The 57671-nt window shown below is 72.2% G+C and carries 50 protein-coding genes and 1 pseudogene (1 of these 51 running past the window's edge); 8 read left to right on the forward strand and 43 right to left on the reverse strand.

The genetic code is table 11. The features are described 5' to 3' along the window. Positions 1-70: 70 nt before the first annotated feature. The 5 genes from ACWGIS_RS25100 to rpsB form a co-directional block, all read right to left on the reverse strand. Positions 71-1210 carry a phosphatidate cytidylyltransferase gene (locus ACWGIS_RS25100; RefSeq protein WP_453364711.1) on the reverse strand — a complete coding sequence of 380 codons (1140 nt, stop codon included), beginning with the start codon at positions 1208-1210 and terminating at the stop codon, positions 71-73. Further along, a complete protein-coding gene (gene frr / locus ACWGIS_RS25105) occupies positions 1210-1767 on the reverse strand; it encodes a ribosome recycling factor (RefSeq protein WP_453364712.1) in 558 nt (185 codons plus the stop codon). The genes ACWGIS_RS25100 and frr overlap by 1 nt, the downstream gene beginning before the upstream one ends. 204 nt (positions 1768-1971) lie before the next feature. Continuing rightward, positions 1972-2742, reverse strand: coding sequence for a UMP kinase (gene pyrH / locus ACWGIS_RS25110; protein WP_355779967.1), 771 nt, complete (start codon positions 2740-2742; stop codon positions 1972-1974). A gap of 186 nt (positions 2743-2928) precedes the next feature. After that, a complete protein-coding gene (gene tsf, locus ACWGIS_RS25115) occupies positions 2929-3765 on the reverse strand; it encodes a translation elongation factor Ts (protein WP_355779964.1) in 837 nt (278 codons plus the stop codon). 95 nt (positions 3766-3860) lie between these two features. After that, entirely contained in the window at positions 3861-4787 is a 927-nt protein-coding gene (gene rpsB, locus ACWGIS_RS25120) for a 30S ribosomal protein S2 (protein WP_453364713.1), read from the reverse strand. An 820-nt stretch (positions 4788-5607) separates the two neighbouring features. On the opposite strand from rpsB, the gene ACWGIS_RS25125 reads away from it, so the two are divergent. Further along, positions 5608-6180, forward strand: coding sequence for a murein hydrolase activator EnvC family protein (locus ACWGIS_RS25125; RefSeq protein ID WP_453364714.1), 573 nt, complete (start codon positions 5608-5610; stop codon positions 6178-6180). Positions 6181-6504: 324 nt separating this feature from the next. On the opposite strand, the gene ACWGIS_RS25130 is transcribed toward ACWGIS_RS25125, so the two are convergent. The 18 genes and pseudogenes from ACWGIS_RS25130 to ACWGIS_RS25215 all read right to left on the reverse strand — a co-directional run. Then, complete coding sequence (locus ACWGIS_RS25130) at positions 6505-7062, reverse strand: TetR/AcrR family transcriptional regulator (RefSeq protein WP_453364765.1); 558 nt, start codon at positions 7060-7062, stop codon at positions 6505-6507. Between the two features lie 455 nt (positions 7063-7517). Next, positions 7518-8354, reverse strand: a complete 837-nt coding sequence (whiG, locus tag ACWGIS_RS25135) for an RNA polymerase sigma factor WhiG (RefSeq protein WP_355792683.1) — start codon at positions 8352-8354, stop codon at positions 7518-7520. Positions 8355-8625: 271 nt separating this feature from the next. Then, entirely contained in the window at positions 8626-9771 is a 1146-nt protein-coding gene (dprA, locus tag ACWGIS_RS25140; RefSeq protein ID WP_453364715.1) for a DNA-processing protein DprA, read from the reverse strand. Next, positions 9768-11393, reverse strand: a complete 1626-nt coding sequence (locus tag ACWGIS_RS25145) for a YifB family Mg chelatase-like AAA ATPase (protein ID WP_453364716.1) — start codon at positions 11391-11393, stop codon at positions 9768-9770. The genes dprA and ACWGIS_RS25145 overlap by 4 nt, the downstream gene beginning before the upstream one ends. Next, positions 11393-11764 carry a YraN family protein gene (locus ACWGIS_RS25150; protein ID WP_453364717.1) on the reverse strand — a complete coding sequence of 124 codons (372 nt, stop codon included), beginning with the start codon at positions 11762-11764 and terminating at the stop codon, positions 11393-11395. Before ACWGIS_RS25150 ends, ACWGIS_RS25145 begins: the two co-directional genes overlap by 1 nt. A gap of 139 nt (positions 11765-11903) precedes the next feature. Beyond that, a complete protein-coding gene (locus ACWGIS_RS25155) occupies positions 11904-12212 on the reverse strand; it encodes a DUF2469 domain-containing protein (RefSeq protein ID WP_003965949.1) in 309 nt (102 codons plus the stop codon). Between the two features lie 55 nt (positions 12213-12267). Further along, positions 12268-12798, reverse strand: a complete 531-nt coding sequence (locus tag ACWGIS_RS25160; RefSeq protein WP_453364718.1) for an NUDIX hydrolase — start codon at positions 12796-12798, stop codon at positions 12268-12270. Further along, the gene (gene lepB / locus ACWGIS_RS25165; RefSeq protein WP_453364719.1) at positions 12788-13531 is read right to left on the reverse strand and encodes a signal peptidase I; all 744 of its coding nucleotides are present in this window, start codon (positions 13529-13531) and stop codon (positions 12788-12790) included. The genes ACWGIS_RS25160 and lepB (ACWGIS_RS25165) overlap by 11 nt, the downstream gene beginning before the upstream one ends. 78 nt (positions 13532-13609) lie before the next feature. Beyond that, complete coding sequence (gene lepB, locus ACWGIS_RS25170; RefSeq protein ID WP_453364720.1) at positions 13610-14563, reverse strand: signal peptidase I; 954 nt, start codon at positions 14561-14563, stop codon at positions 13610-13612. Continuing rightward, complete coding sequence (gene lepB, locus ACWGIS_RS25175; protein ID WP_453364721.1) at positions 14451-15527, reverse strand: signal peptidase I; 1077 nt, start codon at positions 15525-15527, stop codon at positions 14451-14453. The genes lepB (ACWGIS_RS25170) and lepB (ACWGIS_RS25175) overlap by 113 nt, the downstream gene beginning before the upstream one ends. Continuing rightward, positions 15520-16236: a signal peptidase I gene (gene lepB / locus ACWGIS_RS25180; RefSeq protein WP_453364722.1), complete on the reverse strand. Its 717-nt coding sequence runs from the start codon at positions 16234-16236 to the stop codon at positions 15520-15522. The genes lepB (ACWGIS_RS25175) and lepB (ACWGIS_RS25180) overlap by 8 nt, the downstream gene beginning before the upstream one ends. A 45-nt stretch (positions 16237-16281) precedes the next feature. Next, positions 16282-16632 carry a 50S ribosomal protein L19 gene (rplS, locus tag ACWGIS_RS25185; protein WP_007384968.1) on the reverse strand — a complete coding sequence of 117 codons (351 nt, stop codon included), beginning with the start codon at positions 16630-16632 and terminating at the stop codon, positions 16282-16284. Positions 16633-16764: 132 nt separating this feature from the next. Further along, entirely contained in the window at positions 16765-17598 is an 834-nt protein-coding gene (gene trmD / locus ACWGIS_RS25190; protein WP_453364723.1) for a tRNA (guanosine(37)-N1)-methyltransferase TrmD, read from the reverse strand. Continuing rightward, positions 17598-18227, reverse strand: coding sequence for a ribosome maturation factor RimM (rimM, locus tag ACWGIS_RS25195; RefSeq protein ID WP_453364724.1), 630 nt, complete (start codon positions 18225-18227; stop codon positions 17598-17600). Before rimM ends, trmD begins: the two co-directional genes overlap by 1 nt. Positions 18228-18405: 178 nt before the next feature. Then, positions 18406-18645, reverse strand: coding sequence for an RNA-binding protein (locus tag ACWGIS_RS25200; protein WP_005479813.1), 240 nt, complete (start codon positions 18643-18645; stop codon positions 18406-18408). Between the two features lie 2 nt (positions 18646-18647). Then, positions 18648-19076 carry a 30S ribosomal protein S16 gene (rpsP, locus tag ACWGIS_RS25205; protein ID WP_355791155.1) on the reverse strand — a complete coding sequence of 143 codons (429 nt, stop codon included), beginning with the start codon at positions 19074-19076 and terminating at the stop codon, positions 18648-18650. 634 nt (positions 19077-19710) lie between these two features. Further along, a complete protein-coding gene (locus tag ACWGIS_RS25210; protein WP_355867905.1) occupies positions 19711-20307 on the reverse strand; it encodes a hypothetical protein in 597 nt (198 codons plus the stop codon). Between the two features lie 254 nt (positions 20308-20561). Beyond that, positions 20562-21190: pseudogene (locus tag ACWGIS_RS25215) on the reverse strand (His/Gly/Thr/Pro-type tRNA ligase C-terminal domain-containing protein); the annotation flags it as partial. 382 nt (positions 21191-21572) lie between these two features. On the opposite strand from ACWGIS_RS25215, the gene ACWGIS_RS25220 reads away from it, so the two are divergent. Beyond that, positions 21573-22427, forward strand: a complete 855-nt coding sequence (locus ACWGIS_RS25220) for a methyltransferase domain-containing protein (RefSeq protein ID WP_453364725.1) — start codon at positions 21573-21575, stop codon at positions 22425-22427. A gap of 119 nt (positions 22428-22546) precedes the next feature. On the opposite strand, the gene ffh is transcribed toward ACWGIS_RS25220, so the two are convergent. The 5 genes from ffh to nsdA all read right to left on the reverse strand — a co-directional run bounded on the left by ffh (position 22547) and on the right by nsdA (position 30239). Next, positions 22547-24097, reverse strand: coding sequence for a signal recognition particle protein (gene ffh, locus ACWGIS_RS25225; RefSeq protein ID WP_453364726.1), 1551 nt, complete (start codon positions 24095-24097; stop codon positions 22547-22549). A 181-nt stretch (positions 24098-24278) separates the two neighbouring features. Beyond that, positions 24279-26726 carry a [protein-PII] uridylyltransferase gene (locus ACWGIS_RS25230; protein ID WP_453364727.1) on the reverse strand — a complete coding sequence of 816 codons (2448 nt, stop codon included), beginning with the start codon at positions 26724-26726 and terminating at the stop codon, positions 24279-24281. 26 nt (positions 26727-26752) lie between these two features. After that, on the reverse strand, positions 26753-27091 hold the full coding sequence (locus ACWGIS_RS25235; protein WP_142192909.1) for a P-II family nitrogen regulator: 339 nt from the start codon (positions 27089-27091) through the stop codon (positions 26753-26755). Then, positions 27088-28428, reverse strand: a complete 1341-nt coding sequence (locus ACWGIS_RS25240; protein ID WP_453364728.1) for an ammonium transporter — start codon at positions 28426-28428, stop codon at positions 27088-27090. Before ACWGIS_RS25240 ends, ACWGIS_RS25235 begins: the two co-directional genes overlap by 4 nt. Positions 28429-28763: 335 nt before the next feature. Next, on the reverse strand, positions 28764-30239 hold the full coding sequence (gene nsdA / locus ACWGIS_RS25245) for a transcriptional repressor NsdA (protein WP_453364729.1): 1476 nt from the start codon (positions 30237-30239) through the stop codon (positions 28764-28766). Between the two features lie 448 nt (positions 30240-30687). Between nsdA and ACWGIS_RS25250 the strand changes: the two genes are divergently transcribed. Then, on the forward strand, positions 30688-31350 hold the full coding sequence (locus ACWGIS_RS25250) for a bifunctional DNA primase/polymerase (protein ID WP_453364730.1): 663 nt from the start codon (positions 30688-30690) through the stop codon (positions 31348-31350). Positions 31351-31510: 160 nt separating this feature from the next. On the opposite strand, the gene ftsY is transcribed toward ACWGIS_RS25250, so the two are convergent. Beyond that, on the reverse strand, positions 31511-32710 hold the full coding sequence (gene ftsY, locus ACWGIS_RS25255; RefSeq protein ID WP_453364731.1) for a signal recognition particle-docking protein FtsY: 1200 nt from the start codon (positions 32708-32710) through the stop codon (positions 31511-31513). 425 nt (positions 32711-33135) lie between these two features. Between ftsY and ACWGIS_RS25260 the strand changes: the two genes are divergently transcribed. After that, positions 33136-34116 (forward strand): LLM class flavin-dependent oxidoreductase, encoded by a 981-nt coding sequence (locus ACWGIS_RS25260; protein ID WP_453364732.1) that lies wholly within the window; start codon positions 33136-33138, stop codon positions 34114-34116. A 78-nt stretch (positions 34117-34194) separates the two neighbouring features. Here ACWGIS_RS25260 and ACWGIS_RS25265 read toward each other — a convergent pair whose 3' ends face one another. The 4 genes from ACWGIS_RS25265 to ACWGIS_RS25280 form a co-directional block, all read right to left on the reverse strand. Beyond that, on the reverse strand, positions 34195-35607 hold the full coding sequence (locus tag ACWGIS_RS25265; RefSeq protein WP_453364733.1) for a sugar porter family MFS transporter: 1413 nt from the start codon (positions 35605-35607) through the stop codon (positions 34195-34197). 499 nt (positions 35608-36106) lie between these two features. Further along, positions 36107-39850 (reverse strand): AAA family ATPase, encoded by a 3744-nt coding sequence (locus ACWGIS_RS25270; protein WP_453364734.1) that lies wholly within the window; start codon positions 39848-39850, stop codon positions 36107-36109. 207 nt (positions 39851-40057) lie between these two features. After that, positions 40058-40258, reverse strand: coding sequence for a hypothetical protein (locus tag ACWGIS_RS25275; RefSeq protein ID WP_355791117.1), 201 nt, complete (start codon positions 40256-40258; stop codon positions 40058-40060). A gap of 380 nt (positions 40259-40638) precedes the next feature. Next, the gene (locus ACWGIS_RS25280; RefSeq protein WP_453364735.1) at positions 40639-40920 is read right to left on the reverse strand and encodes an acylphosphatase; all 282 of its coding nucleotides are present in this window, start codon (positions 40918-40920) and stop codon (positions 40639-40641) included. Positions 40921-41062: 142 nt separating this feature from the next. Between ACWGIS_RS25280 and ACWGIS_RS25285 the strand changes: the two genes are divergently transcribed. After that, the gene (locus tag ACWGIS_RS25285; RefSeq protein WP_453364766.1) at positions 41063-42013 is read left to right on the forward strand and encodes a CAP domain-containing protein; all 951 of its coding nucleotides are present in this window, start codon (positions 41063-41065) and stop codon (positions 42011-42013) included. A gap of 202 nt (positions 42014-42215) precedes the next feature. On the opposite strand, the gene ACWGIS_RS25290 is transcribed toward ACWGIS_RS25285, so the two are convergent. Continuing rightward, a complete protein-coding gene (locus tag ACWGIS_RS25290) occupies positions 42216-42803 on the reverse strand; it encodes a flavodoxin family protein (protein ID WP_453364736.1) in 588 nt (195 codons plus the stop codon). Between the two features lie 133 nt (positions 42804-42936). Between ACWGIS_RS25290 and ACWGIS_RS25295 the strand changes: the two genes are divergently transcribed. Continuing rightward, positions 42937-43362: a winged helix-turn-helix transcriptional regulator gene (locus tag ACWGIS_RS25295; protein WP_453364737.1), complete on the forward strand. Its 426-nt coding sequence runs from the start codon at positions 42937-42939 to the stop codon at positions 43360-43362. Positions 43363-43474: 112 nt separating this feature from the next. Here ACWGIS_RS25295 and mutM read toward each other — a convergent pair whose 3' ends face one another. From mutM to recG, 8 genes are all read right to left on the reverse strand, one after another. Continuing rightward, positions 43475-44335, reverse strand: coding sequence for a bifunctional DNA-formamidopyrimidine glycosylase/DNA-(apurinic or apyrimidinic site) lyase (mutM, locus tag ACWGIS_RS25300; protein WP_453364738.1), 861 nt, complete (start codon positions 44333-44335; stop codon positions 43475-43477). A gap of 63 nt (positions 44336-44398) precedes the next feature. After that, complete coding sequence (gene rnc, locus ACWGIS_RS25305; RefSeq protein ID WP_453364739.1) at positions 44399-45280, reverse strand: ribonuclease III; 882 nt, start codon at positions 45278-45280, stop codon at positions 44399-44401. Positions 45281-45299: 19 nt separating this feature from the next. After that, on the reverse strand, positions 45300-45473 hold the full coding sequence (rpmF, locus tag ACWGIS_RS25310) for a 50S ribosomal protein L32 (protein WP_006139588.1): 174 nt from the start codon (positions 45471-45473) through the stop codon (positions 45300-45302). A gap of 2 nt (positions 45474-45475) precedes the next feature. Continuing rightward, entirely contained in the window at positions 45476-46129 is a 654-nt protein-coding gene (locus tag ACWGIS_RS25315; RefSeq protein ID WP_453364740.1) for a YceD family protein, read from the reverse strand. Between the two features lie 134 nt (positions 46130-46263). Further along, a complete protein-coding gene (locus ACWGIS_RS25320; protein ID WP_453364741.1) occupies positions 46264-47379 on the reverse strand; it encodes an ATP synthase F0 subunit B in 1116 nt (371 codons plus the stop codon). 110 nt (positions 47380-47489) lie between these two features. Continuing rightward, positions 47490-47969, reverse strand: a complete 480-nt coding sequence (gene coaD, locus ACWGIS_RS25325; RefSeq protein WP_358854892.1) for a pantetheine-phosphate adenylyltransferase — start codon at positions 47967-47969, stop codon at positions 47490-47492. A gap of 26 nt (positions 47970-47995) precedes the next feature. Further along, on the reverse strand, positions 47996-48583 hold the full coding sequence (gene rsmD / locus ACWGIS_RS25330) for a 16S rRNA (guanine(966)-N(2))-methyltransferase RsmD (protein ID WP_453364742.1): 588 nt from the start codon (positions 48581-48583) through the stop codon (positions 47996-47998). 92 nt (positions 48584-48675) lie between these two features. Then, the gene (gene recG / locus ACWGIS_RS25335) at positions 48676-50883 is read right to left on the reverse strand and encodes an ATP-dependent DNA helicase RecG (RefSeq protein ID WP_453364743.1); all 2208 of its coding nucleotides are present in this window, start codon (positions 50881-50883) and stop codon (positions 48676-48678) included. A 162-nt stretch (positions 50884-51045) separates the two neighbouring features. On the opposite strand from recG, the gene ACWGIS_RS25340 reads away from it, so the two are divergent. Together ACWGIS_RS25340 and ACWGIS_RS25345 are read left to right on the forward strand one after the other, a co-directional pair. After that, positions 51046-52890, forward strand: a complete 1845-nt coding sequence (locus ACWGIS_RS25340; protein ID WP_453364744.1) for an HSP90 family protein — start codon at positions 51046-51048, stop codon at positions 52888-52890. Next, complete coding sequence (locus tag ACWGIS_RS25345) at positions 52887-55874, forward strand: tetratricopeptide repeat protein (protein ID WP_453364745.1); 2988 nt, start codon at positions 52887-52889, stop codon at positions 55872-55874. The genes ACWGIS_RS25340 and ACWGIS_RS25345 overlap by 4 nt, the downstream gene beginning before the upstream one ends. Before the next feature lie 9 nt (positions 55875-55883). Here the strand turns inward: ACWGIS_RS25345 and ACWGIS_RS25350 are convergent, their stop codons facing one another. Continuing rightward, positions 55884-57671, reverse strand: partial view of a DAK2 domain-containing protein gene (locus tag ACWGIS_RS25350; protein ID WP_453364746.1) — the 3' portion only. Its footprint extends 90 nt past the window's final position; the window shows 1788 of its 1878 coding nt (coding positions 91-1878); its start codon lies off the right edge, out of view — the gene reads right to left on this strand; it ends in the stop codon at positions 55884-55886.

The raw sequence follows: 57671 nt of genomic DNA on the forward strand, positions 1-57671 counted from the left end.
CCGCCGTCCTGTGGACGGCGGGCCCCCTCTTCGTGTGGAACAGAGGATCAGCGGCGTGCGGGACGCGAGGTCAGCCGGAGCCCACGAAGAGCACCAGCAGCAGCCACACCACGGGCGCCGTCGGCAGGAGCGAGTCCAGCCGGTCCATGATGCCGCCGTGCCCCGGCAGGAGCGTGCCCATGTCCTTGATGCCGAGGTCCCGCTTGATCATGGACTCGCCGAGGTCGCCGAGCGTGGCGCTGGCCGCGACCGCGAGCCCGAGGAGCAGGCCCTGCCACCAGTGGCCGTCGTCGATCAGGAACTGCATGCACAGCGCACCGGCCGCCATGGCGAAGGCGATGGCGCCGCCGAGACCCTCGCGGGTCTTGCCGGGGCTGATGCGCGGCGCCAGCTTGTGCGTGCCGAAGCGCCAGCCGACGGCGTACGCGCCGGTGTCGCTGACGACGGTGAGCAGCAGGAACGTCAGAACGCGCCAGGGACCGTCGTCCGCCGCCAGCATGAGGGCGACGAACGTGGCGAGGAACGGCACGTAGAAGGCGGCGAAGACCCCGGCCGTGACGTCCTTGAGGTACCCGTCGGGGGGTTCCGTCATCCGCCAGACCAGGACGGCGAGCGCGGTGAGCGCCATCGCCACCCAGGCGCCCTCGGTGCCCCGCACATAGCCGGCGACGACCATGGCCGCCCCGCCGATCGCGAGCGGCACGAGAGGCGCCTTGATGCCCTTGCGCTCGGACAGCCGTGACGTGAGCTCCCACAGGCCCACCACCACGGCGACCGCTATCACCCCGATGAACACGGCCTTGACGACGAACAGCGACGCGATGATCACCGCACCGAGTCCGACGCCCACTCCTATGGCCGCGCCCAGGTCACGGCCCGCACTCTTCTTCTGAGGTGCGGGCGCTGGCTGGTGGGCGGCGCTGGGCATGGGCTCCTGCGGACTCTGCGGGTGGTGCGACGGACCCGCGTAGGGCGCCGCCGATGGTGTCTCGTCGCGGAACAAGGGGCCGCTCAGCCGAGCGGCCCCCCGGTCGTCATCCTGGTCTCCGCCGTATGCGGGTACCTCGGGCACGATGGGCATGGGGCGAGTCTGCTGGGCGTCATGCGCATCGTACGTGGGACCCGCCGGGGCTGCCCCCTGGACAGGCCCCTGTGCGGAAGGCCCCCAGTACCCGGCTTGTGGCGGCGCTCCCCAGGAAGAGTCGTTCATCAGACCTCGAGAAGCTCCGCTTCCTTGTGCTTGAGAAGCTCGTCCACCTGGGCCACGTACTTGTGGGTGGTGTCGTCGAGTTCCTTCTCCGCACGGCGGCCCTCGTCCTCGCCGACCTCGCCGTCCTTGACGAGCTTGTCGATCCCGTCCTTGGCCTTGCGGCGCACGGAGCGGATGGACACCTTCGAGTCCTCGGCCTTGGTCCGGGCGACCTTGATGTAGTCCTTGCGGCGCTCCTCGGTCAGCTCGGGGAACACCACCCGGATGATGTTGCCGTCGTTGCTCGGGTTGACCCCGAGGTCGGAGTCACGGATCGCCTGCTCGATGTTGCGCAGCGCGCTCTTGTCGAACGGGGTCACCACGGCCATGCGCGGCTCCGGCACCGAGAAAGAGGCCAGCTGGTTGATCGGCGTCAGCGCACCGTAGTAGTCCGCCACGATCTTGTTGAACATCGCCGGGTGCGCACGGCCGGTGCGGATCGCGGCGAAGTCCTCCTTGGCGACCACGACGGCCTTCTCCATCTTCTCCTCGGCTTCGAGGAGGGTCTCTTCGATCACCACTTGCTCCTGCGTGTCTTGAGTAGGCCCGGCAGCTGTTCCTCGTCGGGGTCGGCGGCCGGCTGCGTCGCGTCTTGTTCCTGCACGGTTCCCGACCGGCAGGACATTGTCCATCCCCCGGTCAGGGTCCATCCCCACCAGGGTGCGTACCCCGTCGGGATGCGTTCCCGCCGGAGCGCGTGCCCCGTCGGGGTCCGTCCCCGGTCAGGCCCGGCTGTCCTGGTCACCCACGAGTGTGCCGATCTTCTCACCCTTGACCGCCCGCGCGATATTGCCCTCCGCCAGGAGCTCGAAGACCAGGATGGGGAGCTTGTTGTCGCGGCAGAGCGTGATCGCGGTCATGTCCGCGACCTTGAGGTCCCGGGTGATGACCTCGCCGTAGCCGAGCGCGTCGAACTTGACGGCCCCCGGGTTCGTCTTCGGGTCGGAGTCGTAGACCCCGTCCACGCCGTTCTTGCCCATCAGCAGGGCCTCGGCGTCGATCTCCAGGGCGCGCTGCGCGGCGGTGGTGTCCGTGGAGAAGTACGGCATGCCCATGCCCGCGCCGAAGATGACCACACGGCCCTTCTCCAGGTGGCGCACGGCGCGCAGCGGGATGTAGGGCTCGGCGACCTGTCCCATGGTGATGGCGGTCTGTACGCGGCTGTCGATGCCCTCCTTCTCCAGGAAGTCCTGGAGGGCCAGGCAGTTCATGACCGTGCCGAGCATGCCCATGTAGTCGGACCGGGCCCGGTCCATGCCGCGCTGCTGGAGCTCCGCGCCGCGGAAGAAGTTGCCGCCGCCGATGACGACCGCGATCTGCGCGCCGCCGCGCACGACGGCCGCGATCTCACGGGCGATCTTGTGCACCACGTCGGGGTCGACGCCCAGTCCGCCGCCACCGGCGAACGCCTCACCGGAAAGCTTCAGCAGAAAGCGTCCGGTGCCTTTGCCGTCGTCGGTCTTCTCGCCGTTGTCGGCCTGGGTGGTGGTCATGAAGATCTCGCCTCTTTACGTGTCGCACATACGAAGAAGGCCATTGCCGGTGGGGTGTTGGCTCCCATACGCGGCAATGGCCTCCTCGTCAGATCTGCTGTCGTCCGTCACGCACGCACGCGTGCCGGCGTACGCGGACGACTGCTGTCGACCCTAGCGGGGTCGCGCGTCGATCGCGGTACGGACTCAGATGCCGACCTTGATGCGCGTGAAGCGCTTCAGGGTGACACCGGCCTCGTCCAGGACCTTCTGGACGGACTTCTTGTTGTCGAGCGCGTACGGCTGACCGAGGAGGGTGGCCTCCTTGAAGAAGCCGTTGACGCGACCCTCGACGATCTTCGGGAGAGCGGCCTCGGGCTTGCCCTCGGCGCGGGTGGTCTCCTCGGCGACGCGGCGCTCGGACTCGACGACCTCGGCCGGAACGTCCTCACGGGAGAGGTACTTCGGCGCGAAGGCGGCGATGTGCTGCGCGATGCCCTTGGCGAGGTCGGCGTCGGCCTTGTCCAGCTCGACCAGGACACCGATCTGCGGGGGCAGGTCGGGCATGGTGCGGTGCATGTACGCGGTGACGTACGCGCCGGAGAACTGGGCGAAGCGGTCCAGGACGATCTTCTCGCCCAGGTTGGCGTTGGCCTCGTCGACGAACGCCTGGACGGTCTTGCCGGCCTCGATCTCGGACGCGAGCAGCGCCTGGATGTCGGCGGGGGACGTCGCGGCGGCGTGCTGCGCGATCTGGTTGGCGACGGCCTGGAACTTCTCGCCCTTGGCGACGAAGTCCGTCTCGCACTTCAGCTCGACGAGCACACCGGAGGTGTTGTCGTCGGCGATGATGGAGACCACGGCGCCGTTCTCGGCGGAACGGCCCTCGCGCTTGGCGACGCCCTTCTGGCCCTTGATGCGCAGCGCCTCGACGGCCTTGTCGACGTTGCCGTCGGCCTCGTCCAGCGCCTTCTTGCAGTCCATCATGCCGGCGCCGGTGAGCTCACGGAGCTTCTTGACGTCGGCGGCGGTGTAGTTCGCCATGATTCCTGGAATCTCTCTCGAAGTCTGAAGATCTACGGACCGAACGGCGGGGGCTTCGTGGGCCCCCGCCGTTCGACAACCCGAAAGGGTGAGGGTCAGGCCTGCTCGGCGTCCGCGGCCGGAGCCTCGGTGGTGGCCTCGGCGGCGGCGGGGGCCTCGGCCTGCTCGGCGTCGGCGACCTTCTCGGTCTCGGCGGAGGTCTGGACCTCGGCGGCCGGGGCCTCGGCGGCGGCGTCCTCGGAGTCGGCCTTCTTCTCGCCCTCGAGCAGGTCGCGCTCCCACGCGGCGAGCGGCTCGCCCGCGGCCTTGTCACCCTCGGCCTTGCCGGCGCCGGAGCGGGCGATGAGGCCCTCGGCGACGGCGTCGGCGATCACGCGGGTGAGCAGGGTGACGGAGCGGATCGCGTCGTCGTTGCCCGGGATCTTGTAGTCGACCTCGTCGGGGTCGCAGTTGGTGTCGAGGATGGCGACGACCGGGATGTTGAGCTTCCGGGCCTCACCGACCGCGATGTGCTCCTTCTTGGTGTCCACGATCCAGACGGCGCTGGGCACCTTCTGCATCTCGCGGATACCACCGAGGGTCTTCTCCAGCTTGGCCTTCTCGCGCGAGAGCACGAGAAGCTCCTTCTTGGTCAGACCGGAGGCGGCGACGTCCTCGAAGTCGATCTGCTCGAGCTCCTTGAGGCGCTGCAGACGCTTGTAGACGGTCGAGAAGTTGGTGAGCATGCCGCCCAGCCAGCGCTGGTTCACGTAGGGCATGCCGACGCGGGTGGCCTGCTCGGCGATGGCCTCCTGCGCCTGCTTCTTCGTGCCGACGAACATGACCGTGCCGCCGTGGGCGACGGTCTCCTTGACGAACTCGTAGGCGCGGTCGATGTACGACAGCGACTGGAGCAGGTCGATGATGTAGATGCCGTTGCGCTCCGTGAAGATGAAGCGCTTCATCTTCGGGTTCCAGCGGCGGGTCTGGTGACCGAAGTGGACGCCGCTTTCCAGCAGCTCCCGCATCGTGACGACGGCCATGGCCGTTCTCCTTGAGGTTCTCGGTTGTGCCGCGTGTGCCGGACGGCACTCGCGCCTGACGCCCGCGATGCGCCTTGCCACTGAGGACCGAGGGGCGCTGACACCGGCTTTCGTCGGATGACGTGGGCCGGATGCGGGGCGTGCGAAGTCGACCCGGTGACCCGGATCGCCACAAGAAGTGTACGGGACCCGCGGAGCGCCGGGTGACGCCGATGTCCACAACCGGCGGGTACTCCACAGATCCCGGTCATGATCCGCCCAGGTGCGGGACGGTTCTCGCATGCGAGCGACACGACGCGCCCTCACGTGGCTGGCCCTACTGCCCGCCCTGACGACACCCCCCACCGAAGCCCAGCCCCCACCAGCCCTCCCCCTCATCCACACCACAGCCACAACGACTCCCTCCGGGCCGAGGCCGGGGCCGGCAGAAACTCCGGTCCGGAGAGGGACGGGGCTGGAAAGGACTCCGGTCCGACCGGGATCGGCGGAGCGCCACGAGAGGCCGGGGGCTGGAAGCCTGCGGGAGTCCGGGGGCCCGCTGGAGTCCGGGGTCGTCATGGCGGCCGGGGAGCGGGGGGCGGCCGGCCCGCCGAGTACGACAGGGAGCGTGGATACGCCGGGACGGGCGGGGAGGCTGGAATTGCCGGGAGGTTCGGAGTCGGCGGGCAAGGTAGGGATGGCGGGTCAGCCACGCGGGCCGAGAAGGCTCACGACGTCGGCTGCGGCTGGCCTGCCGGGACCGCCCGGGGTGCTTGGGACAGCCCGGTTCACGGGACTGCTCGGAGCGCCGGGCGTAGCCGGCCTGCCGGAACCGCCTGGTGTGCAGGGGACAGCCCGGTTCGCTGGACTGTCCGGAACGCCGGGCGCAACCGGTCCACCGGGACCGCCCGAGGTGCCCAGGGTGCCCGGGATGGACCTCTCCGTGCCGGCGGTCGGCCGCACCTGGCCCCTGGACGGGCGCCCCGGTCCGCGCCCGCTGGTTCTACGGGGCTGGGACCCCCCTGTCACGGCGTACGGCCGTGGCCACCGGGGCGTAGACCTGGCCGCGGCACCGGGTGACCCCGTACGGGCGGTCGCCCCCGGCCGGGTCTCCTTCGCGGGCCGGGTGGCGGGACGCGGAGTCGTCTCGGTCGAACTGTCGGGGACGGGCGACTCGCCCCTGCGCACGACGTACGGCCCTGTCGAGCCCTCGGTGAAGAAGGGCGACGAGGTGGCGGCGGGCGCCGTCCTGGGCACCCTGGGGTCGGCGACGGACTCGCACTGCGCCACGGCCTGCCTGCACTGGGGTCTCCTGCGAGGCGCCACCTACGTGAATCCCCTGTCGCTGCTGCCCCCCTGGCTCCTCCGCGGAGCCCCACCCCGCCTACTCCCGGTCCCGGTCCCGGTCCCGTGAGACGGGAGCCCGGGTCACTGGAGGGGGCCGCCAGATACCGGGCGGATCGCCAGGCACCGGGAGGGGACCGCCAGGCACCGGGGAGGGACCGCCAGATACGGGCCCCCGGCGCCCCCGCCGACCGCCCAACCGCCCAGCCGCCCGACTGCCCAGCTGCCCAGCTGCCACACGAACGGCCCGGGACACCCCACGCTCCCCAGTCCGTGGAGCACTACATCCCCCGCCAGCCCTCATCCATGGAGGACCGCGCATCCCAGCCCGCCACCGACAACCTCGGGAACCTAGCGAACCCAGGGAACGACCCCGACAACCCCGGGGACTCCCTCAGCCTCCGACGCCCCGCAGAGCCATCGCCACCGCCGCGTCCGTGATCGCGTCGGGATCCTCGGCCGCTCCCAGCTCGATCCGCCGTACGGCCGCGTCGACGATGCCCTGAAGCAGCATGGCCGCGAGACGCGGCTCCGTGTGCCCCATGGCCCGCAACGCCTCCCCGATCATGGCGACGAGCCCGCCGTGCGCCGCGCGGATCTTCTCCCGGGCGCCCTCGTCCAACTCGCTCGCGGAGATGGCGACCACGGCCCGGTGGCGCCGGTCGCCGACCAGGGCCAGCTGCTGTCGGACGTACGCCTCCACCTTGCCCTCGGGTCCGCTTGCCGCCGCCATCGCGGCCTCCACCTCGGCCGCCCAGACGGGGAAGTCGACCTCGCAGAGTTCCTGGACGACGGCCGCACGGGACCGGAAGTACTCGTAGACGGAGGACCGGGCCAGTCCCGTCCGCTCGGCGAGGGCCGGGAAGGTCAGCGCTTCCGTCCCGCCCTCGGACAGCAGGGACCGTGCCGCGTCCAGCAGGGCGGCTCGCTGCATCGACCGGTGCTCGGCCACGGAGGCCGCTCGAATCCTTGGCACGTCAACCACTTTACGGACGGACCGCCGAGGACGGGAGCCACTCCGCCCACCCGGCCGAGCGCAGACCGCCGACAGGCCCCGCCGCCGGCCGCCCACGTAAGGGGCGCCGAGTGACCCTTCCCTGACCGTCGGCCCCCGCACAGGGCCCGGAAGAGGGCCTCTTCACGGGAGTCCGCCCGCCTCAGCGACCAGCGCCGCCACCCCACTTTCACGGCCCGCGACGCCCGCCCCATCTCAGCAACCAGCCGCGCCCGCCCCGCCCCGGCGGCCCTGAGGAGCGGCCCGCCCCGTGTCAGCGCCCTGCAACGCCCACCCCGCCAGCGACCAGCGCCGCCCACCCCACCTCAGCAGCCCGCAGCACCCGCACCCGCACCCGCACCCGCACCCCCACCTCAACGCCCCACGGCAGGCACCCCCACCCGCACCCCACCTCAACGCCCGAAGCTCGCCAGTTTCGCGCGCAGCTGGAGCACGGACTTGGTGTGGATCTGGCTCACCCGGCTCTCGGTCACCCCGAGGACGTTGCCGATCTCGGCGAGGGTGAGGCCCTCGTAGTAGTAGAGGGTCACCACGGTCTTCTCACGGTCGGGCAGCGTGTTGATCGCCCTGGCCAGGAACCGCCGCAGCTCCCGGTCCTCGGCGACCTCCACGGGGTTGTCGGCGGCCGTGTCCTCCAGGGTGTCCATGAGGCTGAGCCGGCCGCCGCCCTCGCCCCCGACATGCAGCAGCTCCTCCAGGGCGACGACGTTCGCCAGCGACAACTGGCTGAACACCGCGTGCAGTTCGTCGACGCCGACACCCATCTCCGAGGCGACCTCGCCCTCGGAGGGCGTACGTCTGAGCCGGGCCTCCAGCGTCGCGTACGCCCGCTCCACGCTGCGCGCCTTCTGGCGCACCGAGCGGGGGATCCAGTCGAGCGCACGCAGCTCGTCGATCATCGCGCCGCGGATCCGCGTGATCGCGTACGTCTCGAACTTGATCTCCCGCTCGATGTCGAACTTCTCGATCGCGTCGATCAGCCCGAACACCCCGGACGAGACGAAGTCCGCCTGCTCCACGTTGGCCGGCAGCCCGACGCTGACCCGCCCCGCCACGTACTTCACCAGGGGCGAGTAGTGCAGGATCAGCTGTTCCCGCAGCCGCTCGTCCCCGGTCGCCTTGTACGACCGCCACAGCTCCTCGACCGTCGAGGGTGCGGGCGGACGCACGCTGCCGCGGGCGGCGGGGGGAACCGCCGTCCGGTCAGACCCGGAGGTGTGCTGGGGCATTCGTCGCCTTGTGCCGTTCTGCCGTGTACTGGGTGTGCGTGGGTGAGCTGTCGGACTGATGCCGAGTTGCCTGTCCGCGTCGGAATCCTGGTGAGCGTAGCGTGACTGAGGTGTCGCAGTGAGCGAAGGGCCGGGGATCACCCGCACGCGAAGGAGGGTCCCGCGTGCCCGCTCCGACGTCCGTCCGTCGCACTGTGTGATCACCGGGAGACGTCAACTATGGGAATTGCCAAGGCTGTCGGGGATCGCCCGGACGGCCGAACGCACCGGGTCAACACCGACCGTGACCTTCGTGAACGGAGGTCATCGCCTGGCGTGTCAACTTCCAGCCGTCGCCGTGTCGTTCGACGAAACCAAGTGCTCGGAGTTCGTACAGTCTCCCGATCGCGTCGTCCCCCGTCGTCGCCGCGCCGCGCGCGATCAGGTCCGCGGTGGCGGTGCCCCGGCCGGGCAGCGCGGAGAGCACCCGCCGGGCCGCCGGGTGCAGCAGATCGCGCGGCAGCACCGGTCCGCGCCGCTCCGGGGCCAGCTCGCCCATGTCCCCGACCAGCTCGACCACTTCCCCGGCGTCGGTGACCAGGACCGCCTCTCCGCGCAGGAGTTCGTGGACGCCCGCCGACAGACCGCTGGTGGCGGGCCCCGGCACCCCCATCGTGAACCGGCCGAGCCTGAGCGCGGCCCGGGCCGTGACCAGGGCGCCGCTGCGGTACGCGGCCTCGACGACGACCGTGCCCCGGGTGAGCGCGGCGATGATCCTGTTCCGCTGGATGAATCTGCTGGGCGTGGGGTGCTCGCCGGGTGGCAACTCCCCCACCACCAGGCCCTGTTCGGCGATCCGGGTGATCAACTGGGTGTGGCCGCGCGGGTAGGGCCGGTCCACGCCGCAGGCCAGGACGGCGACGGTGGCGCCGCCCGCTCCCAGTGCGCCCCGGTGCGCGGCGCCGTCCACCCCGTACGCGCCGCCCGAGACGACGACCCAGCCGCGTTCGGCGAGCTCCGCGCCCAGGGTGGCCGCCATGTGGGCGCCGTACTCGGTGCAGGCGCGGGCGCCCACGACGGCGACGGAACGCAGCGCCCACATCCGCAGGCTGGGCCGGCCCCGCACCCACAGTCCGACGGGTCTGCCGTCCCCGAGGTCGTCGAGCTGTGCGGGCCACTCGCCGTCACCGGGGCACACGTACCGCACTCCGGCTTCCCCGGCACGCTCCAGGTCCCCCTCCGGGCACACGCGGGCGGCCCGGCCCCGCAGCCCCTCCCAGCGCGTGTACGTGACTCCCGGCAGCGGGTCGCCGCCGTCCACCAGGCGGCGGGCCACCTCCACGGCGCCGGACTCCCGCACCCAGCGTCCGCCCGTCTCGTCGCCCGGTTCGAGGACCCGGGAGAGGGTGACCCGGGCGAGCCGCTCCTCGTCCGTCACGACCGCGCGCCGATCATCATGGGCACGCCCCGGGGGACGCCGGTGCGCAGTTGCAGAGCGAGGGCGACGTCCCCGGCGTCCGGCCGGTCGTGGCCCGAGAGGTCGGCGACGGTCCAGGCCACGCGGAGCACCCGGTCCAGGCCGCGGGCGGTCAGGGTCCCCCGCTCCAGTCCTCGCTCGGCCTCGTCCATGGCTCCCGGCACCGCCTGCCAGCGACCGCGCAGCTCCCGCCCCGGCACCTCGCTGTTGGTGTGCCACGGGGTCCCGGCGAGGCGCGTGGCCGACCGCTCGCGCGCCGCGCGCACCCGGTCGGCGACGGTGCGCGTCGTCTCGCCGCGGGCGCCGCGCGCCGTCAGTTCGGCACGGGTCACCGGCTCCACCTCCACGCGCAGGTCGACCCGGTCGAGGAGTGGCCCGGAGAGCCTCGACTGGTAGCGGCGGATGGCCGAGGGCGGGCACTCGCAGAGATCGCCGCCCACGCTGAAGCGCCCGCAGGGACAGGGGTTGGCCGCGAGCACCATGAGGAACTTCGCGGGGAAGCGCACCACTCCCGCGCTCCGGGCGATGACCACGTGTCCCGCCTCCAGGGGCTGGCGCAGCGCGTCCAGGACGAACCCGCTGAATTCCGGGGCCTCGTCCAGGAAGAGCACCCCGCGATGGGACAGCGAGACCGCTCCGGGCCGCGCCAGCCCTTTTCCGCCGCCGACGAGTGACTGCATGGTCGCGGAGTGGTGGGGCGCGCAGTAGGGCGGGACGTCGACCAGTGGCCGGCCCGGCGGGAGGAGACCGGCCACCGAGTGGACGGCCGTCACCTCCAGGGACTCCTGCCTGTTCAGACGGGGCAGGAGGGCGGGCATCCGCTCGGCCAGCATGGTCTTCCCCGCGCCCGGGGGTCCTTGCAGGAAGACGTGGTGGCCGCCCGCCGCGGCGACCTCCATCGCCGTGCGCGCCGACAGCTGGCCGACCACGTCGGCCAGGTCGTCGCCCTGGTCGTGCTCCGGCACGGCGACGCCGCACAGGCCGGTGGCCTCGCCCGTGCCGGGTACGCGCAGGCCGGCCAGCAGCGGATCCGGCCTGCCCTGCTCGTCCGGGGTCTCCTCGGGCACCGGCTCGTCGGTGAGGACGGCGATGAGCTGGCGCAGGCTGCGGACGCCGAGCACGGAGATCCCCGGGACGAGGGACGCCTCGGCCGCGGCGCACTCCGGGACGACCACCTGCTCGTATCCCGCGTCGGCGGCGGCGAGGACCGCGGGCAGCACGCCGCGGACCGGGCGCACCCGTCCGTCGAGTCCCAGCTCGCCGACCATCACGATGTCCGAGAGGACCCGGGGATCGATCCGCTCGGCGGCTCCCAGCACCGCGCAAGCGACCGCCAGATCGAAGCCCGAACCGCCCTTGGGGACGGACGCGGGACTCAGGCCGACCGTGAGCTTCTTCTGCGGCCAGGCGGCGCCCGAGTTCACCACGGCGGCCCGCACCCGGTCGCGGCTCTCGGTGAGGCTCTTGTCGGGCAGGCCGACGAGGGCGAAGGCCGCGACGCCCGGCTCCAGATCGGCCTGCACCTCGACGACGACGCCCTCCACGCCGACCAGTGCGACCGCACACGTACGCGCGAATCCCATCAGGCCACCCCCCGCGCGTGCTCCACGACGGGCGCGCCGCGGTCGGGCAGGAGGACGCCGACGAGGTCGATGCGGACACCGCCGGGCGGGGCTCCGCCGTGCTCCTGGACCCAGCGCTCGGCGAGGCTCCGCAGCCGCCTCGCCTTCACGGGCGTCACGGCCGCCATGGGGTGCTCGAAGGCACCCGCCCTGCGGGTCTTGACCTCGCAGACGACGAGCGCGTCGCCGTCCCGGGCCACGATGTCGATCTCACCGGTCCGGCCGGCGCGCCAGTTGCGCGCCAGGACCGTCATCCCGGTATCGGTCAGCCGCCGCGCGGCGAGGTCCTCGCCGTACCTGCCGAGTGCGCCGCGTGCCAGATGCGTGTTCATGTGGGCACCACCTCCGGCACCCACACTGGGGCCGCGGCGGTGCTCTGTTGGATCTTGGTGGACGGCCGCTCGATTGTGGACAACCGCGTCACCCGCACGAGCGACCCCCCACCGGTCCAGCCGGGATTCAGCCCCGCATTCAGCCGCCGGGCAGCTCCAGGTCGCTCTTGTTCAGTTCTTCGATGTTCACATCCTTGAAGGTGAGGACCCGTACCTGCTTCACGAAACGAGCAGGCCGGTACATGTCCCACACCCAGGCATCCGCCATGGACACCTCAAAAAAGACCTCACCCTGGACCGAGTGCACCTGCATCTCGTAGTCGTTGGTGAGGTAGAAGCGCCGTTCGGTCTCGATCACGTATTTGAACAGACCGACGACATCGCGGTACTCCCGGTAGAGCTTCAGCTCCATCTCGGTCTCGTACTTCTCGAGGTCCTCGGCGCTCATGGCATGTTCCCCTTCAGCCGTGCGTCCCCCCATTGTGCGCCAGCCCCGCGAGCCCCTAGACGATTTCGGTGTCGAGGACCTCGGGCCTGGCCGGGGGACCTTCGTCGAGCAGCCTGCGCAGCAGCCCGGCGAGTCTGGTCGGATACACCGTCTCATGTGCCTCGGTCAGTTCCCGGCACGTCCACCAGCGCGCTCCGGCGACACTGCGCCGTTCCAGTTCCGTCAGCCCGGCGGCGACCGTCGCCGTCTGGGCCGTACGGGCCAGGAAGTACCACTCGTCCTGGTCCCAGCGGCGTCCGGCGAACGGGAAGGAGCACCGCCGCCGCCACAGCACCGGACCCAGTTCGACCTCGGTGATGCCGGTCTCCTCCGCGAGTTCCCGCAGAGCGGCCTCCTCGCGCGTCTCCGTGCCTTCCAGACCGCCGCCGGGCGTGAACCACCAGTCGTCGGCCGGATCCCCGGGCTCGTGCCCGTGCAACAGCAGGATGCGGTCCCGCGGGTCGAGCAGCACCACCCGGGCGACCTTGCGCAGCCCGCCCTCGTACACGTCCGGGGCCGGTCCGCCGGGCGACGGCTCAGCGGGCACCGGCGAGCTCCGTCCGGGCGCGGCCCCGCCGCCCGGCGCGCTTGGCGACGGGACCGTAGGCGGCCCCGCCGAGGACCAGCACCGCGCCGGCCACCACCGCGGCGAGCACCGGCCGCAGCGGGCCGGGCGAGGAGATCGCGCCGAGGGTCTCGAAGCCGGTGGGCCGCTCCAGCATGCCGTCCATCGGCCAGACCACGGCGTCCACCCGCCCCTTCACCGCGCTGCGCGGCACCGTGCCGTTGAAGGCCTCGGTGAGGTGGGCCGTCGAGTCCAGGGAGCCGCTGCGCTCGTCGCCGAGCAGGAACAGCCGCCCCTCGGGGACCTGGATCGCCGGTATCTTCTTCGACTCCGCGGCCTGCCCCTTGGGCAGATACGGTTCCTCGATCCGCTTGCCGTTGACCGTCAGCCTGTCGTCGGTGCAGCAGGCGACGGTGTCCCCGCCGACCGCCACGACCCGCTTGACCATGGGCATGTCGCCCCAGGTCTTCTGCTTGAAGACGACCACGTCACCGCGCCGGACCTCGTCGCCGTCGACCCGTTCGGCCAGGACGCGGTCACCGGCCGCGATGGTCGGCGTCATGGACTCCGTCGGCACGGTGTACGGCTGGTAGACGATCGCGCCCCAGACGAACCCCCCGAGGAAGAGCACACAGCCGAGGGCCACGGCCAGTCCCGACAGCGTGCTGCCGAGCCGTCCGCGGCCCTCGTCCGTACGACCTGTCGTCCTGCTCATCCCAGTGCTCCCCAACTCGGAGAATCGATCTCGCGGCCCGGCGCGGGCCTTGGAAGATCGGCGATCTGGGACGGCACCCTACCCGGCGGTACGCCGCCCAGAAACCCTGGAGTCCGCGGCCGTGAGACGGCGGCGGCGCCACAGCACCAGCGGAGCGGCGCCCGCGAGGCCGAGCGCCCCGGGAGCCACGGCGGCGCTCAGGTTCTGGTCGAAGGTGTCGGGAACCGGCAGGGTGTCCCAGCGGGTGGGGGGCCAGGCGATCACGATGGCGCGGCCGACCACGTTGCCCACGGGCACGAAGCCCTTGTTGGCGTCCTGCTGGTGGTAGCGGGAGTCCAGCGAGTTCTGACGGTGGTCGCCCATGACCCAGATCTTGCCCTCGGGCACCTTCACCTTGAACTGGCCGCCCTGGTCGTCGATGCTGCACGGGGTGTTCCCGGCGAAGACGTAGGACTCCTCGTTGAGCGCCTTGCCGTTCACCTTGAGCGGGCCGCTGCCCTTGCACTCGACGGTGTCGCCGGCGACCCCGATGACCCGCTTGATCAGGTCCTTCTCCTCGGCCGACGGCATCAGGCCGATCCAGCTGAGCGCCTTCTGCACGGCGTTCGGGTTCGGCGTGGGCTCGCCCGCCAGCCACTTGTCGGGGTCGTGGAAGACGACGACCTCGCCGCGCTCGGGCTCGGAGCCGAACCAGGGGGTCAGCTTGTCGACCAGGACCCGGTCGCCCTGCTGGAGGGTGTTCTGCATCGAGTCCGAGGGGATCGAGAACGCCTGCACCAGGAAGGTCTTGATCAGCAGCGCCAGCACCAGGGCGATACCGATGAGGAGGGGGAGCTCCTTCCAGAAGGAGCGCTGCTTCCTGGGCCGGCCCTGCCCGGTCCCGCCGTCCTGGTCGTGGGTACCGCCGCCGTCCGCGGAGTCACTCGCGGAGTCCGCGACGTCGTCTGCCGGGGAAGCCGCACCGCCGGGCCGCTCCGGTCGCTCCTCCGGGCCCTCGTGTCCGGATCGTGCGCCGACCGCCAAGTCCCCCACATCCACTCCTCAGTCCGTGCCGCCGCCCGCGTCGCATCCGGCGCAGGCCCACCACTCCCATAACGAGCGGGAGTTCCGCAGGGCTCGGGAGCGGGATCAATCCGTATCGATCCGCGTGAGCCACCCTATGCGACGGGCCGAGAGCGGTGGTCGACCCCGTCGGCACGGAGGCATACGTGTCCGGTTCCTTCAGGCGGGTCCAGTGGCCGACGGGCCAGGCGATGACCATGGCCCGGCCGACGACGGACTCCTCGGAGACGGTGCCGCCGTACTTCTCGGTGCGGTGGTAGCGGGAGTCGGCCGAGTTGGCCCGGTGGTCGCCCATCACCCAGAGGCGGCCCTTCGGCACGGTGACCGAGAACGCGAACGCGGAGGGCTTGTTGTCCGGGTGGATGTACGACTCGTCCAGCGGCATCCCGTTGACGGTCACGCGGCCCTGCTTGTCGCAGCACTTGACGGTGTCGCCGCCGACCGCGACGACCCGCTTGATCAGGTCCTTGTCGTTGTCGGAGGGCAGCAGCCCGATGAAGGTGAGCCCTTCCTTGACCTGCTTGACGACGATCGGGTCGTCCTTCTTGACGGTCTGCTCGCCTTCCAGCCAGTTGCCCGGGTCCTTGAAGACGACGACGTCACCGCGCTGGGGCCTGGAACCGAACCAGGGGGTGAGCTTGTCGACGAGGACGCGGTCGCCGATCTGGATCGTGTTCTCCATGGAGCCCGACGGGATCACGAACGCCTGCACCAGGAACGTCTTCAGGACCAGCGCTATGAGGACCGCCACGCCCACCAGGAGCGGGATCTCCTTGATGGCGGAGCGGCGCCTGCGCCGCTTGACCTTGCGGGCCAGTCTGCGCCGCTCGGCGCGGCCGGGGCGGGCGGCGCCGCCGGCCCGCCGGGATCCGGTGGGCAGCAGGTTGTCGGCGGCGCTGCCGGGGGCGCCGCGGGGTTTCCCACGGTTACCCATGGGCACCGTCCGCGGCGGGCACGCGCGCGTAGGCGCCGGGTCGGTCGAGGCGGGTCCAGTGGCCGGCGGGCCAGGCGATCCAGTCGGCCCGGCCGATGACCTCGCCGACCGGGATCATGCCGCCGCCCGGCGAGCCCAGGTGGTCGCGGGAGTCGCTGGAGTCGCCGCGGTGGTCGCCGAGCAGGAAGAGGGTCCCGTCGGGCACCACGACGTCGAAGGGCACGTCGGACGGACGGTCCCCCGGAAAGAGGAACGCCGACTCGTCGACCGACCGGCCGTTCACCTCCACCCTCCCCTCCCTGTCGCAGCAGACCACGTGGTCGCCGCCCACCCCGACGACGCGCTTCACGTAGTCGGCGTCCCCGAAGTACCCGGTGCCGTCGAACACCACGACATCGCCCCGCCGCGGCTCGGCACCGAAACGGTACGCCAACTTATTTACGAGAACGCGGTCCCCGATCCTCAATCCCCGCTCCATGGAACCGCTCGGAATCTGGAACGGCTGCATCACGAAGGTGGAGAGGAGCAGCAGGAAGAGCAGGCAGACGAGCACGGTGAGGGTGAGGCGGCCGCCCGGGAGCCGGTCGGCCACCCGGTCCGCCAACGCAGAACGCGACCGCCCCTCCGCGCCCTCCGGGTCCGAGTTCTCCTCGGACTCACCAGGGCGGGAGGAGCGGTCGCGCTCCACAGGCTGTGCTTCGGTGTCCATCGAGGCCAGATGCTATCCGGCCGCTCCGTGACCCCGTGCGCTAGCTCAGTTGTCGCGCTTCTCCTTGATCTTCGCGGCCTTGCCGCGCAGCTCACGGAGGTAGTAGAGCTTGGCGCGACGCACGTCACCGCGGGTGACGAGCTCGATCTTCTCGACGATCGGGGTGTGCACCGGGAACGTGCGCTCGACGCCGACGGAGAAGGAGACCTTGCGGACCGTGAAGGTCTCGCGGACACCGGCGCCCTGGCGGCGGATGACTACGCCCTTGAACTGCTGCACACGGGAGCGGTTGCCCTCGATGACGCGGACGTGGACGTTGACGGTGTCACCCGGGCGGAAGGCCGGGATGTCGGTGCGCAGCGAGGCGCTGTCGACGGTGTCGAGCAGGTGAGACATGTCGTCTGCTTTCTTCGTTGATGCCACAGGTCATCAACGGACGTTGATTTCCAGAAGGTGGGCTGCCGCGTCGGGACGGGCGTCGTGTCCCCCTGTGGCAGGGGCGCGCATCGGACGACGTACAGCAGCGGCCTATTCTTCCACGGCGGGGGGCCTGCGCCAAAATCGGCCGTGCGGCTCCCCGTCCGGGTCCGGTGCCCAGCCCAGGATGGAGAGCATCTCCCGGTCCTTCTTGTCGAAGGCCGAGGGGGCGCAGCGCTCGATCAGGTCCGGCCGGTTCGCGGCCGTGCGGCGCAGGGCCTCGTCGCGGCGCCAGCGCGCGATCTTCCCGTGGTGGCCGCTGACCAGCACGTCGGGGATGTCCCGGCCGCGCCACTCGGGCGGCTTCGTGTAGACGGGGCCTTCCAGGAGGTTGGCCATCGCCCCGGGCGCGAAGGAGTCGTCCCGGTGGGACTCGGCGTTGCCGAGGACGCCGGGCAGCAGCCGGGCCACGGCCTCGGTGACGACGAGGACGGCCGCCTCCCCGCCGGCCAGCACGTAGTCGCCGATGGAGACCTCGTAGACGGGCATGCGGGTGGCGTACTCGTCGATGACGCGGCGGTCGATGCCCTCGTAACGGGCGGGCGTGAAGACCAGCCAGGGCCGCTCGGACAGCTCGACGGCCAGTTCCTGGGTGAAGGGGCGCCCGCTGGGGGTGGGCACGACCAGGACGGGTCCGTGGGAGCCCGTCTCGTAGCCGTCGGCCAGGACGGAGTCCAGGGCGTCGCCCCAGGGCCCGGTCTTCATGACCATGCCGGGGCCGCCGCCGTACGGGGTGTCGTCGACGGTGTTGTGCCGGTCGTACGTCCACTCCCGCAGGTCGTGCACATGGACGTTCAGCTGTCCCCGCGCGCGTGCCTTGCCGACCAGGGAGACGTTCAGGGGCTCCAGGTACTCGGGGAAGATCGTGACGACGTCGAGTCGCATCAGGCGTCTTTCCCGGTCGTGGCGGCCGCGTCGGCCGCGTCGCCCTCTTCGCCGGACGCCTCGTCCGCCTCCGGGGCGTCGCCCTCTTCGGAGGCGTCCCTGGACGAGGCGATCTCCGCGCGGTCGTCGATGAGTCCCGGCGGGGGGTCGATGACGGCCCGCTGCTCCGTCAGGTCGATCTCGGTGACGATCTCCTCCACGAAGGGGATCAGCACCTCGGTGCCGTCGGGCCGCTCCACGACGAACAGGTCCTGGGAGGGCAGGTGCGAGATCTCGGTGATCCGTCCGACCTCGGTCCCGTCCGCGGTGACGACGTCCAGGTCCATGAGCTGGTGGTCGTAGTACTCGTCCGGGTCCTCGGGCTTCTCGTCCGGGTCCACCTCGGCGATCAGGAGGGTGTTGCGCAGCGCCTCGGCGGCGTTCCGGTCGCGTACGCCCTCGAAGCGCAGCAGCAGACGGCCGCTGTGCACACGGCCCGTCTCGATGGTCAGCGGACCGGTGGACGCGGGGTCCGTGGCGAGGACGGCGCCCGGCGCCAGCCTCAGCTCCGGCTCGTCGGTGCGTACCTCGACGGTGACCTCGCCCTTGATGCCGTGGGCACGGCCGACGCGAGCGACTACCAGCTGCACTTCTTTCGATCTCCTGTCGTGTGCCTGCGGCCTGTGGTGCGTGCCTGTGGTCCGCCCGCGCCGGTACGGGGAGGCGTACCCGTCGTCCGCGTGCGGGGGGTGGTGTGCGGCGCAGACGACTACGGGCCGGGGACGGCCGGATAGGCCTTCCCCGGCCCGAGCCGGTGCTGTCTGCTGATCAGCGGACGTGGTCCACGTCGACGAGGTCGACGCGGACACCGCGGCCGCCGATGGCGCCCACGACGGTGCGCAGAGCGCGCGCGGTGCGGCCGTTGCGACCGATCACCTTGCCGAGGTCGTCCGGGTGGACCCGGACCTCGAGCACGCGCCCGCGGCGCAGGTCACGCGAGGCGACCTGCACATCGTCGGGGTTGTCGACGATGCCCTTGACGAGGTGCTCGAGAGCCTCCTCGAGCATGCTCAGGCCTCGGTCGACTCAGACGAAGAGGACTCGGCCGCGGCGTCGTCCTTCTTCTCAGCCTTCTTCTTCTGGGTGATGGCCTCACCCTTGCCCTCGTCGTCGCCACCGAGGGCGTCGAACGACGGGCGGGTCGCCTTCGGCTCGGCCACGAGCAGCGGCGCCGGGGCGGGCTCGCCCTTGTACTTCTGCCAGTCGCCGGTCAGCTTGAGAATGGCGAGGACGGGCTCGGTCGGCTGCGCGCCGACACCCAGCCAGTACTGCGCACGCTCGGAGTCGACCTCGATGCGCGAGGGGTTCTGCACCGGGTGGTACAGGCCGATCTCCTCGATGGCCCGGCCGTCACGGCGGGTACGGGAGTCGGCGACGACGATGCGGTAGTGAGGCGAACGGATCTTGCCCAGACGCTTCAGCTTGATCTTGACTGCCACGGAAGTGGTGTCTCCTGGTCTTGACGTGGTTGGGCACGGCGAGATTGCCGCGTGGGGTTGCGGTACCCGAGTGCCCGATGGACGCGTCAGCCGGAGGAGAGAGGGGTCCTATGCGGCTGTCGAGTACAGCTAGCCATTGTGCCACATCCCCGGGACCCGACTTCACCCGCCGGAACGCACGCCCCGCACGCCGCACCGCGCCCCGGCCGACGTACGCCCGCCCGCGCCCCGGCACGACCCGGCCGACGCGGACCTGACCACCCCGGACCGGATGACGCCGGGCCTGACCACGCCGGACCCGAACCACGTCGGCCCCGACCACGTCGCGCCTGACCACGCCCGACCGGCCACGTGGGGGTCTTACCAGGCCGGACCGCCTCCCGCGGGCGACCCCGCGCACGCCTCGCCGCGCCCCGGACCGGGCCGGAGCACCGCGCGCCCGTCCCGCGTCACCGCTCGCGGCGCCCGCCCGCGCGGGCAGCACGGTGCCGGGACGGAACCGGCCCCGCCGTGCGACCCGGCACCCACGAGGTGCCGCCGCTCGCCGCTGGAGCCGATCGCGACCCGGCACTGCGTAGCGCTCCCGCGCCCGGCCGTACCGCCCCGTGCGGCAGGCCCGCGCGGGACGCCGGGCTCAGCCCGCCGCCGCGCCCACGACCTCCGGGATCCGGAAGGGTTTGCCGCACCCCCCGCACACGATGGGGGCCTGCGCCAGGACCGACGGGACGACGCGGACGTTGCGCCCGCAGTCGCAGACCGCCTTGACGCGGACGCCTCCCCCGGACGAGCCGTGCCGGGCGGCCGGTCCCCGGAAACTGCGGGCCGTGTCCGCCGCGGTCGCGGCCGTGTGCGCCTTCAGGGCGCGCTGGAGCCGCTCGATGGTCGGGCGGTAGCGCCGCTTCGCTTCGGGGTTGAGCGTGACCAGGGAGAAGCCGCTGCTGGGATGCGGCTCCTCGGGGTGGTCCAGGCCCAGCTCCTCCGCGATGGCGAGGAATCTGCGGTTGTGGTACCGGCCGGCGCGCGAGGTGTCGCGGACTCCGCGTGCGGCGGCGATGCCGTGGACTGCCTCGTGAAGCAGTCGTTCGAAGGAGAGTTCGTGCCCGCAGGCGGACGACGACTCCCCGATCAGGGATTCGGGCGCGGCGAGATCCGGCAGTTCGGGGTGGTGCCGCTGAATGTCGGCCCACGCCCCTGCCAGCTCTGCGGCGAGAACAGGTGGTGTCGTGCTCACGTCGTGACAACGAGCCGAGGTGCCTCTGTGTTCCTATTCCGGGGCATCCCAAATAATTTGCACGTACCCGTCAGTTGCCGCTGATGCGTCCTGACGAGGGCGGGTGCGCTGATCTGCGGAGAAGCCTCACAGTTCGCATCGAGCCGGTACGTAGCCACGCGTACGCCTCGGCCTGTACAGGGGCTCCGCGCGCCGGGGCACCCGACGTCATCCATTGCGCAAGGGGCCTTTCGGCCGCGCTCCGTGGCGGGCCGGTGGGCGCGCGTCACGACGGCGACGTTACCGGGTGCGCCGTGGGGGTCCGGCACCGACCCGTCCCCCGTCACCGGACACCGTACGGTCACCGAGCGCCCGGCGAGCCCGGCTTCGCCCACTTCGCCCAGGTCGGCCCACGGGATGCGGGCCCAGCCGCCCGCCGGAGGCCGTCTCGACGGTGGCACGTCGGCCGGCGGGACTCGCGGCGCCTGCGGGACGGTGCGAGGAGAGGCCTGGTCCTCGCCCGGGACGGCCGGCAGCAGTCCGAGGAGCGCGTCGAGACCGACGGGCTCCTTGCCGCCGGGAATGCGGCGGACCGGCGTCGCGGTGGCGTGCGCGAGGTCACGGGGTCCGACCTCGACCCGTACGGGGCACGCCCTGGAGCTTCCGGTCGGCGGCGCGGCACCCGAACGGGGTGTCCGTGCGGTCGTCGACGTGGACGCGCCCGCCCGCCGCCCCAGCCGACCGCCGGTCTCGCGGACCTTGGCCGGAACCGCGTCCTCCTCCTTGACGCGGGGACGACGCCCCGGCCGGGGGCGCGGCGCGGCGGCGCCCGCAACCCGCTGTCATCACCGTGCGACGTGATCAGGCCACTCACCATGCGGAGCGAGGAGCCCCGGGAGGTCTGCTCCGCATCCGTTCCCACAGCCCGTACGCGGAGGGGCGGATGACCGTGGTGGCGCGCGCCGGCCCGCTGTCCGCCGGTCCGGGCTTGGTGATCAGGTCCTGGTACCAGCGCGGGAAGGTGTCGCCCGGGGGTGGGAACGGGAGCCATCGCCGTGCCGCGCGTGCTGCGGCCGTGATCCGCTGCGCCGCGGCCCAAACCTCGCACGCTCGTGGATGTCACTGAGTACGACGGCGTGTGCGGACGGTACACAAGCAAAGGGCCACAACCCCTGGACGCGGGGACGAGCGCGGAGTTATCTGGCATACGGGGAGTGCGAGCGCACTGCACGGGGGCCATGGAAACGGGGCACGGCGACAACTCTCGGCGGATTGGGGCGCTTTCGATGACACCTACGCTCGTGCGGCAGCAGCCGGCTCACGCGGGACACCCTCCTCGCGTCGATCGGTGTGCACGCGCGCGTGACTGGGCCGAGATCCAGGAGCGGATGCTGGTGCCGCTCTACGAGGCCGTCTACGAGCGACTCGAAGTGGGTGACGGGACGCGGCTGCTCGGCCTCGGCTGCGGGTCGGGCCTGGCGCTGCTGATGGCGGCGTCGCGGGGTGCCTCCGTCACCGGTGTGGACTCCTCGGCCGAACGGCTGGCGCTGGCGCGGGAGCGGATGCTGCCGGAGACGAGGGGCACGCGTGCGCGTGGCGACGCCCGGCTCGTCGAAGGGGACCTGGCCGATCTGGGCGACGTGGACTCCCCCGCGTACACCGTGGTGACGGCGTTCGAGCCGATCGGCGGCGTGGCCGGGGACTCAGAAGGGCTCGGCGAGCTGCTGGGGACGGCGGCGCCGCTCGCCCGGCGCGGGGCGTCCGTCGTACTGGCCGGCTGGGGTCCGCCGGAGCGGTGCACCACGTCCTCGGTGCTGCGGCTGGCCACGAAGCCGGCCGAGCCGCTGCCGCGCGGGAGCGGCCGGCGCTCCTCCCGGCGCGACGAACTGGAGGAGGTCGCCCAGCGGGCCGGTCTGCGGCCGGACGGCTCGGGGCGGGTGGCCTGCCCCTTCGGCTACGCCGACGTGGGCAACGCGGTGCGCGGGCTGCTGTCGACCGGGCTGTTCGACGCCGCGATCGCCGCGACCGACCCGCAGCAGGTCGACAAGGAGCTGACGGAGGCGCTCCATCCGCATCGCCGGAAGGACGGCACGGTGTGGATGACCAACGTCTTCCGCTATCTGATCGCCCGCGTCCCGTGAGGTGAGGGGACGGCCCGCGTGACGCCCGGCCGGACACCCGCGGGAACGCCACCGGGGGCGCCCCTGTCGAAGGGGCGCCCCCGGTGCCGTACGGGCGGACACGCCGCGGAGAAGGGCCGTCAGCCCATGAACTTCTTGAACTCGTCGGGCAGTTCGAAGTCCTGGGCGCTCTGCTGCGGCAGACCGAAGGCGCCGCCGGGCTGAGCACCGGCCTCACGGCGCTGCGCCTCCTCCAGCTCCTGCTGCCTGCGCTTCATCGGGTTGCCGGAGCGCTGCTTGCCCTTGGCCTGCTTCTGCTTCTTCTTGGCGCGGCCGGGACCGCCGCCCATGCCCGGCATCCCGGGCATCCCCGGCATGCCGCCGCCCTGGGCCATGCGGGACATCATCTTGCGGGCCTCGAAGAACCGCTCGACCAGGTTCTTGACGGCGCTGACCTCGACACCGGAACCCTTGGCGATACGGGCGCGGCGCGAGCCGTTGATGATCGTCGGCTCCTGGCGCTCCGCCGGGGTCATCGACTTGATGATCGCGGCCGTGCGGTCGACGTCGCGCTCGTCCAGGTTGTTGATCTGGTCCTTGATCTGGCCCATGCCGGGAAGCATGCCGAGCAGCTTGCTGATGCTGCCCATCTTCCTGACCTGTTCCATCTGCGCCAGGAAGTCGTCGAGCGTGAAGTCCTGGCCCTTCTTGGACGCCAGCTTCGAGGCCATCTTCTCGGCCTCTTCCTGACTGAACGTCTTCTCCGCCTGCTCGATCAGGGTGAGCAGGTCACCCATGTCGAGGATGCGGGAGGCCATCCGGTCGGGGTGGAAGGCGTCGAAGTCGTCCAGCTTCTCGCCGTTCGACGCGAACATGATCGGCTTGCCGGTCACGGACGCGATCGACAGCGCGGCACCACCGCGGGCGTCGCCGTCGAGCTTCGACAGGACCACGCCGTCGAAGCCGACGCCGTCGCGGAAGGACTCGGCGGTGTTGACCGCGTCCTGGCCGATCATGGCGTCGACGACGAAGAGGATCTCGTCGGGCGAGACCGCGTCGCGGATGTCCGCGGCCTGCTGCATCAGCTCCTGGTCGATGCCGAGGCGGCCGGCGGTGTCCACGATCACGATGTCGTGGACCTTCGTCTTCGCGAACTCGATGGAGTCCTTGGCGACCTTGACCGGGTCGCCGACGCCGTTGCCCGGCTCCGGGGCGTAGACGGCGACGCCGGCGCGCTCGGCGACGACGCTGAGCTGGTTGACCGCGTTCGGGCGCTGGAGGTCGGCGGCCACCAGGATCGGGGAGTGCCCCTGGTCCTTGAGCCACTTGCCGAGCTTTCCGGCGAGCGTGGTCTTACCGGCACCCTGGAGGCCCGCGAGCATGATCACGGTGGGCGGGTTCTTGGCGAAGCGCAGGCGCCGGGTCTCGCCGCCGAGGATCGTGACGAGTTCGTCGTTGACGATCTTGAGGACCTGCTGGGCGGGGTTCAGCGCCTTGGAGACCTCGGAGCCGAGGGCGCGCTCCTTGACGTTCTTGATGAAGGTCCGCACGACCGGCAGCGCCACGTCGGCCTCGAGAAGCGCGATACGGATCTCGCGTGCGGTGGCGTCGATGTCAGCTTCGGACAGCCGGCCCTTGCCCCGCAGGTTCTTGAACGTCGCTGAGAGGCGATCGGAGAGAGTATCGAACACGGCGCTCGTCTGTCCTCAGGGGTCGGGGGCGATGGGAATCGCCCTCCAGGGTATCCGGCCGGGCGCGGTGGGGTCTCCACCGCGTTCGTACGAGACTGTCTGCGCCTGCGCACGAACGCGGTCGCGCCCTCCCCGGGAGGGGTTCGCGGGCCGGTCCGCGCTCCCCCGCCCGGGCCTGCGGCTAGCCGCGCAAGGTCTCCTCCAGTGCCCTGGCGACGCCGGCCGCCTCCTCGCCGGGCAGGGGCGTGCCCTCGGTGCCCGTCACATAGAAGGCGTCCACGGCGTTGGCGCCCAGGGTGGACACGTGCATGCTGCGCACGCGTACGTTCGCCTTCTCCAGTGCCCGGCCGATGCGGTGCAGCAGGCCGGGGGCGTCGTGGGCGCGGACCTCGATGACCGTGGCGTGCCGGGAGGCGGCGGGGGCGACGGTGACCCGGGCGGGCGGCGCGACCGTCCCGCGGCGCCGCGGGTAGGCGGCGTCGCGCTCGGCGAGCCGACCCGCGATGTCCAGGGAGCCCTCCAGGGCGCGGACGAGGTCGGCGCGCAGCCGGGCGGCCTGCGGCAGGGACCCGTACTCGGCGGCGACCCGCCAGTTGAGCAGCAGGACGGAGCCCTGCACGGACTCGGACAGGTCCAGGGCCCGCAGTTCGGCGGTGCGGACGGTCAGCCGGTGCATGGCGAGGACGCCGGCCACGGCGGGCAGCACCTCGGGCTGGTCGGGGACGGCGATGAGCAGTTCCACGCCGAGCGGTTCCGGGTCGCCGGAGGGTTCCTCCTCGGCCGGTGGCTCCGTCTGGGCGCGCAGGGCCAGGACGGGTCCTCCCGTGCGGAACGCCTCGATGGCGAGCCGCTCCTGCTCGGCGGTGGGCGCGGCGTCCTCCGGCTCCTCGGGGGCGTCCCCCGCGAGCACGGCCGAGACCCGTTTCACCAGGTCGGCGACGAGGGATCCGCGCCAGGACGACCAGGCGGCCGGTCCGGTGGCCAGCGCGTCGGCCTCGGTGAGCGCGTGCAGCAGTTCGAGGGTGCCCTGCGAGCCGACCGCCTCGGCGACCGCGCGCACGGTGGCGGGGTCCTCCAGGTCGCGCCGGGTGGCGGTCTCGACGAGCAGCAGGTGGTGGCGGACCAGGGTGGCGAGGACGGCCACCTCGGTGCGGTCGAAGCCGATGCGGGCGGCGACGTCCTTGGCGATGATCTCGCCCGCCACGGAGTGGTCGCCGGGCCAGCCCTTGCCGATGTCGTGCAGCAGCGCGGCGACGAGCAGCAGGTCGGGGCGGCCGACGCGGCGGGTCAGTTCGGAGGCGCGGACGGCGGTCTCGATGAGGTGGCGGTCGACGGTCCAGATGTGGACGGCGTTGCGCTGCGGCCGGCAGCGCACCCGCTCCCAGTCGGGGAGCAGCCGGGTGATGAGCCCCTCGGCCTCCAGCGCCTCCCAGACCTCGATGGTCGGCCGGCCCGAACCGAGCAGCGTGACCAGCTGTTCGCGGGCCTCGGCCGGCCAGGGCGTCGGCAGCGGGCGGGCGACGGCGGCCATCCGGCGTACGGCGTGCAGGGAGAGCGGGAGCCCGGACTGGGCGGCCGCGGCGGCGGCGCGCAGCGGGAGGACGGGATCGCGCTCGGGCCGGGCGGCGCGGGCGAGGACGACCTCGCCGTCCTGCTCCACCACGCCCTCGGCGAGCGGGGACCGCTCGGCGGTGGGTTTGGCGCCGCCGAGCATGGCGCGCAGGCGCGGCCGCACGGCCCGCGACCTGAGCACGCGGCCCACCTCGCGCCAGGTGACGTCGCTGGCGTACGAGACGACGCGCGCCGCCTCGTACACCTGGCGGAGCAGGGTGTCGGCGTCGAGCAGGCCCAGTTCGGCGGCGACCTGGTCCTGTTCCTGGAGGGCGAGGCGGTCGGTGGCGCGGCCGGTGGCGAGGTGCAGCGCGTCGCGGACGTCGAGGAGCCTGCGCCGGGCGTCGGCGAGCCCTTCGCGGGGGGCGTCGGCGAGCCAGGACGCGGCGACGGCGCGCAGGGCCGTGGCGTCCCTGAGGCCGCCCCGGGCCTCCTTGAGGTCCGGCTCCAGCAGGTACTGGAGCTCGCCCTGCCGTTCGGCGCGTTCGGCGCACAGCTCCTGGAGTTCGGGCAGGCGTTTGGGCGCCTGGTTGCGCCAGTCGGCGAGGACGGCCGTACGCAGACCGGCGGTCAGGCCCAGGTCGCCCGCGAGGTGGCGGGCGTCGAGCAGGCCGAGCTGGACCTTGAGGTCCTCGCCCGCGGTTTTGCGGGCCTCGGCGGGCGTGCGCACGGAGTGGTCGAGGGCGAGGCCGAGGTCCCAGACCGGGTACCAGATGCGGTCGGCCAGGGCGGCGATCTCCTTGGCGTCACCGCCGTCGTGCAGGAGCAGCAGGTCGAGGTCGCTGCGCGGGGAGAGCTCGCCGCGGCCGTAGCCCCCGACGGCGACGAGGGAGACACCGCGCAGCCCCGCGGCGCCGGCGTCGAAGAGGCCGGTGAGCCAGTCGTCCGTCAGTTCCGCGAGGGCCGCACGGCGCGGCGGCCCGGACCGCGCCCCCTCCTGGAGGAGGCGCAGCCGGGCCGCCGCATAGCCGCTGGGTCCCGAGTCCTCTGCATCCGTGCGCATGTCCGTACTCGTCACCCAGCGACTCCTGTCTTTCTTCGCTTCTACAGCGCGTCCGGGCCGCGCTCGCCGGTCCGGACGCGGACGGCGGTGTCGACCGGGACGGACCAGACCTTGCCGTCACCGATCTTGCCGGTGCGGGCGGCCTTCACGACGACGTCGATGAGCTGTTCGGCGTCGTCGTCCTCGACCAGCACCTCGATGCGGATCTTGGGGACCAGGTCGACGGTGTACTCGGCACCACGGTAGACCTCCGTGTGTCCCCGCTGCCGACCGTAGCCGCTGGCCTCGGTGACGGTGAGACCGTGCACGCCGAAGGCCTGGAGGGCCTCCTTGATCTCGTCGAGCCGGTGAGGCTTCACGACGGCGGTGATGAGCTTCATGCGTCCACCTTCTTGCTCGCGCTGTCCTGGACCGGGGTGGCCACGGCGGTCCGGTCCAGACCGCCGCCGGCGCCGCTGAAGTCGTATGCGGTCTCGGCGTGTTCGGCCTGGTCGATACCGGCCACCTCCTCGTCGTCCGTGACGCGCATGCCCACGGTCTTGTCGATCAGGAAGGCGAGGATCGCGGAGACCACCAGGGAGTAGCCGAGGACGGCGAAGACACCGGCGCACTGCTTCCAGAACTGGTCGAGGCCGCCGCCGTAGAAGAGGCCTTGGACGTCGGACTGGCCGCCGCCGCTGGCGAAGAAGCCGATGAGCAGGGAGCCCACGACACCGCCGACGAGGTGGACACCGACGACGTCGAGCGAGTCGTCGTAGCCGAGCTTGTACTTGAGGCCGACGGCCATGGCGCACAGCACACCGGCGATGACGCCGACGGCGATGGCGCCGAGCGGGGAGACCGCTCCGCCGGACGGGGTGATCGCGACCAGGCCTGCGACCGCGCCGGAGGCGGCACCGAGGGTGGTGAACGCGCCGTGGCGGATCTTCTCGTAGGCCAGCCAGGCCAGCATGGCGGCGGCGGTGGCGACCTGCGTGTTGACGAACATCAGCGCGCCGACGCCGTCGTCGTTGCCGAGCCACGAGCCGGCGTTGAAGCCGAACCAGCCGAACCACAGCAGACCGGAGCCGAGCATGACGAGCGGCAGGCTGTGCGGGCGCATCGGGTCCTTCTTGAAGCCGACCCGCTTGCCGATGACGAGGATCACGCCGAGCGCCGCGGCGCCCGCGTTGATGTGGACCGCCGTGCCGCCGGCGAAGTCGATGACGCCGAGCTCGAACGCCCAGCCGCCGGTGCCCCACACCCAGTGGGCGACGGGGAAGTACACGATCGTGGCCCAGAGGGTGATGAACAGCGCCCAGGCGGTGAACTTCACGCGGTCCGCGAGGGCACCGCTGATCAGGGCGGGCGTGATGATGGCGAACATCAGCTGGAAGACGGCGAAGACGTAGACCGGGATGGTGTAGCCGTCCCACAGCTCCGTCAGGCCGATGCCGCTGAAGCCGACGTAGTCGGACGACCAGCCGACGACGCTGCCGGAATCGGTGCCGAAGGCGAGCGAGAAGCCGTAGAGCACCCACAGGATGGTGACGATCCCGAGGCTGATGAAGCTCATCATCAGCATGTTCAGGGTGCTCTTGACGCGGACCATGCCTCCGTAGAAGAAGGCCAGGCCCGGTGTCATGAGCATCACCAGGGCGGAACAGATGAGCATGAAGCCTGTGTTGGCGGACGACAGCTTCGGTGCGTCCGCCGCAAGCATGATGGCTGATGCCATCGGCGTCTCCTCGTCGTTGGTACGGCCCCGTGCGGGCGAAGCCTGAGCGGTATGAGGGGTGGGCCGGTTATGCGCCATGAGATTGGCGCAGCGCGGTTTCCGTAGACGCCCCTCGATGTTTCGCCGCAGTGACGAAGGCGCCTTGTGTGTTACGCGTCCATGAACTGCCTGATGTCGCACCGGGCGATCGTTATCGTGGCGCAACCTTCTGTCGTGGACAGGGAGCCGGCCGCGGTCGGCCGTCCGATGACCTGGCATGGGGGAGCCGAGTCGGGCAGTTCGGGACGGCCGGCCGCGGCCGGGGCACGGGGCGGGGCCGCTCGCGCGGCCCGGGGTCAGACCGCCTCGACGGTCTCGGGCAGGTCGACGGCCAGCTGGTCGGTGAGGTCGACGATCTCGGCGAGCTCACCGAAATCGCGTACAGCCGTGTCGACGGTCTTTCGGATACGGGTGTTCACGCGCTCGGAGCGCACCTTCTTGGCGCTCACCATCGCCTGCTTGGCCAGGACCGCACCACGCTCGGGCTCGCGCTGGAGCAGGTGCACGGTGGCCAGTCCGATGAGGTTGAGCGCGTACGAGCGCTGGTGCTCGGAGTCCTTGGCGAAGAGGTCGACGGCCCGCCGCATCAGCGGCTCGGCCAGCGAGGCGTACGTGGGGCTGCGGCCGGCGACATAGGCGAGGTCGCGGTAGGAGTGCGAGTTCTCCCCGTACAGCTCGGCCTCGGAGAAGAAGCGGATCCAGTCGGGGTCCGGGTCGTCCCACTCGTGGATGTCGGCGAAGGTGTCCTCGGCCATCCGGACGGCCCGCTTGCACTTTCCGGGCTGCCCCATGTTGGCGTAGGCGCGGGCCTCCATCGCATACAGCATGGCCTGGGTGCGCGGGCTCGCGCAGTCACGGCTTCCGTACTGGGCGAGATGGACGAGTTCCAGCGCGTCGTCGGGCCGCCCGAGGTGGATCATCTGGCGGCTCATGCTGGAGAGGATGTACGAGCCGAGGGGCTTGTCGCCGGCCTCCTTGGCCGCGTGCAGCGCGAGCACGAAGTACTTCTGCGCGGTGGGCTGGAGCCCCACGTCGTAGCTCATCCAGCCCGCCAGCTCGGCCAGTTCGGCCGCGACCTTGAACAGGCGCTTGGTCGTGGTCTCGGGCTGCGGCTCCTGGAGCAGGTCCGTCACCTCGTGCAGCTGTCCGACCACCGCCTTGCGGCGCAGGCCGCCGCCGCACTGGGCGTCCCACTGCCGGAACATCACGGTGGTCGATTCGAGCAGGTCCAGCTCGGGCTTGGAGAGCCGGCCGGCGCGCCGCGCGGAGGCGGGCGTCTCGGGCTCGGCGTGCGGCGCCGACGGACTGGGCACGAGCCAGCGCTGCATGGGCTCGATCAGGGTGGGTCCGGCGGCGAGCGCCAGTGAACTGCCGAGGAAGCCGCGCCGCGCAAGCATCAGGTCGCTGCGCGAGAACTCGCTGATGAGCGCCACCGTCTGCGGGCCCGTCCAGGGCAGGTCGACGCCCGACACGGACGGTGACTGGTGGGCGGTGCGCAGCCCCAGGTCCTCGACGGCGACGACGCACCCGAACCGCTCCGAGAACAGCTCCGAGAGGATGCGCGGGATCGGCTCCCGGGGGTTCTCGCCGTCCAGCCAGCGGCGTACGCGCGAGGTGTCGGTGGAGATGTGGCCGGCGCCCAACTGGCTTGCCCTGCGGTTCACTTGCCGGGCGAGCTCACCCTTCGACCAGCCGCTCCGCACGAACCACGAGCCGAGCATGTCGTTGGGGCGCTTCTCAGCGTTCGTCCCGCCTCCGCCGTTGCCGCCCACTGGAACGCCCCCATCCCTCAGACCACTTGTACGCTGCGTGCGCCAAGCCCTATCAGAATGCCGGTAAACGCCGCCGCGCGTCCGGCAGTTGCCACCCTTCGAACGGGAAGCCGAGTTGCCTCCGGCATACCCACGAGTGCACACATCCCCGGGGCTTGTGCACTCAAAGTAATCCTACGATCACCCGTCCAGCCATGGCGATCCCGGAAACGCCACCATTCGCCACCCCTTCGAATGAACTACCGCCGGCCTTCACGCGATTCACTTGACACAGCACGGAAGACGCCGGGCGGAGGGGTGCATTCAGGGGCGCACGGAGACGAGCGCGCCACCCTGAGTACTTCCACGCGCTGCCTGGATCACGCGGAAACCGGGAAGCAGCGGAACAGAGAGTCACATTCCGGATTCGCTTCGTAACCACCGGCGCGCTGGACCCGTTGGAGGGGGCATGGGCTTCACGATCGGCGGCACTCGCGGAATGCGCGAAATCCGGCCCGGCGCTCGGCGCCGCGGACGCTCCTCGGAGTGCACCGCCGTGGCCGAGTTCACCGGACTCTGGGGCTGGGACGTGGTGCCGGGCGCCCGCGCCGCGGCCGGCGTCTGCTCCTGCGGCAGGACCGGCTGTCCCGCCCCCGGAGCGCACCCCCTGGACTTCGCCCCGCCGATCCCGGCGGGCGCCACCCTCGACGAGGTCGCCGACACCTGGGGCGAGTTCCCCGGCGCCGCCGTGATGCTCGCGGTGGGGCGCGCGTTCGACGTGATCGAGGTCGCCGAGGCGGCCGGGCGCCGCGCCCTCGCCCGGCTCGAAAGGATGGGCCTCCCCCTGGGACCGGTGACGGCCTCCCCGGACGGCCGCGCCCACTTCTTCGTCGCCCCCGGCGCCGCCGCCGAGCTGCCCCGCCTCCTCTACCGCATGGGCTGGGACGACGCGGCCCTCGACCTGCACGGCCTCGGCCCGGGTACGTACGTCACCGCCCCGCCCTCCGACCGCGGGGGCCTCGGCCCGGTCCGCTGGCTGCGCCCGCCCGCGCTGGACTCGGCGACCCGGCCGCCGCAGGCGCGGCTGCTCCTGGGCACCCTGGCGTACGTGGCGCACCGCTCACGCGTCTGAGGCGCCCCCGCACGACGAGGCGGCCTCTCGCGTCGCCCACCGGCCGTCCACGCACCGCACAGCGAAGCGCCCGTCCCCCCTTGCAGCCGGGGAACGGGCGCTTCTTCGCGCGTCCGCCGAAGCGGGCGCGCCGGGTCCAGCCGCCGGTCTCAGCGGCTGGTCACTCTCCGATAAGGGCGTCAACGAACGCCTCCGGCTCGAACGGCGCCAGGTCGTCCGCGCCCTCACCGAGGCCCACCAGCTTGACCGGTACGCCCAGCTCGCGCTGGACGGCGATGACGATGCCGCCCTTGGCGGTGCCGTCGAGCTTGGTCAGCACGATGCCGGTGATGTCCACGACCTCCGCGAAGACCCGGGCCTGCACGAGACCGTTCTGCCCGGTCGTCGCGTCGAGGACGAGCAGCACCTCGTCGAGCGGCGCGTGCTTCTCGACGACGCGCTTGACCTTGCCCAGCTCGTCCATGAGGCCGGTCTTGGTGTGCAGACGTCCGGCGGTGTCGATGAGGACGACGTCGGCGCCGGCCTCGATGCCCTCCTTGACCGAGTCGAAGGCCACGGAGGCGGGGTCGCCGCCCTCGGGACCGCGCACGGTGCGGGCGCCGACGCGCTCCCCCCAGGTCTGGAGCTGGTCGGCGGCGGCGGCACGGAAGGTGTCGGCCGCGCCCAGCACCACGTTCTTGCCGTCGGCGACGAGCACCCGGGCGAGCTTGCCGGTGGTGGTGGTCTTGCCGGTGCCGTTCACCCCGACGACCATCACGATGCCCGGGGTGTCGAGGTTCGAGTCGGTCTTGACGGCGCGGTCGAACTCGGGGACGAGGAGCGTGAGCAGCTCCGCGCGCAGCAGGCCGCGGAGCTCCTCGGGCGTGCGCGTGCCGAGCACCTTGACGCGCTCGCGCAGCCGCTCGACCAGCTCCTGGGTGGGCTGCACGCCGACGTCGGCGGTCAGCAGGGTGTCCTCGATCTCCTCCCAGGTGTCCTCGTCGAGGTGCTCGCGCGCGAGGAGCGTGAGGAGCCCCTTGCCCAGCGCGTTCTGCGAGCGGGAGAGCCGGGCGCGCAGCCGCACGAGGCGTCCGGCGGTCGGCTCCGGGACCTCGATCGGGGGTGCCGCGGACGGAGGCTCCTCGACGACGACGGGCGCCGAGCGGTCCGGGAGGTCCACCTCCTCGATCGTTCTGCGCGACTCGTCGCGCGGTGTCTCGGCCTCGTCGCCGACGTGCGGTTCGGCCGGTGGGGCGGTGATGTCGGGCGCGGAGGGCGGCGGCGGGGGCAGCTGCTTGCGCTTGCGGCTGCCGACGACGAGCCCGCCGAGCGCGCCGATCACGACCACGGCGATGACTACAGCAAGGATGACGGTTTCCATAACCTCCTCAGTATCGGCCATGGCCCTGCGGGGAGCCCAGCCTGTGACGCCCGCCCGGGCGCCGGGCCGTACGGCGCCCCGCCGGGCGGTCCCACGCCGGGCCGCCGATCGGGACCCGCGGTGCCGGTGCCCGACTCCCCCGCCGTCCCGGGCGCGCCGCCGGATCCGGCGCGACACCGGGGACTCCGCCCGGCCGGGCGGGAGGGGGGTCCGAGGCGTACGGCTGAGACGCCGGGGACGACACAGGCGGCTGTGGGCGGGCACGAGCGCGGTGGCAGGTACCGGAGGGGGCGGAGTACGGAAGAGCGCGAAGTACGGGAGCCGGGTGCGGGAGCGGTGACCCGCACCCCTGGCCGTCTGACGCACCGTCAGCTACCGTCCCCCTCCACCGGCACCCCGCCCGCCCGGCGAAGGGGGATTTCTCCATGCCCGTCACGGTCGTACGCTTCAACCTCGTCGAGCCCGACGCCACGCCCGCCTCGCTGAGCGCCCGCTACCGGGCGGCCGTCGAGATGGCCGCGTACGCCGACGACCGCGGGATCAGCACCGTGCAGACCGAGGAGCACCACGGTGTGACCAACAACTGGCTGCCGTCCCCGTTCACCTTCGCGGGCGCGGTGCTCGGCGCGACCCGGCACCTCGCGGTCACCGTCTCGGCGGTCATCGGCCCGCTGCACGACCCGCTGCGGCTCGCCGAGGACATCGCCGTACTCGATCTGCTCAGCGGCGGCCGGCTGGTGACGGTGGCCGGAATCGGTTACCGGCCCGAGGAGTACGCCCTCTTCGACGTGGACTGGAAGCGGCGCGGCGCCCTCCAGGACGAGCTCCTGGAGACGGTGCTGAAGGCGTGGACCGGCGAGGAGTTCACGTACCGCGGCCGTACGGTGCGGGTCACCCCGCGCCCGTACTCCGCTCCGCATCCGCTGCTGCTGGTCGGCGGTTCCTCGAAGGCGGCGGCGCGGCGGGCCGCCCGGCTGGGGCTGCCGTTCTTCCCGAGCGCGCACCTGCCCGAGCTGGAGGCGTACTACAAGGAGCGGCTGACCGAGTACGGCACCGAGGGCTGGACCATGATGCCGTCCGCCGTGACACCGCTGCTGCACATCGCCGAGGACCCGGACCAGGTGTGGGCGGAGTACGGCGAGCACTTCCTGCACGAGGCGCGGACGTACGCCTCCTGGCAGTCCGGCGGCATCCGCTCGGCGGTGAAGTCGGCGGCCACGACCGTCGAGGAGCTGCGCGAGGAGGGCGTGTACCGGATCCTCACGCCCGAGGAGTGCGTGGCGCAGCGGCTGGACAGTCACGTACTGCACCCGCTGTCGGGCGGGATGCCCGTGGACGAGGGCTGGCGCAGTCTGCACCTGTTCTGCGAAGACGTACTGCCCCGGCTCGGGGACCTCGCGGTCTGAGCCGGGGCGGTACGCCTTCACGGATACGGGGGGAGGGGCAGCGGGGACTTGGCCACTCCCCCCGAACTCGGGGTGGGACTAGCCCATCTCCTCCAGGGCCTTGCCCTTCGTCTCCTTCACGAACTTGAGCACGAAGGGGATGGAGAGCGCGGCGAAGATCGTGTAGATCACGTAGGTCGCGGAGAGGTTCCAGTCGGCCAGCGACGGGAAGCTCGCGGTGATGGCCCAGTTGGCGATCCACTGCGCGGAGGCGGCGACGCCGAGCGCGGCGGCGCGGATCCTGTTCGGGAACATCTCGCCGAGGAAGACCCAGACGACGACACCCCAGGAGAGGGCGAAGAAGAGCACGAAGACGTGGGCGGCGATCAGGGCGACCCAGCCCTGGGTGGCCGGCAGCTTGCCGTCGACCAGGTCGAACGAGAAGGCCCAGGCCTCCAGGGCGAGGCCCACGACCATACCGACGGAGCCGATGAGGGCGAGGGGCCTGCGGCCGACGCGGTCCACGAAGATCATGGCGATCACGGTGCCGATGATGTTGATGATCGACGTCGTGAACGAGTAGAAGAAGGACTGCGAGGGGTCGACGCCGACGGACTGCCACAGCGTGGACGAGTAGTAGAACGCCACGTTGATGCCGACGAACTGCTGGAAGACCGAGAGGCCGATACCGATCCAGACGATCGGCAGGAAGAAGAACCGGCCGCCGAGCAGGTCCTTGAAGGTCGACTTGTGCTCGCGCCTCATGGCGAGCTCGATCTCGGCGACGCGGGCGTCCAGGTCGACGTCCTTGCCCTCGACCTCGGCGAGCACCTCGCGGGCCCGGGCGTCCTTGCCGGCGGAGATCAGGTAGCGCGGCGACTCGGGGATCGCGAAGGACAGCAGGCCGTAGAGGACGGCCGGGATGACCATCACGCCGAGCATGACCTGCCAGGCCTCCAGGCCGAGCAGCTCACCGCGCTGGTCGCCGTCGGCGGCGTTCAGGATGCCCCAGTTGACCAGCTGGGAGATCGCGATGCCGATGACGATCGCGGCCTGCTGGAAGGAGCCGAGCCGTCCGCGGTACGCGGCGGGCGCGACCTCGGCGATGTAGGCCGGGCCGATCACGGAGGCCATACCGATGGCGAAGCCGCCGACGACGCGCCAGAAGGCCAGGTCGTACAGGGCGAAGGGCAGCGCGGACCCGATGGCGCTGACCGTGAAGAGCACGGCGGAGATCTGCATGCAGCGGATGCGGCCGATGCGGTCCGCGATGCGGCCCGCGGTCGCGGCGCCGATGGCACAGCCGATCAGCGCGATGGCGATGACCTGGGCGAGGGCCGCCGAGCCGACGTCGTAGCGGCTCCGGATGGCCTCGACGGCGCCGTTGATGACAGCACTGTCGTAGCCGAACAGGAAGCCGCCCATCGCGGCCGCCGCCGCGATGAAGATGACGTGCCCGAGATGATCGGGATGAGCCGCTCTGGCTCCTGACGACTGCGCTGTGCTGGTCACGTGTACTCCTCGGGCCACCGGCCTCACTGCCGGGGGTGGGGGGCGAGCCCTTCAGTGGTCATACCAGTGGCGCACACCTTGGCGTGGCCCACCACCTGAAGGTAAAAACAACGTTGCAGAGCCTATGCCTTCAAGTTTCGAAGTCAATACTCGCCCACTGTGAATTTTTTCTTCCGGCGCGTCAGGTTTGCATTCAAGACTTGAACTCAATCCGACGGCATGTTTCGTCTACCCCGAGGCGCCGAGGACAACCGGGGGTGTCGGGCCGCGACATGCGGAAGGTCGCCGGAGCAGCCCGGCGCCGGGGATCGGCCCGCGTCGGCGGGCGGACGGACGCCGGCTCGGCAGGCGGGCGTCGGATGGGCGAGCCCGCGCTCGACGGGCGGGCGAGCGCCGGCTCGGCGAGCGGGCATCAGCTCGGCGGACCGGCGCTGGATGGCCGAGCCGGCGTCGGCTCGGCAGGCGGGCGTCGACGCGGCGGCCGCCGCGGCCCCGGTGGTCAGCGCAGGCGCTGGCTGATGACCTTCGAGACGCCGTCGCCCTGCATCGAGACGCCGTACAACGCGTCGGCGACCTCCATCGTGCGCTTCTGGTGCGTGATCACGATGAGCTGGGACGCCTCCTGCAACTCCTGCATGATCCGGATCAGCCGCTGGAGGTTGGTGTCGTCGAGCGCCGCCTCGACCTCGTCCATGACGTAGAAGGGGCTGGGCCGCGCCTTGAAGATCGAGACCAGCAGCGCGACGGCGGTCAGCGACCGCTCACCGCCCGACAGCAGGCTGAGGCGCTTGACCTTCTTGCCCGGGGGACGCGCCTCGACGTCCACACCGGTGGTGAGCATGTTGTCGGGATCGGTCAGGATCAGCCGCCCGTCCCCGCCGGGAAAGAGCCGTCCGAAGACGCCCTCGAACTCGCGGGCGGTGTCCCGGTATGCCTCGGTGAACACCTGCTCGACGCGCTCGTCCACCTCCTTCACCACTTGCAGGAGGTCGGCGCGCGTCTTCTTGAGGTCCTCCAGCTGCTCGCTCAGGAACTGGTGGCGCTCCTCCAGCGCGGCGAACTCCTCCAGCGCGAGCGGATTGACCTTGCCGAGCTGCTGGTACGCCCGTTCGGCGGACTTGAGCCGCTTCTCCTGCTCGGCCCGGTGGAACGGCCGGGGCCGGTTGCGCGGGTGCTCGGGGTCCTCGGGCAGCTCCTCGCCCTCCGCCGGGAGGGAGGGCGGCACGAGCTGCTGCGGCCCGTACTCGGCGACCAGCCCCTCCGGCTCGACCCCGAGCTCCTCCAGCGCCTTCGACTCCAGCTGCTCGATCCGCAGCCGCTTCTCCGCGCCGAGCACCTCACCGCGGTGCACCGAGTCCGTGAGCTTGTCGAGCTCCCCCTTCAGCGCCCGGCCCGTGTCGCGTGCCTCGGCGAGCTCCCGCTCGTACCGGGCCTTGGCGGCGTCGGCCGCGGTGCGCTCCTCCTCGGCGCGGGCGAGGGAGACCTCGACGTGCGCGAGGAGCTGGCGTGCGCCGGACGCGACGGCGCCGGCGACCGACGCCTCGTGCCGCAGCCGGGCCCGCCGCTGCTCGGCACGCGCGCGTGCCTCGCGTTCGGCCCGTGCGGCCCGGTCGAGCCCGTCGGCCCGCCCGGCGAGCCCCTTGACCCGCTCCTCGTGCGTACGGACCTGGAGCCGGGCCTCCATCTCGGTCTGCCGCGCGTTGGCGCCGTCGGCGGCGAGCCGGTCCCGTACGGAGGTGTCCGGCTCCTCCTCCACCGGCAGCTCCTCGGCGACGGCCAGCCGCTCGGCGAGTTCCTCCGCCTCCTCCACGGCCCGGTCGAGCGCCTCCTGCGCCCGCGCGGTCGCCGCGGCGCTGCGCTCGGCCTCCCCGGCGGCGCCGCGCGCCTGCCCGGCCAGCCGGCCGAGCTGCTGCGCGACGGTCGACTTCTCCCGCTCGGCGGCCCGGCGCCGCTCCCCCGACTCCTCGACCAGCGCGGCCCGTTCGGCGCGCAGCGCGGTGGCGCGGCGCTGCGCCTCGCCGAGTTCGTCACACCGTACGGCCAGTTCTTCCAGCTCCGCCGCGGCCTCGTCGACGGACGCCTGCACCTCCAGCAGGCTCGGCGCCCCGGCGGATCCGCCCTGCGCGAAGTGCGCGCCCAGCAGGTCGCCCTCGGCGGTCACCGCGGTCACCTCCGGGCGTGCGTACACGAGGTCCTCGGCGTCCTCCAGCGTGCCGACGACGACGATCCCGCACAGCAGCCGCCGGACGGCGGGCATCAGCTCGGCGGGCCCCCGGACGAGATCGGCGGCGTACGGGGGCCCGGCGTGCCCGTCCGGGCCGTCACCCGCATCTGCCACGGCCTGACGCAAGCCCGGGTCCGCCGGGGACGATCCCTCGCCGCCGGCCGAGGAGTGCCACGGCCTGCTCCCGTTCACGGCGTCACCCGTGGGACCACTGGCGCCCCTGCGCTCCATGTCCTCCGCGTCCTCCCCGGGCGCGTTCCCGCGTACGGCGTCGTCCGCGACCGTGTGCGGTTCCTCCGGGGCGCCCGCGAGCAGCAGGGCCGCTCGGCCGGCGTCCTGTTTGCGCAGCAGGCGGATGGCCTCCGCGGCCGAGGCGGGCGTGGTCACGGCGATCGCGTCCGCCGCCACGCCGAAGGCCGCGGCGAGGGCGACCTCGTACCCGGGGGCGACAGTCAGCAGTTGGGCGGCGGGGCCGAGGATGCCGCCCAGCCGGTCCTTCGCGCCGAGCAGCGCGCCCGTGCCGTCCTTGCGGCGCAGTCCGAGGGCGAGGGCGTCGCGGCGGGCCTGGGTGGCGGCGCGCCTGCGTTCCGCCGTCGTGAGCTCCTCGCGGGCGGCCGTGAGGGCGGCCTCCGCCTCGGCCAGGGCAACCTTGGCCGCCTCGTGCCGCTCGGCCAGCTCCTGGTCGCCCGCGTCGAGGCCGTCGACCTCCGCCTTCAGCTGCTCGTACTCCTGCTGCGCCGCGACCGCCCGCTCCTGCGCCTCGTCGCGTCCGGCGGCGAGGCGGTCGATCTCGGCCTGGGCGGACGCGGCCCGCGAACGGGCGGCGTTGACCTGGCCGTTGAGGCGGGCGAGACCTTCACGCCGGTCGGCGATGGCGCGGGCCACGTCCCTGAGGCGGCGTTCCTCGACGGCGAGCTCCCGCTCCAGCTCGGCCCGGTGCGCGACGGTGTCCTCCAGGGCGTGCTGCGCCGCCTCCAGGGCCGCTTCGAGCTCGGCCTCCTGCTCGCGGATCCGGGCGGCCTCGCGCTCCAGGTCCTCGGGGTCGCGCCCGCGCCGTTCCTCGGCGGGCGCGGACGTGGCGCTCTGCACGCGCGCGTCGGCCAGCGAGACGGTGCCGCGCACCCGCTCGGCGAGCTGGGAGAGTTCGTACCAGGTCTGCTGGGCACGCTGGAGGCGCGGGGCGAGCCGCCGGACCTCGTCCTCCAGCAGGGATTCGCGCTGGAGGGCCTTCTTCAGTTCGGCCTCGGCGCTCTCCTTGCGTTCCTTGAGGGCGGCCTCGTCGGCGATCTCGGCCCGGAGCGCCTGGCGCAGCCGTACGAGGTCGTCGGCGAGCAGCCGCAGCCGCGCGTCCCGCAGGTCGGCCTGGATGACGGCGGCGCGGCGGGCGACGGCGGCCTGCCGTCCCAGCGGCTTCAGCTGTCTGCGGAGCTCGTCGGTGAGGTCCTGCACGCGCGCGAGGTTCGCCTTCATCGCGTCCAGCTTCCGCAGCGCCTTCTCCTTGCGCTTGCGGTGCTTGAGGACGCCGGCGGCCTCCTCGATGAAGGCGCGCCGCCCCATGGGGTCGGCGTGCAGGACGGAGTCGAGCTGGCCCTGGCCGACGATCACGTGCATCTCGCGGCCGATGCCGGAGTCGGACAGCAGTTCCTGGATGTCGAGGAGACGGCAGGTGTCGCCGTTGATCTGGTACTCGCTGCCGCCGTTGCGGAACATGATCCGCGTGATGGTGACCTCGGCGTACTCGATGGGGAGGGCGCCGTCGGAGTTGTCGATGGTCAGGGACACCTCGGCCCGGCCGAGCGGCGGGCGCCCGGTGGTGCCGGCGAAGATGACGTCCTCCATCTTGCCGCCGCGCAGCGACTTCGCGCCCTGCTCGCCCATGACCCAGCTCAGCGCGTCCACGACGTTGGACTTGCCCGAGCCGTTGGGGCCCACGACACAGGTGATGCCCGGCTCGAACCGCAGCGTGGTCGCCGAGGCGAACGATTTGAACCCGCGGAGGGTCAGGGCCTTGAGGTGCACGCCGCCGGACTCTACCTTTCGCGCCCGTCTCACTCCATGAACGCGCGGTTTCACCCATGAACGTGCAGGGCACACCATCCGTTAAGAGAGTGGGGAGTGTGGGGGGACAAAAAAGAAGGGACGCCGAAGAGGCGTCCCTTGCGATTCTGACAGCGAGGCGGCCGACGGTACTGCTTCGACCACTGCTGTCGTAGTGCGGCCCAGCGATCAGGTGAGCGCAGGCTCCGCCTGGGGTACGTCGATGCTCTCAAAGGAGTCGTGAGAAGCGGCAGCCGCGAGCGCGTCCTTCTCGGCCTGAATCCGTACGAGCTCGGATTCGAGGTCCTGGACGCGCTGCTGGAGCCGTCGCATCTCGGCGATGAGCCGCGGGTCGGAGCCGCCGACGTAACCGAGAAGCGCCTTTGCCATGATGGATGGTCCTCCACACTGAGTGACCGACCGAAGCGGTGTGGGTCGTGAGGGAATCGCACCCGCGATGCTTGACACTCTTGAGTTCTGCTGCCGTTCCTACATGCCAAACAGCTAAGGTGCGCGGGGCTTTCAGAGTCTCACCAAAAAGTTTGACGGTCAACACGATCACGCCCCGTATTGGCGGACAACCCGGGGGCACGCGGCCCTGACCGGGCGGCGCGACGACTCCTGCGGGGCCCTCGGGGCGTGGAGATCAACCTATCCGCGGAGCCTGCCACGGCGAGCCGTTCTTTGGCAACCACCAGGTCATTCCCGCTCCGGGCGGCTACCGGCGGCGGCTGCCGGGCACCCCGCTGACGGGGTCGCCGGCGTCCCCGTCAGCGGATGGCGAAACCGTCGTAGATGCCGCGGGGCGTGTCCCATATCTCAGTGACTCCGTCCACGCGCCCGGGTGTGTCGTCTCCGCGGAGCCACTCCAGGAGGCCGTCGCACGCCGCGCGGGGGCCCTCGGCGACCACCTGGACGCGTCCGTCCTCCAAATTGAGAGCAAAGCCACTCAGCCCGCCGATCTCCAGGGCCCTGGCACGCGTGAACCAGCGGAAACCCACTCCCTGGACCTGTCCGCGCACCCACGCGACGAGCCGCACATCCTCGTTCATGGGTGCACGCTAACCGGACAATGTGCCTCGGAGCACTTCCTCCCCTTGCGCCATGGGGTACCGTCCCGACCCAATGAGTCGCATGTGAAACTCACTCGTTCGAGTGAGTGATGGTGACCGCAAGGACGAGGAAGGCCAGGAGATGGGACGCCACCGACGCTCCGCCGCCGGCGCCGCCGCCACGGGCCGCGCCACCGGCGTCACGGACGCACACCGGGTACACACGGAGAGCTACGGGCCGGAGAACCTGTACGGCTACGCCGCGGTGGCCGACCTCCCGCAGAACGCCGCCGCGCGCTCGCACCGCAAGAAGAAGGCCGGGGCGCCGGTGCGCACCGGTCTGCTCGGGGTCTCCGCGGCCGTCGCGCTGGGCACCGTCGCGGTGGCCGCCGGCGTGCTGCCCGGCAGCGACAACTACTCGGTCGGCGGCGGCAACGCCTCGGACAAGGTCCAGGCGGCCAGCTCCCCGTCCGGCCTGGAGACCGAGCAGGGCGGCTCGACCGCCGCCGCGGAGGACCGCGACGACACCGGCACGAGCCGCGACGCCGAGCGCTCCGCCTCGCCCCCGGCCGCTCCGTCCAAGACCGCCGAGAAGCCGTCGGCGACGCCCTCCGCGAAGCCTTCCGAGAAGCCCGGCAAGTCGCAGGCGACCAAGAAGCCCGGCCAGGCGGCCACCAAGGCCCCCAAGAAGCCCGCCCCGGCGAACGTGTCGGCCGAGACGGCCGCCGAGACCGCGGTGCTGAAGCTGGTCAACGAGGAGCGGGCCAAGGTCGGCTGCAGCCCGGTGGCGGCCAACAGCGCGCTGTCCGAGCTGGCCGCCGCGTTCAGCCAGGACATGGCCACGCGCGGCTTCTTCGACCACACCGACCCGAGCGGGGCCTCGCCCTGGGACCGGGCGGCGAAGGCCGGCGTCACCGACCTGGGCGGCGAGAACATAGCCCGGGGCCAGGCCACCGCCGAGGCGGTCATGGAAGCCTGGATGAACAGCCCCGGCCACCGCGCCAACATACTGAACTGCGACTTCAAGACCCTGGGAGTCGGCGCCCACTTCGCCTCCGGCGGCCCTTGGTGGACGCAGGACTTCGGTTACTGAGGTAACCGCGGAAACGGCCCGGACGCGCACATCTTGTCGGGTCCGGGCCGCTTCACGTTTTTCGCCGTCCATGAGCATGGGGACGGACGACGACCGGGTCCGCCTCGGCTCACCGACCGGAGGCTCCGGCCACTGGCGACCGGACCAGCGACCCCGGCGCTGAGGCAGGGACGCTCCCCTCAAGCGAGGCCCCCCGCCCCCGTCACGCCGCTGCCGCGCGGCCCAGGGCGAACACCCGGGCCGTCTGCGCGACCCGGCGGCCGAGGTGCTCGGCCGTCGCCACGTCGGCCTTGTGGACGCCCTCCGGGCCCTGGTCGTTGTTGGACTGGGCGGCGGCGCCGGCGAAGAAGCCGAGGCGGTTGAGGTCGTTCTCGGAGGCGGTGCTGCTGTTCCAGCCGGGGAGCAGGCCGAGGCTCACCCAGTTCATGCCGTGCTGCGCGGCGAGCGTCTGGAAGAACTGGAGCGTGTGCAGCTTGTCGCCGCTCTTGGACGCCGAGTTGGTGAATCCGGCCGCCAGCTTGTCCTTCCAGTCCTGCCCGAACCAGCGCTTCGAGGACTCCTCGGCGAACGCGTGGAAGGCGCCGGAAGCGGTGCCCATGTACGTGGGCGAGCCGAAGACGATCGCGTCGGAGGCGTCGAGCAGCGCCCACTGCTCCTCGGTGATCTCGTCGACCTTGACCAGGTGCACCTCCGCCCCGGTGTCGGCGGCACCGGCACGGACGGCCTCGGCGAGGACGGCGGTGTGGCCGTACCCGGAGTGGTAGGCGATGGAGACAACAGGGGTCGTCACGTCGGTACTCCTGAGGTGAGGAAGACGGGAGCGGCCGGCATCGGCGCCGCTCCTCAGCGGTGTCGAAAGGAAAGCACTAACTTCTGGTTAGTGCAACCCAACAGTTAGCGCTGCGGCGCAGTATGCTGGCGTCATGGAATCCACCGCGCAGGCCGCCAGGGCCGTGGAGAGCGTCGAGTCTCCGGACCTCGCGTACGACGTGTTCGCCCGCAGCTGTCCGTCCCGGGGCACGCTGGAGCACGTCACCGGCCGCTGGGGCGCGCTCACGCTCGGAGCGCTGCACGAGGGCTCGTTGCGCTTCAACGAGCTGCGCCGCCGCGTCGACGGCGTGAGCGAGAAGATGCTGTCCCAGACACTGCACGCCCTGGAGCGGGACGGCCTGGTGCACCGTGAGGCGCAGCCGACGAACCCGCCGCGCGTGGACTACGAACTGACGCCGCTGGGGCGCGAGGTCGCCGAGCGCCTGCTGACGCTCATCCACTTCCTGGAGGGCCGCATGGACGACGTCCTGGAAGCGCGCGGGCGCTACGACGAGACCCGCGGTGCCGCAGCCGTCTGAGAGGCGGCACGTGCGCCGACAGGACCCGCTGCCGGGCTGACGTCGCCCACCCGGGCCTCGCTCCCCCACTGGGCCGACCGCCGCTCACCCGGCGCCCGCTTCTGCACGCCGTTCAGACCGCGAGGCGCGGCGCCCGCTGGCACTTGGGGCAGAAGTAGCTGGACCGGTTCATCCAGGCGCGCCGCCGCATCGGCGTGGCACAGCGCCGGCAGGGCAGGCCCTCACGTCCGTACGCGTCGAGCGAGCGGTCGAAGTAGCCCGACTCCCCGTTCACGTTGACGTAGAGACTGTCGAAACTGGTGCCTCCGACCGAGAGGGCCGCGTTCATCACGTCCCGTACGTGGCCGAGGAGTTCGGCGGTGCGCGGGCGCGTGAAGCCGGCCGTGGGGCGCTCGTAGTGGACGCGGGCGCGCCACAGCGCCTCGTCCGCGTAGATGTTGCCGACGCCGCTGATCAGCGACTGGTCGAGCAGCGCCCGCTTGATGGTCGTACGGCGCCGGCGCAGTGCCTCGTGGAAGGCGGCATCGTCGAAGAGCGGGTCGAGCGGGTCGCGCGCGATGTGGGCGATGACGTCGGGCAGCCCGTCGGGGGTCGTCTCGTGCAACGACAGCCCGCCGAAGGTGCGTTGGTCCACGAAGCGCAGTTCCGTGCCGAGGTCGTCGGCGAAGCGGACCCTGATCCGCAGGTGCTTCTCGTCGGGGGCCTCGTGCGGCTGCACGAGCAGTTGGCCGCTCATGCCGAGGTGGGCGAGGACCGCGGTGCTCGTCGTCTCCAGGGGGAGCCACAGGTACTTGCCGCGGCGGCTCGGGACGCCGACACGCTGCCCCTTCAGACGGTGGGCGAAGTCCTCACCGCCCGCGGTGTGGCGGCGTACGGCACGCGGGTGCAGTACGTGGGCCTCGGCGACGGTGCGGTGGGCGACCCACCGCTCCAGTCCTCGTCGGACGACCTCGACCTCGGGCAGTTCGGGCATGTCTGCTCCCCGCACACCATGACGCCCGCCCCCGTGACAGGGGCGGGCGCTCGGTGTGACTTGTCAGGCGGACGCCGAGGAGGCGTCGGCGTTCCCCTCGGCGTGCTCGGCGGCTTCGGCAGCCGCCGAAGCGACCTCGGCCTCGGCCTGAGCCTCGGCTTCGGCCTTCGCGACCTCGGCCTGGGCCTCGGCCGCCGCCTTCTTGCGTTCGTCCGAGGCGGAGCGGATGGAGAGCCACGCGGACTCCGCCGCCTGCTGCTCCGCCTCCTTCTTGCTGCGGCCGGTGCCGGTGCCGTACGAGACGCCTCCGACGCGGGCGGCAGCAGTAAAGGTCTTCTCGTGGTCCGGGCCCGTCTCCGAGACCAGGTACTCGGGAACCCCGAGGCCCTCGGTCGCGGTGAGTTCCTGGAGACTGGTCTTCCAGTCCAGGCCGGCGCCCAGATTCGACGACTTTTCGATCAGGGGATCGAAGAGCCGGTGGACGAGTTCGCCCGCCGCCTCGAGACCCTGGTCGAGATAGACCGCGCCGATCACCGCTTCAAGGGTGTCGGCGAGGATGGACGCCTTGTCCCGGCCGCCCGTGCCTTCCTCGCCCCGGCCCAGCCGGATGAAGGAGCCGAGGTCGAGCCCGCGGCCCACCTCCGCCAGCGCACGCGAGTTGACCACCGCGGCCCGCAACTTGGCCAGCTGGCCTTCGGGCAGGTCGGGGTGGGTGCGGTACAGCGTGTCCGTGACCACCAGGCCGAGCACGGAGTCCCCGAGGAACTCCAGGCGCTCGTTGGTGGGCAGGCCGCCGTTCTCGTACGCGTAGGAACGGTGCGTCAGTGCACGCACCAGAAGGGCGGACTCCAGCTTGTAGCCGAGCCGCCCTTCCAGAAGCGTGTGGGACGAGGCTGTGTTGTCCGCCTTTTTCTTGGCGTTGGAATCCGCCTTGGCGTCAGACATCAGACCTCTCACCGGCCGCTCAGACCTCGAGGACCTGGCGCTTGTTGTAGGTGCCGCAAGCGGGGCACGCGATGTGCTGCAGCTTGGGCTCGTGGCAGCGCTCGCACGCAACCAGGGTGGGGACCGCAGCCTTCCACTGCGACCGGCGGTGGCGCGTGTTGCTGCGCGACATCTTCCGCTTCGGAACAGCCACGGCTACTTCTCCTGCTTCTCGTCGGCGCGTGCTGATCGAGGCGCGCCGCCGCTCATCTCGTCCTTCTCGCCATCTTCGAGTGAACCGGCGAGTCCCTGCAGTGCCGCCCAACGGATGTCGACGGCGTCGTGGTGGTGGCCCGGGTCGTCAGCCAGCCGTGCTCCGCACTCGGAGCACAGGCCGGGGCAGTCGTCCTGGCACACCGGCTGCATCGGCAGTGCGAGCACCACCGCATCCCGCAGCACGGGTTCGAGGTCGAACAGGCCGTCCTCGATGAAGAGAGTGTCCTCGTCTTCCTCGGCGTCGTCGGCCGGTTCCGCTTTCACACGGCCCCGGTCATCGGCGTCAGGGTACGAGAACATCTCCTGGAATTCCGCGTCGAGCTCCAGCTCTAGCGGCTCCAGACACCTTACGCACTCCCCCTTGGCCGATGCACGGGCGGTGCCTGTGACAAGCACCCCTTCCATGACCGACTCCAGGCGGAGGTCAAGCTCCACCGGGGCGCCTTCCGGCACTCCGATGACTCCCTGGATGCCCAGATCCGCGGGAGCGTCGATCGAACGGGTCAGGCGCTGCAGCGCGCCAGGACGCCGCCCCAGCTCGTGTGTGTCGAACACGAGAGGGTTGCGGTGGTCGAGGCGGGCGTTCAGAGCCATTCCTGCTTTCGATCTTCGTTGGGGGGAGCGCCGCCCTGATCTTCCGGGCAGCTCTGATCACGGACGTACGCGCGACCGAACAGCCAGGATACTGGACCAATCGCTCACGGCCCAATCCGGTGCGCTCGGGGCCCTCAGTGGCCGCCGCGCCCCTGCTCGTAGGCCCGCAGCTGCTCCGCGCTGATCATGCCGGTGTCGAAGAGGCTGGTCTCGTCGAGGGCCTGGGCCTGCGGCTGCTGCTGATAGGCCTGCTGCTGGTCCTGGCCCTGGTTCCGGCCGTACGCGGGCTGCTGGTCCTGGCCGTACGCGGCCTGCTGGTCGTAGCCCTGCTGCTGGTAGGCGTAGGGATCGGCCTGCTGGTACCCGTACGCGTCCTGCTGGGCGTACTGCTGCTGGTAGCCGTCGGGATCCGTCTGCTGCTGGTAGCCGTAGGGGTCCGCCTGCTGCTGCTGGTAGGCGTACGCCTCCTGCTGCTGCTGGTAGGACGGCTGGGCCGGCACCTCGGGCGCCCGGGCGGGCTGCTCGGGAGCCTCGGAGAGGTCCGCGAGGCCGGCCAGGTAGTCCGCGTCGCTGGTGTGCTGGACGGCCGTCCCGTCGTCCGTGAGGGAACTCAGGTCGTCGCTGGCGATGCGGCCGTGCAGTTTCTGGCGGCCCCGGCCGACGGCCTCCAGGGTCTTGGCGAGGACGGCCTCGAAGGCGCCGAGCTTGACCCCGACGTACTCGTCCGCGGCGCGGCGCAGCGTCTCCGGGTCCTGGCTGCGCTCGGGTGCGTCCTCGTCCTCGTAGCCCTGTTCGTCCAGGCCGGGCCCGGTGCCGAGGAGCTTCTCGCGGCCGCGGCCGACGGAGCCGAGGGTCTTGGTGAGGACGACCTCGAAGTTGGCGAGCTTGGAGTCGACGTAGTCGTCGGCCTCGGCGCGGATCTCCTCGGCCTCCTGCCGGGCCTCGGCGAGGATGCGGTCGGCCTCGTTCTGCGAGCGGCGGGCGACCTCGGTGTCGGAGATCAGGGAGCCGCGCTCGGCGTGCGCGTTCTCGATGATTCGCTCGGCTTCCTGGCGGGCCTGCTCGACCAGCTGCTCGCGGCCGCCGATCAGCTCCTGGGCCTGGGCCAGCGAGCCCGGCAGGGCCTGGCGCAGCTCTTCGAGCATCGAGAGCAGCTCGGCGCGGTTGACCACGCACGAGGCCGACATGGGCATGGAACGGGCGCCGGAGACCGACGCGACGATCTCATCGAGCTTCTTCTGCACGTCCACCGTGTGCTCGCCACTCTCTACAGCTGTGATGGAGACGGACGGGTCGACTGTACGACCACTCCCGCCACCTCCGACACCGGGTGACGGGCCGTCAGCTCCCGGGGAGCGTCTCAGCTCTGCGCGAGGCGCTCGGTGAGGGCTTCCAGGACCAGGGGCGGCACCAGGTGAGAGACGTCGCCGCCCCAGGCCGCCACCTCCTTGACGAGGGAGGAGGACAGGAAGCTGTAGGTGGGGTTCGTGGGGACGAACAGGGTCTCGACGCCCGACAGGCCGTTGTTCATCTGGGCCATCTGGAGTTCGTAGTCGAAGTCGCTGACGGCGCGCAGGCCCTTGACGATGGCCGGGATGTCGCGCTGCTTGCAGAAGTCGACGAGCAGGCCGTGGAAGGACTCGACCTCCACGTTGCCGAACTCGGCGGTGACCTGGCGGATCAGGTCGATGCGCTCCTCGATCTCGAAGAGGCCCTTCTTGGACTGATTGATCATCACCGCGACATGCACCACGTCGTACAGCTTGGAGGCGCGGGCGATGATGTCGAGGTGTCCGTTGGTGATCGGGTCGAATGACCCGGGACAGACGGCGCGGCGCAACTGAGGTCCCTCGCTCTCCGGTCCGGTCATGGTGCGTCTTCGCACGTAGAGGCGGCGCGACCGTACCAAAACGTTCCCTCGCCGTAACGACGGCTCCGGAGCGCCTCGAAGCCGTCCGGCCACCCGAATTCGCCGCCTCTGGTGCTGCGCTCCACGGTGACGAGCGCATCGTCCGCGAGCCAGCCCTCCGAGCGGAGTGTGAGGAGGATCTCGCGAAGATCGTCGTCCGAGACGGCGTACGGCGGATCGAGGAAGACCAGGTCATAGGGGTCGGCCGGGGCCGCGCCGCGGACGATCTGCTCGGCTTTGCCCGATCTGACCTCGGCGCCGGGCAGCCCCAGGGACGCGACGTTCTCCCGGATCACGCGGGCCGCCCGGGCGTCGGCCTCGACGAGGAGGGTGTGTCCGGCGCCGCGGCTGAGGGCCTCCAGGCCCACCGCGCCCGAGCCGGCGTACAGGTCGAGGACGCGCTCGCCGTCCAGCGGGCCGCCGAGCAGGGACTGCCAGGTGGAGAAGAGGGCCTCGCGCGCCCGGTCGGAGGTGGGGCGGGTGCCGGTGCCCGGCGGGACGGCCAGACGGCGTCCGCCGGCCCGGCCGGCGATCACGCGGGTCATCTCTCTCGTCCTTCGTGCGTGGGGGTTTTCACGGGCGGGTGTGACCGCTCCAGTCTGTCAGCCCCGGCCGGGGCGGCGCTCTCCCGCCTCGCTCAGCCCTTGTCCAGGTACTGCTCGCGCTCCTCGTCCAGGAGGGCGTCCAGCGCGGTGCGCAGGCCGGGGAGGCGCTCCAGCTCCGGGTCGGCGGCGACGACCGCGGCGGCCTCCTCGCGGGCCTCGGCGATGATCTCCTCGTCGTCGATGACGGTGAGCATGCGCAGCGAGGAGCGGACGCCGGACTGGGCCTGGCCGAGGACGTCGCCCTCGCGGCGCTGCTCCAGGTCGATACGGGAGAGCTCGAAGCCGTCGAGGGTGGACGCGACGGCGGTCAGCCGCTGGCGGGCCGGGCTGGCTTCGGGCATCTCGCTGACCAGCAGGCAGAGGCCGGGTGCGGAGCCCCGGCCGACCCGGCCGCGCAGCTGGTGCAGTTGCGAGACGCCGAAGCGGTCGGCGTCCATGATCACCATGGCGGTGGCGTTCGGCACGTTGACGCCGACCTCGATGACCGTCGTCGCGACGAGGACGTCCGTCTCGCCGGCGGCGAAGCGGCGCATCACGGCGTCCTTGTCGTCGGGCGGCATCCTGCCGTGCAGCACTTCGACGCCCAGCCCCCGCAGCGGGCCCTTGGCGAGCTGGTCGGCGATGTCCAGGACGGCGAGCGGCGGGCGCTTCTCGGCGTCGTCCTCGGGGGACTTCTTCTTGGCCCTGCCCTCCTCCTCGTCGCCGATGCGCGGGCAGACGACGTACGCCTGATGGCCGTTCGAGACCTCCTCGCGCACCCGCTCCCAGGCGCGGGCCAGGAAGTGCGGTTTGTCGGCGGCCGGCACGACGTGGCTGGCGATGGGCGAGCGCCCGGCCGGGAGCTGGTCAAGGACCGAGGTCTCCAGGTCGCCGAAGACGGTCATCGCGACCGTGCGGGGAATGGGGGTGGCGGTCATGACCAGCAGGTGCGGGGGCTGCTTGCCCTTGCCGCGCAGGGCGTCGCGCTGCTCGACGCCGAAGCGGTGCTGCTCGTCCACCACGACCAGGCCGAGGTCGTGGAACTGCACCTTGTCCTCGATGAGGGCGTGCGTGCCGATGACGATCCCGGCCTCGCCGGTGACCAGGTCCAGCAGGGCCTGCCGCCGGGCCGCCGTGCCCATGGAACCGGTGAGCAGCACGACCTTGGTGGAGTCCTCCGCCCCGCCGAGCATCCCGCCCTCGGCCAGCTCCCCCATCATCTCCGTGATCGACCGGTGGTGCTGCTGGGCGAGCACCTCGGTGGGCGCGAGCATCGCCGCCTGGCCGCCCGCGTCGACCACGGCGAGCATGGCGCGCAGGGCGACCATCGTCTTCCCTGAACCGACCTCTCCCTGGAGGAGCCGGTGCATCGGGTGCTCGGTCGCGAGGTCGCGGAAGATCTCCGCGGACACCTTCTGCTGGCCGTCGGTGAGGGTGAACGGCAGCTTGGCGTCGAAGGCCGTGAGCAGGCCGTCGGGCCGCGGTCTGCGGGCGACGGCGGGGAGCTGGGCGTCGGCGTGCCGGCGGCGGGCCAGGGCGACCTGGAGGACGAAGGCCTCGTCCCACTTCAGGCGGGCGCGGGCGTCCTCGACGTCCGCCTTGGTGTGCGGGCGGTGGATCTTGAGGAGGGCCTCGGGGAGGGAGACCAGGCCGCGGCCCTCCCTGAGGGAGTCCGGGAGCGGGTCGACGGCCTCCTGGGCGCTCGGCAGGACCGTCTGCACCGCCTTCGCGATCTTCCAGGACTCCAGCTTGGCGGTGGCCGGATAGAGGGGGATGAGGGAGCCGGCCCAGCTGTCGACCGTCTCCGCCGCCTCGTCGCCGTCGCCGCGCAGCAGCTCGTAGGCCGGGTGGGCGAGCTGGAGGCGGCGGTTGAAGACGGAGACCTTGCCGGAGAACATCGCGCGCGTGCCGGGCAGGAGGTCCTTGTGCGGCTTGTGCACGCCGTTGCCGAAGAAGACGAGCTGGAGACGGCCGCTGCCGTCCGTGATGGTCACTTCGAGGCGCTGGCCCTTGCCGCGCGGCGCCTTGGGCGAGGAGAAGGTCGCCAGGCGGGCGTCGGCGACCTGGGCGACCACCGTCGCGTGCTCGTCCATGGGCAGGTCGGCGAGGTGGGTGAGCTGCCCGCGCTCCTCGTACCTGCGGGGGTAGTGGTGCAGCAGGTCGCCGACGGTGTGCAGGCCGAGATGCTCGGCCATCACCTTCGCGGTGGCGGGACCGAGCACCTTCTTCAGTGGTTCTTCGAGCGCGGGCACGAGATCCATTGCACACCACCGCACTGACAATGCCGCATACGTCCCGGAAATCCGCTGGTCAGGCGGGTCGTTCGCGGCCTAGGATGACGCGCCCGCCCTGTTCGCGGTCACCGTGCCCCGGGACCGCCCGACCCCGCGCCGTCGCCAGTCCCCCCACCGGCGCTAGCGACGATGGACTCACAGACTTCTCAGTCATCCCCGGCACCCCAGTCACCTCACACGTTCCAGGTCGACCTGCGCGGCCTCGTGGACCTCCTCTCCCATCACCTCTACTCCAGTCCCAAGGTCTATCTGCGCGAGCTGCTGCAGAACGCCGTGGACGCCATCACCGCGCGGCGGGCCGAGCAGCCGGACGCGCCGGCCTCGGTCCGGCTGTACGTCGAGGGCGACGGGAGTGCCCTGCGCGTGGAGGACTCCGGCGTCGGGCTCACCGAGTCCGACGTGCACAGCCTCCTCGCGACGATCGGCCGCAGCTCCAAGCGGGGCGAGGGGCTGGAGTCGGCGCGCTCCGACTTCCTGGGGCAGTTCGGCATCGGTCTGCTGGCCTGCTTCGTGGTCGCCGAGCGGATCCGCGTCGTCAGCCGCAGCGCCCGTACGCCCGGGGCGCCACCCGTGGAGTGGACGGCGACCGACGACGGTTCGTACACCGTCAGGACGCTGCCCGACGCGGCGCGGCCCGAACCGGGCACGACCGTGCACCTGGTGGCGCGCGCCGGGGCGGGCGAGTGGCTGACCGAGGAGCGGGTGCGCTCGCTGGCCCGGGACTTCGGCTCGCTGCTGCCGTACGACGTCCGGGTGGGCGAGGAGGCGGTCACCGACCTGCCGGCGCCCTGGGACCGCCCCTACCCGAGCCCCGCGACCCGGCGGGTCGCCCTGGCGCGCCACTGCCACGACCTGTTCGGGTTCACGCCGCTGGACTCGATCGACCTGGACGTGCCGCTCGCCGGGGTCCGCGGTGTCGCCTACGTGCTGCCGTCGGCGGTCAGCCCCGCCCAGCGCGCCGGGCACCGCGTCCACCTCAAGGGCATGCTGCTCACCGAGCGGGCCGATCAGCTGCTGCCCGACTGGGCGTTCTTCGTGCGCTGCGTCCTGGACACGGACAGCCTGCGGCCCACCGCCTCGCGCGAGTCGCTGTACGAGGACGAGACGCTGGCGGGCGTGCGGGACGCGCTGGGCGAGCGCATCCGGTCCTGGCTGACCGGGCTCGCCGCGGGCGACCCGGAGCGGCTCGCGGCCTTCCTGTCCGTGCACTATCTGGGCGTGAAGTCGCTGGCCAGGCACGACGGCGAGATGCTGCGCACGATGCTGCCGTGGCTGCCCTTCGAGACGACCGACGGACGGCTGTCCCTGGAGGAGTTCGCGCAGCGGCACCCGGTGGTGCACTTCACGCGGACCGTGGAGGAGTACCGGCAGGTCGCTCCCATCGCGTCCGCGCAGGGCGTGGGCGTCGTCAACGGCGGCTACACGTACGACGCCGAGCTCGTCGCCGCCCTCCCCTCGGTGCGTCCGGGGACGGTCGTCGCCGAGCTGGACGCGGACACCGTCACGGCGCACCTGGACATGGTCGACCCGGCGGAGGAGCTGGCCCTCGCGGGCTTCCTGGCCGCCGCCCGCGCCAAGCTCGACCCGCTGGGCTGCGACGTCACGCTGCGCTCGTTCCACCCGCTGTCCGTACCGGCGCTGCACCTGGACGACCGGGCGGCCCGGCACGAGCAGGCCCGCGCGGACGCCGAGGAGCAGGCCGACGACCTGTGGGCCGGCATCCTCGGCTCGCTGCGCGGCAGCGCCCCACGCGCCCGGCTGGTCCTGAACCACCTCAACCCGCTGATCCGCAAGGTCAGTTCCCTGCGCGACCCCGAACTGATCGGCACGGCCACCGAGTCCCTCTACGGGCAGGCCCTGCTGATGGCGCAGCGCCCGCTGCGGCCCGCGGACTCCGCGCTGCTCAACCGCGCGTTCCTCGGCCTCCTCGAATGGGCCACGCACACCGAGTCCGGGGAGGACGACCGCCGATGAGCCAGGTCATGGACTTCGACACGCTGCGCCACGCGATGGCGGAGAACTACGAGCAGCCCGAGGGCCCGGCCCGCAACGCGCGCGCGGAGCACCTGCTCGCCGAGGCCGAGAAGCTGAACATCCCGCTCGCCGTGATCGAGGCGCTCGGACACCAGCTGAAGGTCTACAACTACAGCTCCGAGAAGGACAAGATGTTCGTCCCCTTCGCGCGCCTGCTGCGCATGTGGGACGAGCGCCCCGAGGACTTCGACGAGTACGAGACCCACTCCCTGCACTGGGTGTTCAAGTGGATGTCCGCCGGCATGCTCGGCCAGCCGCACATCCCGCTCGCCTCCATCGAGAAGTGGCTCGGCGAGATGGAGCACCGCTACCGCCTCGCCGGGCACTCCGAACGGGCCGTGCGCAGCGCCGAGTTCAGCGTGGCGCAGCACATCGGCGACCTGGAGCGGGCCGAGCGCGCGTACACGGCGTGGCTGGCCGCCGACCGGGACAGCATGGCCGACTGCCACGCCTGCGAGCTGCACGACCAGGGGTGGTGGCAGGCGCTGCGGCACGGGGACGCGGAGGCGCTGGAGATGTGGCGGCCGGTCCTGGAGGGCCGGTACACGTGCGCCCACGAGCCGCACGCCGTCCTGGCGTCCTCGCTGCTGCCGCTGCTGCGGCTGGGCCGTCTCGACGAGGCGCGCGCCCACCACCTGCGGGGCCTGCGGCTGGTCCGTGCCATGGAGAGCATGCGCGGCGCCTACGCGGACCACGTCGAGTTCTGCGCGCTGAGCGGCAACGAGGCCCGCGCCCTGGAACTGCTCGCGGAGCGGCCGGCGTACTTCACCGACGCCGGGGAGCCGCGCAGCAGGCTGGACTTCATGGCGGTGGTGGCCCTGCTGATGGACCGGCTGACCGAGCTGGGGCTCGGCGGGCAGCCGGTGCCCGGCCCGGCCGGGCGCAGCTGGACCGCGGCCGACCTGGCCGTCCACGCGCGCGAGGAGGCCCTCGCGCTGGCCGCCCGCTTCGACGCGCGCAACGGCACCTCGTACGTCGGCGACCGGGCCCGCGCCCGCATGGACCGGCGGCCCCTGGTGGACCGGCTGCCGCTGGGCGTGCGCAGCACCCGTCCCGCCCCCGCTCCGCGGCCGGCGGCGGCCGTCGCCGTGTCCGGGGAGCCGGCCGCCGAGCCGGACCTGCCCGCGCTGCTCGCGCGGGCGCGGCGGCTGTCCGAGGAGATGGCTCCCGAGGCCGTCGCCGCGTGGGCCGCGGTGGCCCGTGCGGCCGAGGGCGCGGAGCTGGGCCCCCACGACCGCGCGGAGATCGCCGAGCACGAGGCGATGGGCCTGGGCCCCGAGGGCGCGGCACTCTTCGAACAGGCCGCCGAGTGGTACGTGGAGGCGGGCGACCCGGGCGAGGCGCTCGCGGCACGCGCGCGTGCGGCGTACGCCCACGCCGGGACGGGCCGGACCGAGGAGGCGCTCGCGGCCGTACAGGAGCCGTACGAGCGGGTGCTGGTCCTTCTCGCGGCGGACGCCACGGGCGTACGCCAGGCGGCCTCCGTCCTGGTGGCCCGCGCGCGGATCCTGATGCAGCGGGTGCACGAGGCCGCGGACGGGGAGGCGGAGGACGCCGGCACGGACGCCGTCCTCGCCGAGGCCGAGACGGCCGTACGGGAGCTGCTGGCGCTCGCCGGGCCGCACACCGACCTGACCTGGCTGGCCGCCCGGGCCGCGGAGGCGCGGGCCATGCTCGCGGAGCTGGCCGCGCACACCGGGGACGCCGTGGCGGCCGCCGAGCTGTACGAGCGGGCGGTCGGGGAGTTCACGGCGGCCGGGCTGCCGTGGTTCGCGGTGGAGTACCAGGCCCGCCTCGCCGGGATCGCGCGGCACCTCGGCGACCCGGGGACGGCGGAGCGAGCGGTGCGGGCGGCGCTGGACGGCGGCGGCCCCTACCTGGAGCCGGTCGGACACGCGCAGCTGCACCTGCAGCTGGCCGAGATCCTCGCCGCCGACGGACGGCCCGGCCCCGCCGCCGAGCACGCCCTGGAGGCGGCGCACTGGGCCGACGAGGGCGGCGAGGGGCCGACGCTCGGGGCGTGGGCGCGGCACCAGCTCGGCGGCTTCCTGCTCGCCCAGGGGCGTTGGGCGGAGGCGGCGGAGGTCCTGGAGTCGGCGTTGCCCGACGTGACGGCGGAGACCCACGGCGACGGCGCGGTCGTGCAGACCCGGTGGTGGCTCGGCGACTGCCTGACCGAGCTGGGCGAGCACCGGGCGGCGGCCGAGCACTGGCTGCGGGCCGCCGACATCGCCCGGCACTGGCCCGAGCAGCGCGACCACGCGATGCTCGCCCACCTCGCCGCCGAGGCCCTCGGCCACGCGGACCTGCCCGCCGAGGCGGCGCGGGCGTACGCCCGCGCCGGTGACCTCTGGCGGTCCCTGGGCAACGTCCACGGCCTGGTCCGCTCGCTGCGGGCCCGCGCCTGGATCGCGGCGCGCGGAGAGGACGGCCCGGGCGGGGCGCGGGAACTGATGGCGGAGGCGGTACGCGTGTGCGAGGAGGCGCTGGAGGAACTGCCGGCGCCGGACTCCGGTGCCGGCGTCTCCGGTGAGGACGCCGACGGACCGGACACCGGTGACGAGGACCGGGTCCGGCTCGTCGCCGAACTCGGGCAGACACACCGCCAGTTCGGCGACCTGGTCGCGCGCTCCGTCCAGGACGACGCGGCGCGGGACGTGGCGCACGCCGCGTTCGAGGAGGCGCTGGACCAGGTCACGCGGGCGGTCGCGGCCTTCGCGTCCCTCGGTGCCGACGGGCTCGACTCCCGCACGGGGTCCGAGCTCGCCGCCGGGTGGCTGGAGGCCGACCTGGGGCGTCCCGCCGCGGCCCGGGCACGCGCGCGTGCGGTGCTCGCCGCCTGTGAGGGACTCGAAGGGGACGTGCCGGAGGCGCGGCGGGGCGAGGCGGAGAAGATGCTGGAGCTGATGGCCGGGGCCGAGTAGGGAGAACCGCTACTCCACCCCGATGAGCAGCAGCGCTCCCTGGCGTCCGCCCCGGTAGACCACCGTGTCCACCGCGAGGTAGGACTCCCGGACGCACGCCTCCAGGTGGGCGGCGACGGTCTCCGGTGCCTCGTCGCCCAGCACGAGGGTGACCATCTCGCCGCCCGCCGACAGCATGCGGTTCAGCACGACCTCGGCGGTCTCCGCGAGGTCGGAGCCGATGACGGCGACGTCGCCGTCGATGAGCCCGAGGATGTCGCCGGCCTGGCAGATGCCCGCCATCGTCCAGGACTGGCGCTCGGCGACCAGGACCTCGGCGTGGCGGGTGGCACCGGCCGCGGACGTCATCGCGACGACGTCCTCGTCGAAGCGGCGGTCCGGTTCGTGGACGGCGAGCGCGGCGATGCCCTGCACCGCGGACCGGGTCGGGATCAGCGCGACCCGGACGCCCTCCGCGCGTGCCTGTTCGGCGGCGGCGGCCGCGGTGTGGCGCAGTTCCGGGTCGTTCGGCAGCAGCACGACCTCGCGCGCGTGGGCCCGCCGTACCGCCTCGACCAGCTCACCGCTGGCGGGCGGCTCCCCCGGCCGCGCCAGCACGCTCGTCGCCCCGGCCTCGGCGTACAGGCCCGCCAGGCCCTCGCCGGGCACGACCGCGACGACGGCCCGCTGGGCGCGCTCCCGGGGCGGGCGCACCGCCCGCGCGCCGGCCGTGTGGACGTCGCCCAGCCCGAAGTGGGTGATCCGGATCCGGTACGGCCGTCCCGCCTCGATGCCGGCCTCGACGGCGGCGCCCGCGTCGTCGACGTGCACGTGGACGTTCCACAGGCCGTCGCCGCCGACCACGACGAGGGAGTCCCCGAGCCGGTCGAGCCGCTCCCTGAGCCGCGCGACGGCGGTGTCCTCCGCCTCCAGCAGGTAGACGACCTCGAAGGCCGGGCCGTCGGCGTCCGGCGCGGCGTCCGCGCAGACCTCGGCGGGGCCCTCCTCGCCACCGCCCCCGCCGGCCGCACCTGCCGTCGGACCGTCGGACGCGCTGCGGTCGCCGTCCACGCGTGCGTGCAGGTCGTCGCCGTCCACACGCGCGCGGGTGCCGTCGATGTCCCCGCGCGCGTGGGGGTCGTCCGCGGCCTCCCGGTCCGTGCGTACGGCCAGGACGGATATCGCCGCTCCCCCGGGCGCCTCGCCGGTGAACGTCTGCACCAGGGCCGCCAGCACGGCCACGAGGCCCCGGCCGCCCGCGTCGACCACTCCGGCCCGCTCCAGGACGGCCAGCTGCCCCGGCGTCGCCGCCAGTGCCGTCCGCGCTCCCTCGTACGCCGCCCGCGCGACCGCCCCACAGTCGCCCTCGGCGCCGGTGGCCGCGTCGGCGGCGGCCGAGGCGACGGTGAGCACCGTGCCCTCGACGGGGTGGGCGACGGCCTGGCGGGCGGAGTCGGCCGCGTGCCGCAGGGCGAGCCGCAGCCCCCGGCCGTCGGTGTGAGAGGTGTCACGGTCGGCGGCGAGCACCTGGGCCATGCCGCGCAGCAGCTGCGCGAGGATCGTCCCGGAGTTGCCGCGGGCCCCGATCAGCGCGCCGTGCGCCATCGCCCGTACCGCCTCCGCGAGGCTGGGCAGCCCGGCCGCGCCCGAGGCGTCCGCGCCGCCGTGCCGGCCCCGCGCGCGGGCGGGGTCCGTCAGGTACATCGCGTGGTGCCCGGCGAAGACCGCCTCGACGGCCGTGGCCGCCGATTCGACGGTCAGATAGAGGTTCGTCCCGGTGTCACCGTCGGCCACGGGATAGACATTGATGGCGTCGAT

The organism is Streptomyces sp. NPDC054842, from assembly GCF_053611025.1.

Excerpts from the sequence above, each read along its gene's own strand:
- ACWGIS_RS25100 (WP_453364711.1), bottom strand. The coding sequence starts at position 1,210 with ATGAACGACTCTTCCTGGGGAGCGCCGCCACAAGCCGGGTACTGGGGG.
- pyrH (WP_355779967.1), bottom strand. The coding sequence starts at position 2,742 with ATGACCACCACCCAGGCCGACAACGGCGAGAAGACCGACGACGGCAAA.
- tsf (WP_355779964.1), bottom strand. The coding sequence starts at position 3,765 with ATGGCGAACTACACCGCCGCCGACGTCAAGAAGCTCCGTGAGCTCACC.
- rpsB (WP_453364713.1), bottom strand. The coding sequence starts at position 4,787 with ATGGCCGTCGTCACGATGCGGGAGCTGCTGGAAAGCGGCGTCCACTTC.
- whiG (WP_355792683.1), bottom strand. The coding sequence starts at position 8,354 with ATGCCCCAGCACACCTCCGGGTCTGACCGGACGGCGGTTCCCCCCGCC.
- ACWGIS_RS25145 (WP_453364716.1), bottom strand. The coding sequence starts at position 11,393 with ATGGGATTCGCGCGTACGTGTGCGGTCGCACTGGTCGGCGTGGAGGGC.
- ACWGIS_RS25150 (WP_453364717.1), bottom strand. The coding sequence starts at position 11,764 with ATGAACACGCATCTGGCACGCGGCGCACTCGGCAGGTACGGCGAGGAC.
- ACWGIS_RS25155 (WP_003965949.1), bottom strand. The coding sequence starts at position 12,212 with ATGAGCGCCGAGGACCTCGAGAAGTACGAGACCGAGATGGAGCTGAAG.
- lepB (WP_453364719.1), bottom strand. The coding sequence starts at position 13,531 with ATGAGCAGGACGACAGGTCGTACGGACGAGGGCCGCGGACGGCTCGGC.
- lepB (WP_453364721.1), bottom strand. The coding sequence starts at position 15,527 with ATGGGTAACCGTGGGAAACCCCGCGGCGCCCCCGGCAGCGCCGCCGAC.
- lepB (WP_453364722.1), bottom strand. The coding sequence starts at position 16,236 with ATGGACACCGAAGCACAGCCTGTGGAGCGCGACCGCTCCTCCCGCCCT.
- rplS (WP_007384968.1), bottom strand. The coding sequence starts at position 16,632 with ATGTCTCACCTGCTCGACACCGTCGACAGCGCCTCGCTGCGCACCGAC.
- trmD (WP_453364723.1), bottom strand. The coding sequence starts at position 17,598 with ATGCGACTCGACGTCGTCACGATCTTCCCCGAGTACCTGGAGCCCCTG.
- ACWGIS_RS25200 (WP_005479813.1), bottom strand. The coding sequence starts at position 18,645 with ATGCTCGAGGAGGCTCTCGAGCACCTCGTCAAGGGCATCGTCGACAAC.
- ACWGIS_RS25220 (WP_453364725.1), top strand. The coding sequence starts at position 21,573 with ATGACACCTACGCTCGTGCGGCAGCAGCCGGCTCACGCGGGACACCCT.
- ACWGIS_RS25235 (WP_142192909.1), bottom strand. The coding sequence starts at position 27,091 with ATGAAGCTCATCACCGCCGTCGTGAAGCCTCACCGGCTCGACGAGATC.
- ACWGIS_RS25240 (WP_453364728.1), bottom strand. The coding sequence starts at position 28,428 with ATGGCATCAGCCATCATGCTTGCGGCGGACGCACCGAAGCTGTCGTCC.
- ACWGIS_RS25250 (WP_453364730.1), top strand. The coding sequence starts at position 30,688 with ATGGGCTTCACGATCGGCGGCACTCGCGGAATGCGCGAAATCCGGCCC.
- ftsY (WP_453364731.1), bottom strand. The coding sequence starts at position 32,710 with ATGGAAACCGTCATCCTTGCTGTAGTCATCGCCGTGGTCGTGATCGGC.
- ACWGIS_RS25260 (WP_453364732.1), top strand. The coding sequence starts at position 33,136 with ATGCCCGTCACGGTCGTACGCTTCAACCTCGTCGAGCCCGACGCCACG.
- ACWGIS_RS25275 (WP_355791117.1), bottom strand. The coding sequence starts at position 40,258 with ATGGCAAAGGCGCTTCTCGGTTACGTCGGCGGCTCCGACCCGCGGCTC.
- ACWGIS_RS25280 (WP_453364735.1), bottom strand. The coding sequence starts at position 40,920 with ATGAACGAGGATGTGCGGCTCGTCGCGTGGGTGCGCGGACAGGTCCAG.
- ACWGIS_RS25285 (WP_453364766.1), top strand. The coding sequence starts at position 41,063 with ATGGGACGCCACCGACGCTCCGCCGCCGGCGCCGCCGCCACGGGCCGC.
- ACWGIS_RS25295 (WP_453364737.1), top strand. The coding sequence starts at position 42,937 with ATGGAATCCACCGCGCAGGCCGCCAGGGCCGTGGAGAGCGTCGAGTCT.
- mutM (WP_453364738.1), bottom strand. The coding sequence starts at position 44,335 with ATGCCCGAACTGCCCGAGGTCGAGGTCGTCCGACGAGGACTGGAGCGG.
- rnc (WP_453364739.1), bottom strand. The coding sequence starts at position 45,280 with ATGTCTGACGCCAAGGCGGATTCCAACGCCAAGAAAAAGGCGGACAAC.
- ACWGIS_RS25315 (WP_453364740.1), bottom strand. The coding sequence starts at position 46,129 with ATGGCTCTGAACGCCCGCCTCGACCACCGCAACCCTCTCGTGTTCGAC.
- rsmD (WP_453364742.1), bottom strand. The coding sequence starts at position 48,583 with ATGACCCGCGTGATCGCCGGCCGGGCCGGCGGACGCCGTCTGGCCGTC.
- recG (WP_453364743.1), bottom strand. The coding sequence starts at position 50,883 with ATGGATCTCGTGCCCGCGCTCGAAGAACCACTGAAGAAGGTGCTCGGT.
- ACWGIS_RS25340 (WP_453364744.1), top strand. The coding sequence starts at position 51,046 with ATGGACTCACAGACTTCTCAGTCATCCCCGGCACCCCAGTCACCTCAC.
- ACWGIS_RS25345 (WP_453364745.1), top strand. The coding sequence starts at position 52,887 with ATGAGCCAGGTCATGGACTTCGACACGCTGCGCCACGCGATGGCGGAG.